This is a genomic window from Tritonibacter horizontis, assembly GCF_001518015.1.
Lineage (GTDB): Bacteria > Pseudomonadota > Alphaproteobacteria > Rhodobacterales > Rhodobacteraceae > Epibacterium > Epibacterium horizontis.
Genome location: NZ_LPUY01000012.1, coordinates 169786 through 215540, shown reverse-complemented (window position 1 = coordinate 215540; position 45755 = coordinate 169786). Strand labels below are relative to the sequence as shown.

The following is a 45755-nucleotide window of genomic DNA, read 5'->3' as shown; positions in this document are numbered from 1 at the left end:
GCGGCGGGCAGTCCCCGCCGCCGCAGTGTCAAAAAATCGCCTGCCCAACCGGGGGCAGGCGCATCACAATCACCGGATCGGCGTCAGCCCATCAGGCTTCCAGCTTGCGGAAGTAATCAAAGATTTCCGGCACGTTCCCCTGCCCCATCCCGGCGTCGACGGCGGCCTGCAGATTGTGCGACGTCCCTTCGGCGATTTCGGCGCGGGTGCCGAGGTCCTCGACCATGCGCAGGAAATACCCCAGATCCTTGTTGGCGTTGTTGAGCGAAAATCCCAGATCGCTGACACCATCAACCGCGTAGTTCTTGCAAAAGCCCATGAACGGCGAATTCGACGGACCCGTCGACATGATGTCATATAGCTGGGCACGATCCACACCGGCCCGATCAGCAACGGCAAAGGCCTGGCTCATGGTGCAGACAGTGGTCATGCCCATGAAATTGTTGATCAGTTTGGTTGTGTGCCCGGCGCCCAACGCGCCCAGATAGAACACATTCTCGCCCTGTTGATCCAGGATCGGCTTCACCTTGTCGAACCATTTCTGGTCACCGGCGGCCATGATGTTCAACAGCCCGTCCTTGGCATGGGCCGGTGTGCGCCCGAGCGGCGCATCCACCATTCCGGCCCCCTTGGCCGCCAGATCCGCCCCGATCTTGCGGGTCGACGCCGGGATCGAGGTGCCGAAATCAACCAGCACGCTGCCGTCTTTGATGCCGGCCAGGATGCCATCGTCACCATAGACAATCTTTTCAACCACCTCCGAGGTGGTCAGGCAGAGCATCACGATATCGCAGGCCTCTGCCAGTTCCTTGGGCGACGCCGCCGCGCGGGCGTTGCCGCGGTCAAGAACGCTTTGAACCGCGTCCTTGTCGAGATCCATGACAACCAGTTCAAAGTCTTTTTTCTGAAGGTTTTCAACCATGTTGCCGCCCATCAGGCCAAGGCCGATGAATCCGATGATGGGTTTGGTCATGTGGTATGCTCCGTATGGGTATTGATGTTCTATCTTGGGTGCTCAGACAAAATCTTCGCGGTGGGGGGTGAACATATCCAGCAACGTGCCTGCCTCGAGACAGGTCGCGCCGTGTTCAATGTTGGATTGCTTGTAAAGAGAGTCCCCCGCGCCAACCGTGTAGGTCTTGTCGCCAACGGTGAACTCGAATTTGCCGGAGATGACATAGGTGATCTGCTCGTGCGGATGACTGTGGCGCGCGGCAACGGTGCCGGTTTCGAAATGCACCTCGACGCACATCATGTTGTCATTATAGGCGCCCACCTTGCGGGTCAGCCCACCACCGGCATCGAATGTCTCGGCCTCAGACGCGGGAAAGTAGTTTTTCACAGTCATTACATCGGTCCTTTGCTTTGGGCCCAACCTCGGGTCGCCCCACCGTTTCGTCACAGTCCAACGGCCGCGCGCCGGATCCCGCCGGGGCGATCCGCGCGGCGGCCATTGGCGGGCATCGAGACAGAAGACGCCCCCCGACCCGGTCGACCACCGGCCCCGGGATGACCGCCCGACACATTCCCCTGCTGCGACATCTCTCGTCTCCTCGGCACACCCTGTCCGGGCCACCGATTCGAGCCTTCGCAAACTAGGATACTAGTCGACCTACTGGTATACTAGTCTTTTTCGTGCTTAGGTGGGCAACAACGAATTGCGCCGAGGGAAAGAGCGATGGCACAGATGCGCCCTGCCGGGGATCGACGCACCAGCGTGGATGATATTTTCAACGCCATTCAGGACGACATCCTGACCCTGCGGCTGCGGCCCGGCGACAAGATTTCCGAAGCCGAGGTGGCGGCCCGGTTCAATGTCTCGCGCCAGCCCGTGCGCGATGCCTTCAGCCGCCTTGCCAATCTGGACCTGCTGTTGATCCGGCCCCAGCGCGCCACCGAAGTCCGGCGGTTTTCGATGCGGGAGATCGTCAAATCCCGCTTTGTCCGTGCTGCGGTGGAGAAAGAAGTCCTGCGGCTCGCCGCCCGCAATTGCGACCCCATCGGGGCCGCCCAGCTGGAGGTGGCTCTGGCCGCACAGGACAAGGCCCTGCGGGAGAACGACGTCGAGACCTTTGGCAAACTGGATTACGCCTTTCACGGCACGCTCTGCGACATCGCCAGGGCTGATTTTGCCTTTGATGTCATCCTGGCCGAAAAATCCAAGCTCGACCGGCTCTGCCTGCTGAGTTTGTCGCAGAAAAACCGGATGCCGCAACTGGCCGCCGACCACCGGGCCATCGCCGAAGCGGTCCAGGACAATGACGAGGCGCGCGCCGTCGCCGCCGGTGTGCTGCACCTGTCGCGCCTGGACGAAACCATCGAACAGATCTGCGTCTCCAACGCGAACTATTTTGAACCGGACCAGCCCTGAACCCGCGCCGCCGCGCCGCGCCAATCGCCGGTCCCTTCCGCCGGATCGCACCGCCCTGCCCGTCCCGGGCCTGCGAATCGCGCTGCTTTGGCTCAGGGTCGCGGCTCATATCCGTGCCAAAACGCCGCCCCGCGACACCAGACACATCGCCCCAGGCGGGCAGGTCGCGCCAGCCGGTCCGGTCACCGGCCGCATCAGCCCTCGCCCCCTGCATCAGCCACCGCGCCATGGGGTATTTTATGTCTTATCAAATGGTTAACCAGAGGGCCGTGCGACAGGCAAGACGCGCCACCGCGCCAGACCCCCATTGCCGCCCGCCACTGTGCCTGACCTGCAGGTCCTTGGCATGAGGCGGTTTTCTCCGGCGCGCCTGCACGACTCTGTTGTCAAGAGAGACAGAAGCCGGCTATAGAAACGGTAAATATAGCTTTGCTGAAACAGAGCGTTACAACACGAGGCTGCAGTGACCCAACCCTTGGATATGAATCAACGCATCCGCAAGAATGCCGAAGCCCTCTCCAATGCGTTGGAGCATCACATGCTGGCCAGCTTTGCCCCCGATGCCCGCAAGGAGCTGCGCCTGTTCAGCGCCGGCGAGGCCGCCGAGCTGCTGGGGATCTCTGCAAGCTTCCTGCGCAAGCTGCATTTTGATGGCCGTATCGCCGATGTGCATACCAGCCCCGGTGGCAGGCGTCACTACTCTGCGGAGGATCTGATTGCCATCCGGCAAACGCTGGAGGCCGGGGCCAAGACGCCCGGTGCCTACCTCAAGGGGCGCCGCGCCGAGGACAAGGTCCAGGTGCTGTCATTTCTGAACTTCAAGGGCGGTTCGGGCAAAACGACCTCGTCGATCCACACCGCACAGCGGCTCGCGCTCAAGGGCTATCGGGTTCTGGCAGTGGATATTGACCCGCAGGCCTCGCTCACCTCGCTGTTCGGCTACCGGCCGGAGTATGATTTCCTCGACTCCGGCACCATTTACGACGCGATCCGTTATGTCGATCCGGTGCCGCTCAGCCAGGTCATCCAAAAGACCTATTTCAGCGGCATCGACCTCGCCCCAGCCGGGCTGATGTTGCAGGAATTCGAACATGAGACACCACAGGCGCTGTTGAACAACATCCAGCCGCCGTTTTTCGCCCGCATGGCGGCGGTCCTGCAGGAGGTCGAAGACGACTACGATGTGATCCTCTTCGACTGCCCGCCGCAGCTGGGCTATCTCACCATGTCCGCGCTCTGCGCCTCCACCGGGGTGATCATCACCGTGGTGCCGAACATGCTCGACGTCGCCTCGATGTCGCAGTTCCTGCAGATGAGCGCCGATCTTCTTGATGTGGTCCATAATGCCGGCGCAAAAATGGAGTTCGATTTCCTGCGATTCCTGATCAATCGCTACGAGACAAACGATGCCCCGCAACAGCAAGTCGTCGCCTTCCTGCGCCAGCTTTTTGGCAAAGAAGTCATGACAGCTCATATGCTTAAGTCCACTGCCATCTCCGATGCCGGCCTGACCCAGCAGACCGTCTACGAGGTGGAGCGTTCGCAGTTTCATCGAAATACTTACGATCGTGCCGTAGACTCGCTCAATCAGGTCAATGACGAGATCGAAACCCTTCTTCAAACTGCTTGGGGGCGCTGATGGCACGCAAAGGCATTCTCACTTCCGCACTGACACCCGCCACGCCAGACGGCGGCGGCGAACGGGCCGAACGCCCGAAACTCATGCCGCGCGGCGCCGTGGGCGCGTTGCAATCCTCGCTGACCAAGCTGCAGGAGAACGCGGTTCAGGACATTGATGCCGGGCTGATCGACGATGCCGGCTATGAGGACCGGTTGGGTGTGGATCAGGCGTCTCAGGCGCAACTGATTGAAAGCATTAAGACTTATGGCCAGCAGGTGCCAGTTTTGCTGCGCCCGCATGCCACCACCGCCGGTCGATACGAAATCGTCTATGGCCGACGCCGTCTGATGGCCCTACGCGCGCTCGGGCTGCCGGTCAAGGCGATGGTCCGCCATTTGGACGACCATGCGCTGGTGCTCGCCCAGGGGCAGGAAAACACCGCCCGCCAGGATCTGTCCTTCATCGAAAAGGCTTCCTTCGCGGCGCAATTGCAGGCGGCCGGCTATGACCGGCAGACAATCGCCGCCGCGCTGTCGGTGGATATGCCGATGATCTCGCGGATGCTGAAGGTCGGCACCTCATTTACCATCGAATTTCTGCGCCAGATCGGTTCTGCCCCCAGTGTCGGGCGCGAACGCTGGCTCAAGCTGGCCGGCCTGCTGCGCACCGTCCCGGACAAGACAGAGCGGTTGGGGCGGCTGTTTCTCAAGGACAGTTTCGCCGCCCTGCCCTCGGATGACCGGTTCGAGATGGTTCTGGCCTCACTGGAAGGCAAGGAGGTGACACCAGAGCGCCCCCCTGCCCCGCCGAAACCTGTCAAACGTCAGCTGGCCAGCCGCACCGGGAAACCCCTGGCTGACCTTAAATCCGGTCCCCGCAGCGTGACCCTGACGATCCCATCCCGCGGCGCCGACGGCTTTGATACGTGGTTTGAAACCCATGCCGAGGCGCTGCTGCAAGACCTTCATGACCGCTGGAAAAAACAAGCGGCAGAAGACTGAGGCACCCATGCAAACCCAGAACAGGAGGCACGAGCACCGGTAAAGAAAAAGCCCCCCAGGACAGACGTCCCAGAAGGCTCATTTCATTCTTAGCACTTTTGGAATAGCCGCAATCGACCCGTCTTGTCAACTCTGTGCCCGGCACAGGGGTGGTATTCCTTTGCCTTCGTGAACAAAAAACATGTCCAATGACACCCGGACGGTCACCGGGGTGGCGGAGCTTTGCGCGCTGCCTCCCGTTGACAAGTGGCAGATCCTCGATGCGCTTGGCGCAGCGGCGGATGAGTTTGGCCTGAATCACCGCACGCTCGCCGTCTTGCGGGCTTTGATCAGCTTTTTGCCCCAACGTGAAATCCGCGCGGAACGGCACAGCACCATCGTGTTCCCCTCCAATCGTAGCCTGTCGGATCGTTTGCACGGCATGCCAGAAAGCACCCTGCGGCGGCACCTCGCCCGCCTGGTCGAGCTGGGTGTTGTCAGCAGGCATGACAGCGCCAACCGCAAACGCTTTGCCCGGCGCGCAGCGTCGGTGGCCTATGGCTTCGATCTATCTCCCCTTGCGGTGCACGCCGATCACATCACAACCACAGCCCGGGACGCGCAGACCCTTGCGCTGACCTGCCAGGCCCTGCGCGATGAAATCGCGGCCCTGCGCCGGGCCCTCCTCGATCATGGCATCGCCGCAGATGACGCAGCACTGAATGTCTGTCGGCAACATCTGCGCCGCAAGCTCTCACAGCACCAGCTTTGTGATCTGCGGGATCAACTGCAACACCGGCTCACGCAGCTGCAACAGCCTGCCCAAATCACATCGAAACTGAGCGCCCGGAACAGCCAGAATGAGCGGCACATACAGACTGAATCTAAATCCGATTCTGACTCTGAAGCCACTGTGGACAAGTCCGAGGTTTCACCACCCACAGCCGCATCGCCAACACCACCGCCCCGCCTTGCGGAGGTGTTGGGGTCTTGCAAAGAATATAAAAGCTACTTTCCCGAACCGCCCCGATCATGGTCAGATCTTCACCGCATGGTTGGCCGACTTGTCCCAATGATTGGCATCGAAACCCCGGTCTATTGGCAAGCTCAACGCGCGATGGGTCGGGAAGCGGCGGCCGCAACGGTGCTCTGCATGCTGGAGCGTTTGCCACAGATCCGCAATCCCGGCGGCTATCTCAGACGGTTGTCACAACGCGCCGAAAACGGGGTCTTCAACCTTGCGCCAATGCTTCAAGCTCTGGGACGGAGCGAAAATTGTCAGCTGACAATTTCACCGAAACCCCGATTTTGACAGGCCAGGGTCAGCCAATGACGCCGCGCATTGGGCGCAAAATCCATCCGTTGCCAGCGGTCAAAACCGGAAATTGTCAGCTGACAATTTTACACCGGACCGGGGCCAATCCGCCTGGATCATCGAACATCCGGATCACTGATCTACAGCCCCGCGGCTTTGGTGAGATTCACCCGGAAGCGGTCGCGTCTGCGTTGGTAGCGGCGGGTCATCTCGGCGGAGGCATGGCCGAGATGTTTCTGGACATAGCGTTCGTCGACCTCGGCGGAACTGGCCAGGCCGGCGCGCAAGCTGTGACCCGAGAACAGCGCCAGCCGGTCGCGCTCCGGCAGCTCCGGGCGCAGGCCTGCCGCGCAGACCGTCCGCTTGATCAGCCGCGCGATATGTTTGTCGTTGAGCCGGGCGCTCCGCACGCCTTTGCCGTCCCGCGTGGTGGCGACAAACACCGGGCCAAAGTCGATCCTGGCAAAACGCAGCCATTGCTCCAGCGCCTGCACCGGGCAGGTCTGCGGCGTCGACCCCCGGCCGATCTCAACCTCGCGCCAGCCGGTCTTGGCATTCAGGGTCAACAAGGCCCCGGCCTCCAGGATCTCGATCCAGCCGGTGCCGTCGAGGCTGTCGTCCTTGTGCACATCAAGGCCGACAATTTCCGACCGCCGCAGCCCGCCGGCATAGCCGAGGAGCAGAATGGCCCGGTCGCGCAGACCGCGCAGATCATGGGGCAGGGTGGCAATCATCGCGCGGATATCGGCAGGTCCGATGGCCTCTTTCTGCACCGGCGGGCGGGCATGCTTGCGCTTGATCCCGGCCAGCACGGCGGCGATATGGCGGTCCTTGCGATCCAGCCGCTGGCCGCGCTGCGCATAGCTCCAGGCCAGTCCCGACAGGCGCCGTTCGATGCTGCTCACGGCCAGAGGGCGCGGCTGTCGCGCGCCAGAACCCGCCTGCGGCGCGGCCAGATCCGCCAGGTAAAGCCCGATCATCTGCGGCGAGGGGGGCAGGGGCTCTGTGCCTTTCATCCGGCACCAGCGCGCAAAATGCGCCCAATCCTTTGCATAGGCCTTGAGCGTGTTCTCCGAGGCGGCCGCCGCCGCATAGCCCCGCGCGCTGTCGACCAACCGGTCCAGCCCGCCAGACCCCGCAACATCCGCAGGCAGGCGCAACAGAGCGCTGTCGCTTGGGGGATCCCCGTCACCCTCTGGCGGCGGGGCGGAGGGCGGTGTGCTGGAGGTTTTGCGCATAGGCCCGCTGACATCCCTGTGCTGTGGCATTGGCGGGCAGCTTATTCAGCCAGGTCCGATAATGCAAACTTATTGGACATCACGCCAAACGACAGGGGAGGGCGGTTTGAACGGGAAAAGCTGGAGAAAAGCGCCGTTCTGAGGTAGGCTTCTGGCATGACCTATGCCCGAGCGGATCACATCAGCGACCCCGACACGTTACCCCGGATGCCCGCTTGGGTCACCTCTGCCCGCGCTGAAACCCCTGAGGATGTTGCGTTTTTGTCGGGCGCGGCGCTGAGCCACCTGCATCTTGTGTTGGGACACACAGACGTCCCCCACGCCTTGTTGCGCGACCGTCTGGCGCTGCGGGCCGCAGAGGCCTGCGTGGCGCGCTCCGGCCGTCCCGAGAGGGCCGGGGAATTGCGCGATGCGGTGCATCTGCTGCGCCCCGGCGACCGACCCGGACCGGCGGGCGAGACCTACCAGAGCTGGCGGCGGGCTGTGGCGCGGCCGGTGTCGGCCAGGGCTCTGGACCGGGCCTTGCCGACGCTCGAGCCGGAGCAGATTGCCAGCTGGCTGGCGGCAGGGCAGGGGGCAGCGGTCCCCCGCGCGGCGAGGGTGCTGGAGGCGGTGCTGACGGCGGCACCGCGGAGTGAAGGCGCGGCCCTTGTCCTTGCCGAGGCGGCCCTCGCCCAAGCACTCGGCTGGGATCATCTCGTGCCGCTGCTGGCCGCCGGCCTGAAACGCGCCGACCTGCGCAAGCGGGGCGATGACCTGCGGCTGGCCTGCCATCGCGCGCTTGTCTTGTCGGCCGTCGAGGCGGTGCGTCAGACCGCCGACCTCGCACGTCGCGCTGCGCATCTGAAGGCGGTCGCACCCAGGCTGCGCGCCAAAGGGGCGGGCGACGCGGTCGAGATGTTCCTGACCCGCGACGCGGTCGTGCCCTCGGCCTTGCCCCTGCCGGATCGCGCCGCGCGGCGGCTCTGCGACCGGCTGGTCGATCTCGGCGCGGTGCGCGAGCTGACCGGCCGCGACACCTTCCGGCTTTACGGGGTGTAGCGATGGCAAAGGACAGATCGGAGCCGGAGCTGGACCGCGAGCTGCCCGACCTGCCGCCCGCGCTGCGCTGGCGCGAATGGATGCGCCGGATCGAAGCGGTGCTCTTTGCCAGCGCCGCACCGGTGCCGCGTGCGGATCTCGGCCGCGTCGTGGGGCAGGGGGTGTCGGTTGATCTGCTGGTCGAGGATCTGATGGCCGATCTGGAGGGGCGGGCCTTTGAGATCGCCCAGGTCGCCGGGGGCTGGATATTCCGCACACGGCCTGTCTATGCCCCCGCGATCCGCGCGGCGGCGGATGTCGGCGATCAGCTGCTGGACCTGAGTGAATTCGACATCGCGGTGCTGGCCGCCATCGCCTACCACCAGCCGATTACGCGTGATGGGCTGAAGGACATCTTCGGGCGTGACATCAGCCGCGACCTGATCGGTCGGCTGCATGCGCGCGACCTGATCGGCACCGGGCCAAGGTCGCCGCGACGCGGCGCGCCTTATACTTTCGTCACCACCGAGCAGTTCCTGGTCGCCTTCGGGTTGGAGAGCCTGGAGGACTTGCCCGACAGGGAACAGCTGCAGGATGCAGGCGTGGTGGCGGCCGCAGCAAACGTCGATCTCGGCTAACCAGTCGCCGATCTTGCTGGGCCTCAAGGCGCGCAGAGATCGCCTATATTCAGAAAAACATGAATATTTTCAATAAGATACCTTGATGTCATCATTCGCGTTCATCCGCGCGGCAAACCCCAGGGTCGGAGTGTCCATCCGTCGCACCGGCCGTCAACGACGGCCCGACGGTTACACAATCGCTGGGACCCGATCTGGATGGCATGCCTTCGTTTTCGGCCACCTGGATCGCGAACTCAAGTAGGATCGTCGGCTGGGGGCGACCGGCGAGATTGCGCGCCTTCGATGCTGGGGGCGAAACCGGTTTCGGATCTGTCATGGCCTGCTGTGGCCCCGCAACATGATGTTGAATTGCCATGTCGCACCTAAAGGTTGAGTTCCGCGAGGCAGGCCTGTGCGATGTCGCGGTTGGGGGCGTCGGATCCGGGCATGGTCGACCAGCCTGCCGCCATCAGCGCGTCGCGTCGCTGGTAGGTCGAGGCGGCCCGGATCGTTTCCATCTTGTTCGCCCGGGCCGGGTCGGAGCGCGCCAGGTCGAGGCAGACCGGCACCATGGAGGCGACCACATTGTCGCGAGACATCGCCATCGCCCTGTCGTTCGAGGTGCCGCCGGTCACCCAGCCGCCCCAGGTAAAGCCGATCACACCGAAGACAACCGCGCCGATTGCGGCGCCGTAGAGACCGGGTTTGAGCCATTCGGGAGTGTTCATCGTCTGTCCTCCTGCGGGGAAAGCGCCGCGTCGCTATGAGTGTCCGCTGCGGATCGGTCGGCGTCCCGGCGCAGCGCCTCGTTCAGGTCATTTTCAGTTGTCACCCAAAGCGCGCTCTGCCCCGGGCCCGCTGCCTTGGCGTCGACCGACAGGTAGGTCCCCGTCCGCCGGTAGGCCTCAAAACTCAGCCCCAGCAGACGCTCTTCTTCGACGAGTACCTCGTAGGCGCCCGCAGGCAGATCGCCCGGATATCCCCGCAGGGTGAACCGGTTCGAAAACGTCACCGTCGACCTGGTCGCCCGCATGTTCATCTTTGCTCACCTCAGTGTTGGCAGATCCGTCGCTCCTCCCGGCTGATAACCGATGGAAGGCCGGGTCTGACCGGTGGTTCGACTTCTTTTTCTATAGGTCAGACCCATCGGCCCGAGACTGACGCATGTTAGTCCCGGGCTCAGAACCGGGCGCGACCGCCCGGGCGGCCGGTTCGGTGGCACTGACCTGTGTAAGGGCGGCATGACGGGCTGGGGCTATCCTGTGGGACACAGGGATGACCTGCTTTTCTGCAACTCTTGAAAGGATTTGCGATGGCCCACTCCAATGTACTCAACCCGCATCCGCCCGAGTTCGATCGATTTCTTCATGCCGTCGTCGGCGAGGACCGGAATGGCTCTGCCGTGACGGTGCTCTCGACGCTGGCGCGGCTTGGCCTTGATCCATGGCACGAAACCGCCGAGCTGGTCAGGCTGGGTCACGACGCCGCGCGACAGCGGCTGGCAACGCTGCTGGCCCGGTTTCGCGACGTTCCTGCGCTGGCCAGCGATCACAGCACTATCGCACGGGATCTGAGCCAGCTGCTCCCCGCCCGTCCAACGTCAGGGGAGGGACGACAGCACGCGGCCCTGCCGGGGGCCAAGGGCCGACCGGGATCAGGTGGCGTGATCTGGGCGGTGCTCTGGCTCCTCGTTGTGCTGCTTCAGATGTACCTGGTCGGCGGGTCGGGGGCCGGCGGGTCGGGGGGTGGCGAATGAACGGCTCAGGCGCGCGCGTCACCGCGACGACACTGGCCCATGCCGCGCATCAGACGGGAACGCTGTCGCCGCTTGAACAGTTCAAACTCTGGGACTTGGAGCACCACTTCTGGACCGCTGTCGGCGATACCGCGCGGGAGACGACGGCGACCAATGCCGTCATGATCTTCCCCTATCCGCCGGGCATTCTCCAGGGCGATCAGATCTGGTCCTATCTTCGCGAGCGGACTGTCTGGGGCACCGCGATCATGTCCGAACGGCGCGTCACGCGCTATCGCGACATTGCTGTTCTGACCTATCGCGTCGTGGCGGAAAAGGCGGCCTCGCCCGCCTTCAAGGCCCTGTGCGCCACAACCTATCTCTGCGACGACGACAGATGGTTGAGGATTTGCCATCACCAAACCCTGGTGAGCTGACCCCGGCAGCGACAATCGTCCGACCGCCGCCTGCGGGACTAATCTGTGTCAGTGCGGCACGCGCCGGTATCGGTTAGGTCAGACAGGCCCGCCGAATATTTGGTGGCGCATATATTTCCGAGCACCCAAGAAGCGTGTAGGCGTGCCGATCCCGAAACAGGTCGGCATGTCAGCACGCTTCTTATTCTCGGAACGTCCAGGAAAGGACAATTCCAATGACACCCGAACAGACCAAAACGACCGAGAAAATGACCTCCGTGAAAGCCGCGTGGGACAAGGCGCCCGCTGGTCCAAAGAAGGACGCGGCGCTGAAGCATTACCAGGCCGCCGAGAAGGCGAATGCGGCGAAAAACGTCGCCACGGCCAACAAGGAACTCGATGCGGCGACCCACGCCCTCGCGTGATCGTCCTCGTTTGACCTGGGACTGGGGCCGCCCGCCGCGCAACGGAGGGCGGCCCTCTCACGTCAGGAGCGGCCCGGTCTGGTCCAGATAGGTCGGATCGAACCCGGCCAGCGCCACCAGGCCGCCATAGTCATGAAACGTCACCCGGCCGTCGCGAAAGGTCACCAGCCCGTGTTCGCGCAACTGGCGCAGGACCCGGTTGACATGGACCGCACTCAGCCCCAGCGTATCGGCGAGATGATACTGCGTCAGGGGGCAGTCGAACCCGGCCTTGCTGCCCAGGCCGACCAGTGCAAGCTTCGACCCCAGCTCCAGCAGGAAATGCGCCATACGCGCGTCGGCCTCGCGCCGACCGATCCCGACGAGATGTTCCACCACCATCGCCTCGTCCCGCGATGCCGCCCAGAGTATGGCGGTGGCAAGACGCGGCGTCTGCGTAAAGGCCTCGATCAGATCGCTTGTCAGCACTTCGGCCGGCTCGACGTCGACGATGGGCTCGAAACTGTGGTCCGAGGTCCGCAACAGGACGCTCCGCAATCCCAGAAAATCCCCCGGCACCTGGAAATCGACGATCTGCCGGCTCCCGTCGGCCTGGAGCTTGTAGGAACAGACCCACCCGGCGGAGAGAATAAAAGCGGCCTGTTCCGACTGCCCCTGATGCACCATGTCACGCCCCGCGACAAAGGAACGGCGACGCTGGTGCAGTCGCTCAAGCACGGCCAATTCGACCTCCGACAGGGCGACAAAGGCCGAAAGCTTGCGGGTCAGGGGGCTGTGTTCATTTGATGTCATGGGGGCCTCGGGGCATGTTGTGACCCTATAGCGAAAAGCGGCCCGGACACTGCTCTGGATCAGTCCAGCATAGAGGACTTCCTGCGAGAAGTACGGATGAATTTGAACCTCCCTTTCGCCGGGGGTCATACTGCCACGGAAGGAACGCCAGGTGTCCACCAAAAGCGATCATGCAGGCCAGGCTGCCCTGTCCATATGCGAGGCGCTACTCCTTGCCATGAACGATCACGGCCTGCTGCCGGAGCACGAGATCGTCGGGGTGCTGCGCGATGCAGCGGCGTCTCATCAGAACGCCGTCGGCACGGAATTCGAAATCGCACAGCACCGATCCGTAGCGGACCTGATCAACGCAATCATCGCTGGCGGGAACTCCTTTCGACGTTCGTGATGTGATGCCACGGTGGTCTCGATCGGATGGTTCAGATCTGTGTGATCCACATGCGGCGGGCGTCTTCGGATCCGAGCTGGACGAAGCTCCCGCGGACGTTTGCGACATCTCATCGGTGCCGTGCTGCTGCTGCGCCATGGCTTCCGCACTTGGGGAGCGAGGCAGGCATGGCAGCCAATCAGATGTTGTGCAGAGAAAATTTGGCGGCTCGCCCCACCGCGAGTGCACGCCGCGAGGTCCGCCTTGCGGCAGCTACGCTGCAGCATTCCGGCGCTTCCGGGTGATCCCGAGGGATGGCACGATTTCGGGGCAGTCGAGATCCGGGGCGAGACCGTGTTCTGGAAAATCGATCTCTATGAGGCCGGTTTGGATTTCCGCTACGGGGCTGAGACCTCAGACAATCCCGCCACCACCATGCGCGTGCTGACCATCATGCTGGCGCGCGACTGGTAGGGCAGGGAATACCCCCTGCTGAAACCGCAGGCGATGAAGGCCCACTGACCCTCAAAGGGAGAGTGGGCCTCTTGTCGTGGTGATCCCTGAAGCCGGGGATTGGTCACGCGCAAGCGCGCGGGCCGCATCTCACCCACCTGGAAGGATATCCCATGACCACAAGCTTTGCCCCTCTCACCGTTGCCATCAGCGATCTGGTCAAGGCCCTGCTCGAGGCCCATGGCGACCGCATCAATTATATCCATTTCGGCCACGTGCACGCGCCGATCCACGGGCGTTTTGCAGGCATCCCATTCGCCAGCGTCCCCTCGACTGGTAACCAGTCCCTGCCGGACCTGAAGGAGACCGAGCTTCTCAAGGGCGCGCCGATGGCTCCGGCCTATTTCGTGCTGTCAATTGACGGCAATGACACCACGATCCACCAAATCCCCTTTGCATGGGACGGGCCGGTCATGACCTCTGGCACCGGCTGGGAAGACTGGGCCAAACCTGGCGTGGCGGCAGGATGAAAGTCATCCGCCTTGCCGACACCCATGTGATCGGTGGTGATCGCTTGCTTTACGGCGCTACCCACTGCCCGCCGGTTGGCGTGGGCAGGGGTATCCATCACTATAAACTGGTGGCTACGTGAGGGGCCTATTTGCTGTCGCCACTTCCGATCCGCTTCAAATTGTCGAAGTCGATTTCCGGCTTCTGTTCCTCCGTCAGATCCGGCAGGATTTCCGATACCGGCTTAGGCCCGAAGGCCTCCCACATTACGGAATGCGCGCCCGTACCCCAGCGATAAACCCAACCAACTACGCTGCAGCCATCGGTCCCGATCAGATGGCGATCGCGACGCCTTCACCTTTGTCATGATTCACTGAGAGCGGACATAGCTCCCAGGGGCGTGTGTAAGGCCCAGTCCGGTCGTTCGAAGCCATATTCGGCGCCGCGCTACAGCGTCACCGAAACCGCCATTCACCCCTGCGGCTCTATTCCCAACGCAAGGGCGGCGGTGCCGGACTTTCTGCCATTCCTGGCAAACGCAAAACAAGGCCACTCATGTTTCGACTATCCTCGGGATGCCGCCAATGAACGACGGAACCGCAATGCCGCCGGTCTCTCAATCAGACCACTTTTGTACGCCTTTGCGATCATGGTTGTGCCGCTGCGGCTCACGTCGTTTAATCCGAAAAAGTATTTGGCCTTGGGGTTCGCGTCGCTCGTCATTTTGCTCATATCCCTCGCCGTCTTGAGTGTCGGTTTGCTGGTTCCCGGCCTCGATGATCTGATACTTCTTGGCGTCCCTTGTGTGATTGCCAGCCTACTGCTCCTCCCAGCGCAACTCCGCAGCAGTGGCTTCTCTCTACTTTCAAAGAAGCACTGGATCATTCTGGACGGCTCCAACATCATGTACTGGAAGGGAAACGGCGCCGATATAGCGACGGTTCAGGATGCGATACACAGTTTGAGTGAACAGGGGTATGCGCCGAGCGTCGTGTTTGATGCGAATGTCGGATACAAACTCTGTAACCGCTACCAAGGTGCTGCCGAACTCGCCAAGCTGTTGGATTTACCAATTGCCCGTGTGATGGTTGTCTCAAAGGGGAGACCTGCGGATCAGGTCATACTCGCGGCAGCGCGGGACAAAAAGGCTCAGGTCGTGACCAACGATCGCTTGCGTGATTGGATTGATCAGCACCCAGAAGTGGCAAACGAGGGCCATCTGGTGCAGGGAGGATATCGCGCTGGACGGCTTTGGTTGAACGCGCCTCCCGCCGAACGGCAATAGAATGCGGCATGATGGGCGCGAGACGGTAATGCGGTTACGGAGCGGCGGAAAACGGGTGGGCGCCAGCCAAAAGTCAAATCTATCCCTGACCCACACCTGCCGTTGGCCAAAGATCCAAGCGCTGCGGGCTTCCCCGAATCAGCCGTTCAACACATTGCGCAGCATTTTGATGGCCAGAGGCAGCAGTGCGGACAATGCTGCTGTTGCTAAATGTCCCCTGAATGGTCGCTTGGCGTCATCCGCGCTCAGCGCAGGGGCACTAGTTTCGGGTTCGATAACCACGTTGAGTGTTTATGTTTCGGAACTCTGTTTGCTCTCGCGCCCATTCGTGGAGGTGCTTTTCACAATCTACACGTAGCTCTCGGTCTTCGCGCACTCTCGGGTCATCCGTGATAACATTAAATTCGAGCCCCTCAGAGCCCCATTCCTTCACTAGATCGACGATGATTCCTTGCCGAGCGGCCTCTTTCTCATTGTGCGCACTCTTGCGGTGTTTGTCGGCCCATCTCATATGAGACCGGTTGCGCCCCCGCATCGAATTTCCCGTTTCGCCAATGCGAATGGACCGGGTCGGCCAATGGATTTCGGCGTAAATTCCGCCGTGTGTTGGCATGTTCGCCACGTCGCCGTTACCTTCAACGAAGGTCAGATTGAATTGAACGCCTTTGTAGATCATTAGAAAACGACGGTATCAAAGGCGTTGGCTTCCTGCAAATCAGAACCTCACCAGTTGCACGCGCCAACAAATTTTTGCGGTTTTCTGGCTGCCCTTGATCAGATCAACGCCGTCTTTCGTCCCTGCCGCTATCAACTCTCTGCCATCTCATATCGCCACGCCAGGGCCGACGCATTCGACATCTGGAAAGGCTATGCTGCCGAAATAACCGCCTAACAGGCATAGATCTCACGATCTCTCAATCAGGCGAAAACAAGTTGGCAATGCCGTTTACCTGCTACGGCATCCCTTTGCCGAAGGCAGTCCGAATGCCGAATGATCAGGCGAAGGTTTCTGCCACTATTTCCTTCGCGAACCCAGCGTCCAACACCCCGCGGCTCAGCAGGCGATACCAGAACGCACCATGTATCAAGGTCGACAATACTTCCACGTTCCGCCCAGGCGAAAGCTCTCCGCGGTCCTGCGCCCGATGGAGCAAAGCGGTGATCATCTGCTCCCGAGGCAGAACGAAATTTGCATGAAACGACCTGTGGAACTTTGCATCCTGCTGAGAAGCCGCGATCAACGCGCGAAGGGTGTCCCCGTCGATGCGCAAGTGTTCGAAAATACGGATCAGGAAGTCTTCGAGCAAGGTCCGACAATCCTCTGCCCCGTCCCAAGAAGGTTCGGCGGCATAGGTGTTGGTCTGCTCAAAAACAGCTTCGAGGACAAGGTCAGCCTTCGTATTCCAGCGGTTGTAGAGCGTTTGGCGCGCCACGCCAGCCTGCTCAATGATAGCCGAAACCGAGACTTTGTCATAGCCCAATTCCCGAACCAGACGTAGAGCCACAGTTTTCAATGCCGCGCTGGCGTCTTGATTTGCGGGTCGCCCACTTGGCCTTTTTCCCGACATGCACAGTTCCTGTTCATAGATGCAGAATAGTCGTTGATTGATCATTAGACTGCAGTCCACTATTCGCAAGTAGACCGCAGTCTAATATTGTCGCCGGAGCCGAGATGTCACAGATTTCCCTTTCCCCGAAACGGGCCTTTGCCGTTACCGCCACCTTGGGCCTTTTGTCCCTCTTTCCCCCATTGGCCACGGATATGTACCTCGCCGCACTTGGTGAGCTCGCGGCCTCGATGAACGCCACCCAAACGGCGGCTGAACTTTCGCTTTCGCTTTTCTTTCTCGGCCTCTGTTTTGGGCAGATCCTCATTGGCCCATTGACCGATACCTATGGACGCAAGCGACCGCTTCTTGTAGGGACCGTTCTGTTCACCGTGACCTCGATTGCACTGCCGCTGATGAATGACATTGCATGGTTCAATGCCCTACGGTTCCTACAGGCAATCGGCGCGAGTGCGGGAATGGTCGTAGGGCGCGCCATGGTGAAAGATCTTTATGAGGGGCAAAAGGCCGCGAAGGTTATGACCGTGCTGGTCATGTTGCTGACACTCGGGCCCATCGCGTCACCGACGATGGGCAGCCTGCTTCTCGAAGCGTTTGGCTGGCGGTCGATCTTTGCAACGATGGCGCTTATCAGCCTCGTGGCCTTGACCCTCTCCGTGGTCACCCTGCCCGAAACCCTACCCGCTCAGGATCGCCAGCCCGCGCCCATTCAAAATGGCTTAAAAGCCGCGAAACGCCTGCTTTCACAACGCGGGTTTGTCACGATGGCCTTGGTGGCGGGCCTTATCCAAAGCGGTATGTTTGCCTTTATCACCGGCTCATCGGGGGTATTCCAAGGGATTTTTGGACTAAGCTCCATTGGCTTTGGCATCATGTTCGCGATCATCGCGACCGCGTTGATTATCTTTGGCCGGATTAATGGGATATTGCTCAATCGTTTCAAACCGGAACAAATTCTCAAGACCGTGTTGCCGCTCTTTGCCGCGTCTACCATCCTGCTCACCTTGCTGTCTCAGACAGACTCCCTGTTGGTATTTGTCGTGCCCCTGTGGGTTTCGATCGGCTTGGTGGGCCTGCTTTCAGCAAATGCGATGTCCCTTGCGATGGAATTGACCAAGGCCGCGGCAGGGATGGGATCGGCGCTTCTGGGGGCCATCCAGTTCGCCCTTGCCTTCGCCGTTTCCAGCTTCGTGGCCGTAGGCGGGGCGTCCACCGCCTTGCCAATGGCTCTTGGGCTCGCAATTCCAGCCAGCGCGGCATTCCTGCTGTATTTCGTTACGAGACGCTCCAGTGAATCTGAGAATTCAAATGTGGAGCTATAGGGGCTTTGCTTATTAGGGTCAGGATCCATTGTTTTCCCCTGAGCTGCGTGAGTCCCCTGCGCAAAAATGAGCGGTGAACATGTCTGATTTGTTTTGGCTGACCGATGCGCAGATGGCGCGTCTTGAGCCCTTTTTCCCGAAGTTCCACGACAAACCTCGCGTCGATGACAGACGCGTATTGCGCGGGATCAATCGTAATGGGTTACGGTGGCGTGGTGCACCAAGGGAATACGGCCCGCACAAGACGCTTTACAATCGTTGGAAACGGTGGAGCGACAAAGGCATCTTCGCTGCGATGATGGTCGGCTTGGCCGCAGATCACGGCCAGACGAAGACCGTGATGATCGACGCCACAGACATGAAGGCACACCGCTCGGCGACCAATTTGGGCATCAAAAAGGGGGACGCGGTCGCCTGATCGGCCGGACGAAGGGTGGCATGAACACGAAGCGGCACGCTATCTGCGACAGCCAGCGCCGACCGCTCAACCTCTTCGTGACGGCAGGACAGGTCAGCGACGACATCGGCGCACGCGCGCTGTTGAGCAGTTTTCCGAATGTTGATTGGCTGCTCGGTGATCGTGGATACGATGCCGGTTGGTTCCGAGACGCGTCGAAAGACAAAGGGATACGCGCCTGCATTCCCGGCCGGAAACCGCGGAAGAAACCCGTGAAATACGACAAGCGTCGCTACCAACGGCGCAACCGGATTGAAATCATGTTCGGTAGGTTGAAGGATTGGAGGCGCGTGGCAACACGATACGAAAGATGCCCGAAGGTCTTCCTGTCCGCCATCGCTCTCGCCGCCGTCGTCATCTATTGGCTATGAGTCCTGGCCCTAAAACTTGATCTGAGATACAAATTCCCGCAAGCATTCGTTACCGCCATTTTTTTTGAGCACCATTCGAAACCAGTAGAACAGGCAAATTTTATTATGCGGCTTCGCCTTCTCGGAACAGACACCCAATTTTTCAACAGTGCCCTCCAGGGGCGAGTTCAGGAACGGGTTGCCGCTGGCCCCGTTGTTTTTGTGGATGTGCTCGGCCGTCATGTCGAAGTGGATACTTCTGCCATCGAGCTAGGCACGGACAATGTTCCATATGATGGACGTGTCTTCGAGATGCGTTTTTACTCTAGCACGGGTGAGCTTCAGGCGGTCATGGACGAATTGGAATGGAGCCTTGCCGATTTCCTTACCGCACGTTCTGAACTCAATGCAGGGAGCTCAGATGCCATGGCGGCCCTGTTTGAAACGCCATCCAATTTGGACGTGCAGTCCCGGAATGCTGTAGACTTCAACTTCACTGACCTTTTCGGTTCGATTGTGGATGAGCTGGGTCAGTCGATGCGATTTTCTGGCAGTGCTGCGAATGATCACGCAAGCGGTGGCAGTAAAAACGATCGCCTTTCAGGCGGAGGTGGAAACGACACCCTCCGCGGCATGAATGGCAAGGACAAGATATTTGGCGGAGCGGATGACGATTTCATATCGGGCGGCGGAAAACGTGACCGACTGGTTGGAAACGGAGGCGACGACATCTTGCTTGGCGGCGGCGGAAAAGACTACATCAAAGGAGGCGGGGGCCACGACCGTCTGGTCGGGGGTAAGGCAGATGATCGTTTGTTTGGCAACTTCGGTGATGACGAGCTGCGGGGCAATGGTGGGCGCGATCAGCTTGATGGTGGGGACGGCTCAGACACGCTGTTGGGCGGTAGTGGAGGCGATTACCTAGTTGGTGGTGATGGAGCTGACAGCATGGCCGGCATGTCTGGCAGCGATGCTCTTCTTGGAGGTCGTGGAGCGGACACCCTTTCCGGGGCGAGGGGGCGCGATACGATGGCTGGTGGGTCGGGAGATGACTACATTTACGGCCAGAGCGGTGGCGATTTCCTCTATGGTGATAATGGTGACGACACCATTTACGGCGGTGGCGGCGACGATGTTCTGCGAGGAGGCTCAGGTGCGGATGTTCTGAACGGAAATAGTGGGAACGATACGCTCGTGGGCTATAGTGGCGATGATGTGTATTGGGGTGGCAAAGGTGAAGATCATTTCCGTTTCAACACCGTCGGGGCCTCCTACACCGTCACAAATTCTTACTGGGGTTTTGTGCAAGCGGCAGGTGCCTTTGGCGCAGACGGGGATGATACGGTCCGCGACTTTAGCGAAGACGACATTCTGACAGTAGGCGGTCAACGGTTTACTGCGGATAGCTTGCGAACCTATGCGGCATCGGATGGGAACCGAGACGGAGCCTCGATCTGGGTTGAAAGTGGGCAAGGCGTCGGCGCGACGGATACAGTTATTTACTATGATCGCCAAGGGTCGGTTAATCCCGATACCGCAGAGTCAAATCATACTTACCTATCCAGCGTGACGCTATCTGACTTTTCGACTGGTACCTCCTCCGGAGATGGCACTTCTGGATCAAACCTTGCTGCTCTGTCCGGAAGTTTCAGAGGCTTCGAACTTACTGGCATGACGCCATTGACGGATGAAAATACTGGAGGCCGCTTCGGGGATTTTAACGGGGACGGGTTTTCGGATCTGCTTGTCAGGGGAAACAGCCTTGTCGCTGATGAATATCATGTGCTGTATGGATCTGCATCACAGACGAATTCCATCGATGTATCAGAGGTTGCCTCGGGAAATTCCGGATTCACGGTGACGTTGGACACCGGAAATTGGTTGGATCTGGCCAACTTCATAGGTGTCCTGGATGACGTTGATGACGATGGACGTGCTGACTTGGTCTTGGGCGTTTCCAATTTTGGAGGTATTGGAGCAACCTTCTTTTACACCGGCTCCGCCAGTGTGACCTTGGCAGACGGTACAGAGCCGAACACTAGGCTTATCGAAGGCGCTGGAGAGTTTCTCGGAACACTTGGGATAAATGGTGCCGCGCTAGGTGACATAGATGGTGACGGGAACAGCGATGCCCTGGTTATGGACAGCTTGCGCGTGATTGATGACACTGATTTCAATCATCTGATTGGCTACGTCATCACGGACACTTCTATTTCCACTGTGCTCCCTATCGAAGGTGGTGCAGGGGGCTTCGTAATCGACTCCGCAGACGGCTTGGCGACAGGCTCCAGTGTATGCGCCGCTAGAGATACCAATGGGGACGGGCTGGATGATTTTGTAATCGCAATGCGGCACGTCTCTGATCGAACAGAAAGCTTCTTCGTGGTGCAAGGCCGGGATGCGGGGGTGCCGGTATTTTTGGAGGATGGATTTTCCGACGGTGGGTTCCAGATCAGGTCACATCTGCAGTATTCTGATGATCTCGAATGGGCCGAAACTGGCGGTGCGCAACTTTCAGGTGGGGGTGACTTCAACAACGATGGTTTGGACGACATCCTAATTGGCGTGCCTTATGCAGACCGGGGCAATCGAGAAAACACAGGCGCAGCTTTTGTTGTGTTCGGAAGTGAGAGCTCTTCTACGGTTGAGTTGGATGACCTCGGCTCGCGCGGTATCGAAATCATTGGAACACAGGAACTGTCCGCAATTGGCAGCTCGGTTACGTTCCTCGGAGATGTAAATGGCGACGGGCGAGACGACATTGCCATTACCGGGAGCGACGTGAACACTGGAGAGACGCTTGGCGTTTACGTGATTTTCGGGACGGGTTCGACCGAGGCTATTCGCCTGTCCGATATTGCCGCGGGAGACGGCGGTTTTGTCATTCGCCCGGCAGATCATACGTCCACTACCTACGTGGACTCTAGTGCAGTTGCGGCGGGTGACATGAATAACGACGGATATGACGACATTCTTGTTACCCTTTCAGATGTCCATAACTACGTAATTTACGGCGACGATATGCTCTAAGTCACGGTAGAACGTGCTTTGTCTCTCCCAGCTGGATTGTTCTATGGGCTTTGTGAAAGCTATGCCGAGAGCGGCGGCGTGCTGCGCCTGGGCGTTGTTGCAGGGATCGCCGGACGGCTGATATCGAGGCGTTCTGTTCTTTTCAGGATGCTGTAAATGCCGCACAAATTTAACGCCGCTCGTCGTGACAAGATCCCGAAGCAAAAGTATCGCGTGACCAACTGGTCTGAGTACAATGATGGCCTGCGGCAGCGCGGTGATCTGACGATTTGGATGAGTGAGGATGTTATTAGGTCATGGGTTGCGCCGCGGCGTGTGACCCGTGGTGGGCAGCGCAAATATTCGGATCTGGCGATCGAGATGTGCCTGACCCTGGGCATGGTGTTCCGCCAGCCGCTGCGGCAAACGCAAGGTTTGATGCGTTCCATTGCGGGGCTCTTCGGCGTAGAAATCAAAGTGCCAGATTTCTCTACCTTGTCGCGGCGGAGCAGCGGCTTGAAATGGCCCACACAGCCAAGGATCAGCAGCCGAGCGCCAGTCCATTTGGCAGTGGACAGCACCGGCCTGAAGATCTTCGGCGAGGGCGAATGACTTGAACAAAAGCATAAAACCAAGCGAAAACGGCGCTCTTGGCGGAAACTGCACCTCGGTCTTGATCTTGCCAGCGGCGAAATCATCTGCTCGGATCTTACCCAAGATGACGTCGGCGACCCGACTGCGCTTCCCGTTCTTTTGGATCAAGTCAACGGCCCGGTCTCTCGGTTCTTCGCGGATGGCGCATATGACGGGGACCCAACGCCTGACCTGCTGGCCGCTCGGTTTGGATCGACGGTCGAAGTCATGATCCCACCACCAAAAAACGCGGCCTTCAGTCCCAATGCGCTGCTACATCCAACCCTTCGTGATCGCCATATTGCCGACATCTCAGCACGTGGGCGGATGGCTTGGCAGAAGAAATCAGGCTACAATCAGCGCAGCCGGGTTGAGACTCTCATGGGTCGCTGGAAGGCCGTCATCGGGCCGAAGCTAAAGGCTCGACGCTTCGAAAACCAGAAAGCTGAGGCTAAAATTGGCGTCTACATTCTTAACCGAATGACCCGACTTGGCCGCCCTATTTTTGAACGCAGCGCCTGAAATCCGTCTCGGGTTGGGCGCGTTCCGGGCAATCAACGATCTGTGCAACAAGGCTCCTAGATAGGCAAGATACCCTGGCCAAAGGTCGTGGGCGTCATGGATCTTTGGCAGTTTGGCCAACGCGTCCAGATCAATGGGATCGCCCCCCTTGGCGGCAAATTTTGGCGAGGCGACCGCGATCAATGTCTGCTTGAACAGCAGCGTTACGTCCAGTGACGCGCCAAACGGCGGCGACCCCTGACGCACGGCGAGGTCTATCCCATCGCTATGAAAGCTGGAAAGTTTCTCGGTGGCCATGATCCGCAAATCAATATTTGGATGTGTGGCGGTGAAGTCCGGCAGATTGGGGATCAGCCATTTCGCCGCAAAGGTCGGCGTGACACTGATCAGGACCTTATTCGGTTCTGGTTTCAGTTCGGCAACCGAGGACCGAAGATCCGCAAACACGTCAGCGATCCGATTGTGAAAGCTGCGTCCGACGGATGTGAGCACCAGGCCTTTCGGCACCCGTTCAAACAAAGGAAAACCAAGATGCGCTTCGAGTTGGCGAACTTGTTGCGCAACGGCGCCTTGTGTGACGCCCAATTCATCAGCGGCTGCGCGAAAACTGAGGCGGCGGCCTGCTGCATCAAACGCACGCAAACTGTTGAGCGGGGGAAGTTCATTCATTCTACAATAGTATTTCTATTGGCATGTGACATCAATTCTCAATCGATATTTCTCTGGTGTCACACAATATATGAGTGAACCATGATGGGACGAGAGAAATGACAGTAGAAAAAGTAGCGATAATTACGGCAGGTGGCAGCGGCATGGGTGCAGATGCGGCCCGGAAATTAGCAAAAGACGGTTTTAAGGTTGGCATCCTGTCCTCATCTGGCAAGGGGGAGGCGCTCGGGCAGGCACTTGGCGGCTTTGGCGTGACCGGCTCCAACCTTGATGGCGACGCGCTGAACGCTTTGATCAAGGGGGCGCAGGATCGCTGGGGCCGGATTGATGTCCTGGTGAATTCTGCGGGTCACGGACCAAAGGGTCCGGTGCTTGAGATCAGCGACCACGATTGGCATCAAGGGATGGAAGTCTACCTGATGAACGTGATCCGCCCAACACGGCTGGTCACACCTTTGATGCAGGCGCAGGGCGGCGGTGCGATCATCAACATTTCGACCTTTGCGGCGTTCGAACCCGATCCGCTTTTTCCAACCTCTGGTGTCTTCCGGGCCGGACTTGCTGCCTTTACAAAGCTTTATTCGGATCAATACGCGCCCAACAACATCCGCATGAACAACGTCCTTCCGGGATTCATAGACAGTCTGCCGGAGACCGAAGACCGCAAAGCGCGCATTCCCATGGGGCGATATGGCTCAACATCTGAGATTTCGTCACTGATTTCGTGGCTCGCCTCCGAGGATGGCGGCTACATGACCGGGCAAAACCTGCGTATTGATGGTGGCCTGACCCGTGCCGTCTGACACCTTTGCCATTGGGCCATCGCGCGCGCCTAGTGTTTGCGGTCAAATGGGGCGCATCCGCTATTCAGATCATCGGATATACTGCGACAGGAATCGGTTGGGCCCCCTGGAACCTCTCCCTTTTCTCATCGGTTTGGTGGGATGGTTTGCCGTGAGCGCATTGTGGACGGACAGGGCGCTGATGCTTGTCCGCCCTGTTGCACTTGGTACAGACAGCGATGCAGTCCTGCGGCGGGGCGGGATGCGGACACATCCCCGTCGCCTGTATCTGGCTCACTCGGCAGATCGGGCCCAACTTGCAAACCGCTCCACATCGTTGAGGCGCGGGTGTCCGCTGCGGGTCACGGCCCAAAACACGCGCCCCGGCAGAGTGTTTTGCGATAGGCACACCAGATGGCCGGCTGCCACGGCAGAGGTCGTCAGGGCGCTGGAGGCCAATATTGCCCCCTGACCGGCGAGCGCGGCGTCGATGGCATTGATTTCCTCGGAATAATGCTGCGAGACATTTGGTGTTTCGCCAGCCAATCCAGCGGCTTGCGCCCAACGCTGCCAGGTCGGCGCTGCATCCGCTTCAGAGGTCCATCTGTATTGGATCAACGGCAACCGCAGGACATCGGCGTCGCTCTCGACCGAAATGTTCTGCACCAGATCCGGTGCACAGAGCGGCACCTGGCGGTCTTCGAATAGCGGCACCCAACGGTCTTCTGCGCCCGGCTGGTGCGCATAGCGCACGGCACAATCGACGTCGCTTGCGGAGAGATCCACGGGGCGATTGTCGGCTTCGATCTTTAGGTTCAGCCCGGTCTGGCGGGTCAGATCTGGCAGGCGCCGCATGAGCCAGAGGCTGGCGAATGCCACAGTGACAGACACGGTCAGGGGACGGTCCTCGTTGTGCAGCGCAAGGTCAGCGATAGCCTGCGCCATACGGTCAAAGCTCTCACGAAAGGCTGGATACAAGGCCGCGCCCTCCTCCGTCAGGCGGATGGGACGTGGATAACGGTGAAAGAGCGTCACGCCCAAAACCTCTTCCAGCTGGCGCACCTGATGGCTGATTGCGGTTGGCGTTAGGTGAAGTTCCGCTGCGGCGTGGCCAAAGTGCCGATGCCGGGCTGCGGCCTCAAAGGCGCGGAGGGCATGGAGGGGAGGGAGACGCCGCATCGGATCTACTTTCGGTCCGCGATCAGGATGAATCTGGTTCATCTATGCCCTGAGAAATTCGCTTTCGCCAGACGTTTGGCGGGTTGGTAGGAAAAATGTGACATGTAAAACCTGAGGAGATGCCCCATGCTCTGCTTGCTGCGGATCGATGCGAGTGCCCAGTTGCAAGACCGGTCTTTGACACGCCACCTGACCGGAATTTTCACGCAGAGGTTTCTGGCTGAGGCACCAGAAACGAAGGTGATCGTCCGGGATGTCGGACTGCACCCCATTCCGGCCATTGATCACCGCTTCATCCATGCGGCCTTTACCGCGCCAGTTGAGCGGGACACATGGATGCAGGACCGGCTCGCGCTGTCTGATGAGCTGATTGAGGAAGTGACCGCTGCGGATATCATCGTGATGGGCGCGCCGATGTACAACTACGGTATGCCAGCGGCCCTAAAGGGGTGGATCGATCAGGTGGCCCGGATCGGCAAGACCTTTTCATTCGACCTTGCGCGGGGCGATACGCCTATCGAGCCGACCCTGTCCGGCAAGCGGTTGGTCGTTTTGTCGGCGCGCGGGGAGTTTGGTTTTGCGCCGGGGGGCGTGCGGGCGCATCTTAACGCTTTGGACCCGGCACTGGTGGCTTGTGCGCATTACTTCGGCGTGGCAGCGGGCGATATCGATACAATCGCAATCGAATATCAGGAGTTCAAAGATGCCCGATTTCAGGCGTCCTGTGACGCGGCTGAGCGACGTACCCGTGATCTGGCCCTGACCCTGGCAGGCAAAGCGGTTTCACGTTCGGGTGCTCGCCTCAAGGCTCGCGGCGCATGACCGGTAGAGGACGCGAGCGCCGCGCGATTGCTGACAAGAAGACCTTTTGACATCTAACCTATCGGACGATTGTCGTCCGCTGCGTTCGCCCGGGGGCTGCAGGCCGCGTCGCCTTTTGATGTTCACCGCCCGTTTGTCGCGCGGTGAACCAGGATCACAGATGGCAATCAGTGGGTCTTGCGCATCGAACCTAAGTCTCCGCTATTGCCTCTGTTTCGGTCCGAAGGCGCTTGGCCGCGGCCCCGGGGGCCGCGCCCCAGATGGCGATCCAGCGATAAAAGATCGGGGTCAGGAACAGGGTGAAAACCGTAGCAAAGCCGAGGCCGCCGACGATCACCCAGCCAACGGCAATGCGAGCCTCGGCCCCGGCGCCAGAGGTCAGGATCAAGGGCAAGCCGCCAAAGACCGTCGAGACCATCGTCATCATCACTGGCCGTATGCGCAGGCGAAGCGCGTTGCGGATGGCGGTGTCAATGTCCGCGCCGGCCTCGCGCAGCTGATTGGCGAACTCTACGATCAATATGCCGTTCTTGGCCATCACGCCGATCAGCATCACGAGGCCGATCTGGCTGTAGTAGTTCAGTGAACCGCCGGTGATCGAGATTGCCAATAGCGCCGCAGCAAGGCCGAACGGCACCGTCATCATGATGACCAGCGCGCTGGAAAAGCTCTCGAACTGCGCGGAAAGCACCAGAAGAACAACGATCAGCGCGACGCCGAAGACCGCGTAGATGCCCCCCGCCGTGTCATCGAGCGTTGCCGCCTCGCCAGTGAAGGTGAGGCCCATCCCCTGGGGCAGGACCTCTTCAGCGATTGCCTGCACCCGGTCCATCGCGGTTGACAGGTCGGCCCCGTTGCCGAGGTTGGCCTGCAGCGCAACGGACAAAGCCCCGCCGAGCCGCTGGATCTGGGCATCGCTGACCACCGTTTCCAGCGCGGCCACTGCCGAAAGCGGTACGTAAGCCCCACTTGGCAGGCGAATGGACTGGGACGCGATGTCGGAGGGATCGTCGATCGGCGGCCCACCGGGAAGGACGTTCACGTCGACCTCTACGTCGTCGGAGAAGACACTGACCGCGACGTTGCCTTGCACCAGGGCACGGACAAGAGCCGTGACCTCGGCGCTATTCAGGCCCATGGCACTTGCCGCAGCGGTGTCAACGGTAACTTCAAGTTCTGCGTTGACGGAGTTATTGGAGAGCTGCGGGTTCAGGAAGGTGTCGTCCTGAGACATGGCAGCAACCAGATTGCCCGCCGCCTCTGTCATGTTGGCAAGGTTGGTTCCAGTGACCGCAACGCCCAGCCCGCTCCCCGCGCCACGGATGTTGAGGCTATTGGTGGAGCGCGCGCTGACCTGCACACCGGGGACGGAGGACAGCTGGCTGCTGATCTCACCGATCAGTTCCTGTTGTGTGAAGTCGCGCGCGGCCCAATCCGGCAGACGCACGACAATGAAGGCACGGGTGCCGCCGCCAACACCGATGATGCTCTGCACCGCAGCGATTTCGCCGCTTTCCAGGTAAGGCGCGAGGATGTCTTCGATCAGCAGAACTTGGCTGTCGAGGTAGTCGACGGTGGTGTCCGACGCCCCGCGCGCCTGCACCAGAAAGAAGCCGCGATCTTCCTCGGGGGTGATGGCGGAGGGCAAGGTTGCTGCCGCGCCCAAAGCGATTATGGCAAAGCCGATGGCCACGGAGAGCGCGAGCAGCGGCGTGCGGATGGCAAAATCCATCACCTTGTCAAAACCTTGGGCGAGGGCACCGGGTTTGCTTTCATTGGCCTGAGCCTGCGCCTTGCCCGGATCAAGCAGCGCCGCCAATACCGGGGCCAGCGTCAGCGCGGTGACCGACGACAGGGTCACCGCAAAGGCCAGCACGAAGCCAAATTCCGCAAACACACCACCGGCCTGACCGGGCAGGAACGAGATCGGAATGAAAACGGCAGCCAAGGTGGCCGTGGTTGAGATGACGGCAAAGAACACTTCGTTGGTGCCGGCGGCGGCGGCGGCAAATGCGCCCATGCCGGATTTGCGTTTGCGCACGATGTTCTCGATCACGACGATCGCATCGTCCACAACCATGCCGGTGGCCAGAACCAACGCCAGAAGGCTTATGGTGTTGACCGAGAAGCCGGTGAGCCAGATCGCTGCCAGCGTGCCGATCAGCGCCACTGGAATGGTCACGGCAGGAATGAGCGTCGCACGGGGCGAGCGCAGGAACAGGAAAATCACGGCGATCACGATGGCGGTGGCCATGAGGATCGACTTCACCACCTCGTTGATCGACCCTTCGATGAAGATCCCGTCATTCGAGGTCACCAGCAGCTGGACGCCGGTGGGAAGCTGGCTGCGCAATTCCGCAACCGCGATTTCCACATCGCGGGAGATCTCCAGTGTGTTGCCAACGGATTGGCGGGTAATATCCAGGCCAACGGCGGTTTCACCGTTCACGCGGGTGTAGACGCTGGATTCTTCGGGGATGAGCTGGACGAAAGCCACGTCTGCAACCTGGGTCGTGTCGTTGATCGGCAGCAGGTTGATGGTCTCGACGGTGACATTTTCGTTGCCGACCCGCAGTGACATGGTCTGCGACTCCGTCGACAGGGAACCCAGCGCGGTGTCATCACGCAGTTGGGACAATGCGGAGGAAAGATCAAAAACGGTCAGGCCGCGGCTCAACAGGTTGGGCAGGTTCGCGGCCACGCGGAATTCATTGGCGCGGTTGCCGCGTACGGTCACCTCGGCGATGCCATCGATCAGCGAGAGGCGCTCATAGACCGCTTCTTCCGCAATCTGGGTCAGCTCGTCCAGGCTGGCATTGCCCAGAAGGGCGAGGCGAATGATCGCGTCGGCGTTGCTGTCACTCTTGGTCACGGTCGGGTCATCGATATCGTCGGGCAGCGAGCGCAGGGTGCTCGAAACGATCTCGCGCGCCTCGTTGGCGGCGATGTCGACATCGGTGCCATCGGAGAGATCAATGGTGATACGGCTCGACCCCGTGCTGGAGGTCGATTCAATATAGGACATGCCTTCTAGCGCACTCAACGCATCCTCGAGCACCTGGGTGACTTCGGTGTCCACCGTGCTGGCCACGGCCCCTTCATAGGTGGTGCGCACTGACAGGACCGGCCGGTCCACATCAGGCATTTCGCGGATATCAACACTGGTGAGTGCTGCGAGACCGGCGATGATGATCAATAGGTTCAGGACGATCCCGAAAATCGGCCGCGCGACGAGTGTATCGGCGAAACCGGCCTTGTGCGCCCGTCTTTCAAAGCTCATGCGCCTGGCCCCCGGCTGAGGTCGGCAGTGGTGACCTGCGCGCCTTCGCGCAATTTGGACGCACCTTCGACGACGACCTGTGTGCCCAGTGATGCCTCGGTTTCGATCCAAACCTGATCGCCGTCGCGATAGCGGATTGTGGCCGGGAGACGGGTGGTGCGGCCCTCCTCGGCAACCCAAATGCCTGCACCGGTGCGGTCCCAGGTAATTGCCGTGGCGGGCACGACTGGCAGCGGCACGGTTTCCTCTGTCATCCGGATTGCGAAGGTCATGCCTGACAGCAGCAGCCCTTCGGCATTGTCGATCCCCGCCTCCACGGTGGCGCTGCGCGTCACACTGTCGAGGCGGCTGTCAAAAGCCGTGACTCTGCCTTGAAAAACCCGCCCCGTGTAGGTCGGCGTGGTCACGAGAACCGGCTTGCCCTCGGCGAGCAATCCGATGGAGCGTTCCGGAACCTCGAACGTCGCCAACAGCATCGTGGTGTCATCGATGGTGACGATGGTGTCTCCGCTGGACAACTGGTCACCGGCATGCACATCGCTCAGCCCCAGGCGCCCAGAAATCGGCGCCACCAGCGAGCGGTTTTCCAGGGCAACTTCGGCAAGTCCGACATTGGCCTTCGCCAGCCGCAGCGCCACTTCGGCTTCGGAAAGGGCCACGTCGGTCACGACGGCATTGCCGTTCTGACGAAGCCCTTTGTAGCGGGTGACGGTGTCCTGCACCTGGTCGCGGTTGGCTTCGGCAATTTCCAACTCGAGCCGTTCGGTGCGGTCGTCCAGTCGCAGCAAAACCGCGCCCTTTTCAACGCGCTTGTTGGCCTGCAACGCGGTTTCCACAACCTCTCCGGCCTCTGTGGTCACCACGGTTGACCGGCGCAGGGAGACGGCGCTGCCGACGGTGCGCAACACAAGCGTATAGCTGCGTTCCTCAAGCGGGGCGAGGACGACGGTCGTGCTCCGCCCCTGGCCACGCGGGCCGCCTCCGGGGCGGCGGGGCGGCGCGGCGTCCGCCGTCTCCGGGGTGCCGCCCCAGAGTTGCGCAACCTCGGCGGGCACACCAAATGTAATCGAGTAGGCGCCAGCAACGACGCCGAGTGACAGAAGGGCTACAAAAAATTTCTTCAAGATAATACGAGCTCCTGAACGCGCATTGGGCCTCTGGGCCTGCGAGTTGATTAGGTTGGGTGGCCGTCGTCAAACCATACGGCTCAGGACATCATCGCGCTTGATGACACGATGCCAGCCTATTGCCATCACGATGTGTCCAAGCAACAGGGCCGCCAGAAACCATCCCAATGTAGCGTGCCACTCCGCCGCGGCCTTGGTCCAGTCAATCGCCGTCTCGCGCCCCGGGATGAGCGTGAGACCGAGATAACCGAGACCGCGGGTCCCTCCAGCAGCCGCCAGGATTTTTAAGGCAGGCACGATCACCATGAGCAGATACAATACCGCATGTCCGGCGGTTGCCGCCCGACCCACAAGACCTGCGTGCCGCGGCCTCTGTCGCAGGTTCCACAGCCCCCAGGTGCCCCGTAGCAAGACCAGGACAAACAATGTTAACCCCAGATCTGTGTGATAGCTCCACAGCGTGCCACGCAGTGCGTGGTCACGCGGCAGCGCCCAATGGGCGGCAGCCGACATGAATTGCAGCGAAAAAAGCGCAGCCATGCCCCAATGAAAGGCGCGGCTCACGGGGCCGAAGCGATCTGGTCTGTCTGATAGATGGCGCATGTTCCATGACTTTCTGCGGACTTCATTCTGCATCATACGTCACCGGCAGAGGTTTCCGTCGCATTGCTCACGATTTTGTCAGCCCGCCGGCCTCTTCCGATCGGTGGCGTGGCAAAACCGCTCATCATCGCCTGATGATCCACGCAACGTGTCCTCACCGCGGCCACTGGTCAGAAGGTCGTCACCTGCCCTGTTGTCGGTCCCGCAGGATCAACAGGGCAAGCGCGGCGAGTGCAAGGGCCGACAGCCCAAGCGCCACGATCAGAGCAAGATCGTAGCCAGAGATCCGCCACAGCACTGCGGCTGCCTGGGGGGCGATGGCTCCGGCGATCAGGAACGGCACTGCCATGAAGCCTGCGATCATGCCAAACCCACGGCGGCCCAACACCTCGGCCATCACCACCGGCTTTAGGATGCTGATGACGCCAAAGCTTGCCCCGAACAGCAGGGCAAAGGCAAAGCCGGCCTGCGGCATCGATGGAACCACAAACAGCAATACGGCAATGGCCGACGCGACCCCGACAAAGGACATCGCAGCCACCACCACGCCTGTCACCCGGTGCCCTGCTGCCATCATCGCAAGACGCCCCGCAACCTGCATTGGGCCAAAGAGCGAGGCGGCGAGGACTGCCTGCCCAAGGGTGAGCCCCCGGTCGGTCAGGATCGGCATGACATGGGTGATGATCATCGCATAGGCGAGGCCGATGAACGAAAATGCCAGCAGGATCAGCCAGAATTCCGGTCGGGCACGCGCGGCAACAAAAGCGGTGCGATCCCCCGACTTGCGCTCGGGCGTCTGGTCGTCCTCGGGGCAGCATTCCAGCATGGTGGCACCGGCGAACATGGCCGGCAGCCCGACCAGAACCACCGCCCCGGCAAAGCAGAGCACCGCACCGCGCCAGCCCAGGGCCTCTGCCAGGAAGGCTCCTGCCGGATAGGCGAGGGTGGAGGCAAAGCCCGCCACCAGCGTGATCCGCGTGATGCCACTGCGCGCGCGGTCATGGGCGGTGCGGGTCACGAAAGCAAAGCAGGGTTCATAAAGGCACAGCCCCTCGGCGACGCCAAGACCCAGCCAGGCCAGGAAAAAGACCGGGTAGCTTTGTGATCCGGCCAGCAGCAGCAGCGACAGGGCGCCAATGGCCAACCCGCCGGTCAGCAGCCAGCGCCCCCGGCCCGCATCGATCATGCGCCCCGCAAACGGTGAGACCAGGGCCGCTGTCAGCGTTGCACACATGAAGGCAAAGGCCAGCCAGCCCTTCCCGTAGGGCAGAGCCTGTTCCCAAGCCAGCAGCAGCGCCGCGAAGATATAGAAGAACGCGCCGTATCCGACGGTTTCGGCCAGGCCCAGCAACCAGAAAGCCAACCGTTCTGCCCGTTCAGGTTGGGCCATGGCGAAACGATGCGGGTCCAGTCCGACAACTGCCAAAGCCCGATCGATCCCTGTCGCCAATCCGATCATCACACGGCCTTGGCCTGATTGACCCGTGCCGACAGCGTGGCGTGATCCTCGACCCGTTCAGAGTAGCGATCCACCAGATGGTCGCGGATGTCTCGGGTCAATAGGGTGAATTTCACCAGTTCCTCCATCACGTCGACGATGCGGTTGTAATAGGGCGAAGGCCTCATGCGGCCGTCCTCATCGAACTCGTCCCAGGCCTTGGCGACCGACGATTGGTTTGGAATGGTCAAGAGCCGCATCCAACGGCCGAGAATCCGTAGCTGGTTCACCGTGTTGAACGACTGCGAGCCGCCGCACACCTGCATGACTGCCAGCGTCTTGCCCTGCGTTGGCCGCACACCGCCAAGCGACAGCGGGATCCAGTCTATCTGGCTTTTCATGATGCCGGTCATGGCGCCGTGCCGTTCGGGCGACGACCAGGCCATGCCCTCGCACCATGTGACCAGATCGCGCAGTTCGGCCACCTTGGGGTGATCGGCAGGGACACTGTCGGGCGCGGGCAGGTCGTGGGGATCGAAAATCTTCACTTCGGCCCCGAGCCGGGTGAGAATCCGCCCGGCTTCCTCCGCCGTGAAGCGGGAGAAGCTGCGTTCGCGCAAAGAGCCATAGAGGATCAGGATCCGGGGTGCGTGGGTGCTGCGGGTCGCCGGAAAGAGGGTATCCGGGTCGATCCGGGCAAAGGCAGCATCGGTGATCTGAGGTGTGTCGGTCATGGGCGGGCTCCGGTCTTGTTGATCACCATCTGGCCGTCTTCCTTGCAGAGCGGCCCGGGTGGCAAGTGATCAAGCAGGTCGAAAACGGCCTCGGACGGGCGGCACAGGCGCACCCCCTTCGGGCTGCAGACGATCGGGCGGTTCACGAGGATTGGATGCTCCAGCATCGCGTTCAGAATCGTTTCGTCCGCAACGCCATCTGCCAGCAACCCCAGGTCCTGTGCCGGGGATTTCGTTTCGCGCAACGCCGCGCGCGGGGTCAGATCGGCGGCGGCAAACAGCGCCAGAAGCTGCGGGCGGGTCCAGCCCTCGGCCAGATAGTCGATGACGACCGGTTCCATCCCGGCGGCGCGAATGAAGGCCAGCACATTGCGCGAGGTGCCGCAGTCGGGATTGTGGTGGATGACGATCATGGGTCAGGCTCCGGTTTCTGGAAAGCGCGCGCGGGTCCGGTTCGCAAAGGCGACCAGCGAGAGCATCACCGGCACCTCGACAAGCACCCCCACAACCGTGGCCAGCGCAGCGCCGGAGTTCAGGCCAAACAGGCTGATCGCCACCGCCACGGCGAGTTCGAAGAAGTTTGACGTGCCGATCATGGCGCAGGGCGCGGCAATTCGGTGCGGCACCTTCATCAGGAAGGCCGCGCCATAGGCAATGGCGAAAATCCCGTAGCTCTGGATCAGGATCGGCACCGCAATCAGCGCGATGACACCGGGGCGCGACAGGATGGTCTCGCCCTGCAGGCCGAAAAGGATGGCAACCGTTGCGATCAGCCCGATCATCGACAGGGGTTTAATGCGCGCGGTGAAACCGGCAATGGCCTCCTCTGACCCAAGGGCGCGGCGGGTCAAAAGGCCCGCAACAAGCGGCAGAACCACATAAAGCACCGTGGCCAGAACCAGTGTGCTCCATGGCACCACAATCTCGGTCACGCCGAGCAGCAGCGCGACGATGGGTGCGAAGGCCACCACCATGATCAGATCGTTCACCGACACCTGCACAAGCGTATAGGTGGCATCGCCGCGGGTCAGCTGGCTCCAGACGAACACCATTGCGGTACAGGGCGCCGCCCCCAGCAGGATCAGCCCGGCGATGTATTGCGCCGCATCCTCGGGCGCGATCCAGGGCGCGAAAACGTGGTCAAAGAAGAGCACGGCGAGGAAGGCCATGGTGAAGGGCTTGATCAGCCAGTTCACGACCAAGGTGACCAGCAACCCCTTGGGTTGGCGCGCGACCCCGGCGACGGCGCCAAAATCCACGCTGACCATCATCGGGTAGACCATCGCCCAGATCAGCACGGCGACGACAAGATTGATCGACGCCACCTCGGCCGCGGCGATGGCGTTGACGAGACCCGGCGCCACAGTGCCGATGGCGATCCCCGCCACCATGGCGATCGCGACCCAAAGGGTCAGAAGGCGTTCAAAGCGGCCCATCGGCGTGGGGGCGGCAGTGTCGGACATGGGGAGGCTCCGGTGTCATGAAATTGTCATTTCGCACATTTGCGAATTGAAAGATGGGTAGGCCAGCACAGGTCGGCTTGTCAACACGCTTCATTTCGCGTAATTACGAAATATGGATCAGCCTTCCGCCATCGACGCCTTTGGCGCCCTTGCCCATGACACCCGGCTCGAGATCTTTCGGCTGTTGGTGCAGCGCGGCCCGACGGGTACGCCGGCGATGGAGGTCGGGCGCCTGCTGGACATCAAGCCCTCGACCCTGTCGGGACATCTGGCGACCTTAAAACGCGCCGGTTTGGTCAGCACCGAACGCCACCACCGCGAGATCCAGTATGCCCCGCGGTTTGATGCGGTGAACGGGCTTGTGCGCTTTCTGCTAAAGGATTGCTGCGGCGGCGATGCAAGCGCCTGTGCGGGCATCGGCCTGCCAGACTAAGGTCGATGCCAAGGGTGCCCGGCGTATCTTGAGATCACTCCAGTTAGATGATCGCACGGCGGATCACGGCCGAAATCCATTCACTGACCACAACGGTCGTGAGGATCAGCAGAAGGATCACTGTCACCTGGTCCCACGCCAGAACCGCCATCGAGGCGTTCAACTTCAGGCCGATACCGCCCGCGCCGACAAGGCCAAGGATGGTGCTTTCCCGAATGTTGCTATCCCACCGGAACACCGAGATGCCCCAAAGCGCGGGCATGACCTGCGGCACCACGCCATAGACCAGAACCTGCGCGGAACCGGCGCCGGTGGCGCGGACCGCCTCGATCTGCTTGGGGTGCTGTCCATCTTGGTATGGCCCAACAACAGTTGGACTGCCCGCAGGTTGCCTGTTTTCCTGTAGATTTGAGTCCCCTTCGTTCGCCGCATCGAATGCGTGCCATAGGCGCTCGGCTCCAGGCCAATGGATGTCACCCACTCACGGACAATCCGCGCGTTCTGACGGGTTGAGATATGAAGCCGTTCGTGAAAACGCCCCGGCCAGAGGTATTCTGAACCGATCATCAGCGGCTCCCGCATCCATCTTGTCAGAGATGCACGGGTGCCTTCAGAAATCTCGAAACGCACAGGTTTCGTGGTCTTGCTCGGGAACACCGACGCGCGCTCCTTGATTTCGCCTGACGCCATGACATCGACCACCTTGATCTGCACCAGGTCGACGATTCGACGTTGACGAGACATCATACCATCCAATGCTGCTTTTCGCCCGACGTCGGCTTGGAGCCCGAGTCATCGATACTGCACTGGCTACGAAGGTCGGCTTTCGGTGAGCATCCTGAAACTCTTACAGTCGTACGATCTAACCAACATTGACAATGTCGATATATGAAGCATATACGTTTCGTATATAGAAAGCGAGGCTATGAATGGGACTGGTGAAAATCGACGACGGCCTGCACGAAGATGTTAGGCGCGCGAGCGCTGTCATGTGCCGATCGATCAATGCTCAGGCTGAGTTCTGGATGAAAATCGGTATGCTAGCCGAGGCCAATCCGACACTCGCATTCACCGATATTGTGAAGATGCAGCTTCAGACAGTTGCCAGCGAAACCGACGTGGAAGTCGCTTGAATGACTGACAAAGCGACTGACGAAAGCTCGGTCTTTGAGAGCGAGATTGCGGCGTTTTTTTCTGCCTACCTAAGCGCTTTTCGCCGAGAGGATGCTTTAGCAATAAGTGAGTTGTGGGACGAGGTCGGCTTGTTCCCCACACCCACAGGGAACTTCTCGATGGATCGCGAGGCGTTTCGCAATCATTGCGTGACGCTGCTGACCTTCTACCGAAACCAAGGTGTTGCTGAACCCACTGGTGAACTGCTTTCCGCAGTGGAGTTATTCCCGGGCGTTGCTCAGGCACGCATGGCATACTCAATGCTTAGCTCGGATGGAGCGCCTGTCGCCGATTGGGAACACGTCTACATTCTGCGCAAGACAGACGGCCAATGGCGAGTGTCGCTGACAATCGCAGATGACGAGATGGTTGCCTGGGCTGCCGCCGGAGCGGAGCTCTAGAAGCCGTCCTTCGCTATTTGAAATCGAACGGCAGAGAGGTCCGCCCTGCGGACCTTGGCACTGCGAACGGCGAATGGCGAATTCGAGCCCAGTTTGACAGATGCTGCATAAAGGTCGAATGGCTGCTATGCGCAGAGCGCTGACTGTGCCATTATTAGTCTGTCAAGTATGGATGATTAAGTGGATTTCGAGGATTTCAGCAAGAAATTTAGTCAGCACTCATCCGAGATGTTGCGTATGTTCCCCAACACAGTTGGCCTATTTTTGTTGAAAAACTCGTGCTTGATCGACGGGCCGTCGGCTGATTCAATTCCTGCATAGGGTGGGAGGATTGGCGATGATGGGACCGCGGCAGGAGGCGCAACCGGCGCTGTTCTATGAGTTCTCTCTCGAGGATCACATCCCGCAGTACCACCTGCTGCGCTCGATTGATCGGTTCGTCGACCTCTCCGGGATCCGCACCTACCTTGCCGATTTCTACAGCCACACCGGGCGCCCCTCGGTCGATCCTGAGCTGCTGATCCGGATGCTGCTGGTAGGGTATTGCTTCGGCATCCGGTCAGAGCGGCGGCTTTGTGAGGAGGTGCATTTGAACCTGGCGTATCGGTGGTTTTGCCGCCTTGACCTCAGCGACCGCGTCCCTGATCATTCTACCATTTCCAAGAACCGGCACGGGCGTTTCCGCGACAGCGAGCTGCTGCGCCACCTGTTCGAGACCACGGTGGCCCGCTGTATCGAAGAGGGCCTGGTCAGCGGGCAAAGGATGGCCATCGACGCCAGTCTGATTGAGGCCGATGCAAACAAACAGAACTCGACGCCGAAGGAGGAGTGGGACCCGGCGCAGGTCAATCCCGCCGACGCGCCCCGGGCCGTTCGCGAGTATCTGGACACCCTCGATGAGGCCGCGTTTGGTGCGGCCAGCCAGTGGACTGCTGCCCGTAAGGGACCGGCATTCTTCAGCTATTCCGACAACTACCTGATCGACACAGACCACGGCGTCATCGTGGACGTGGAGGCCACCAGATCGATCCGGCAAGCAGAAGTCGGCTCGACCAAGACCATGCTGAAGCGCGTGAGGGCCCGGTTCGACCTTCACCCCGAGCGCCTGATCGCAGATACGGCCTACGGCACTGCGCCGATGCTGGGCTGGCTGGTCGACCGCAAGATCGCGCCCCACATTCCTGTCCTCGACAAGTCAGGGCGCAATGACGGGACCTGGACCCGAGCCGACTTTGAATGAGATGCTGAGAACGACCAATACATTACATCTGCCCCGAGGGACACGAGCTGAAGCAATTCCGCCGGAACTATTCCGACCCGAACAGGGGGCCGACAGGCAAGGGAACAGCGCGCTATCGGGCGCTGAAAGAGGTCTGCCAAGCCTGTCCATCCAAGGCAAAGTGCTGCCCGAACGCCGATGCTCGCAAGATCACCCGCGAGGAACATGAGGACGCCCGGCAGGTTGCCCGGGACATCGCGAAGACCGACCAATACGTGATTTCGATGAAGCTGAGAAAGAAGGTCGAGATGCTCTTTGCCCATCTCAAGCGGATCCTTGGCCTCAACCGGCTCCGATTACGTGGACCATGCGGCGCAAACGACGAATTCCTCCTCGCCGCCACCGCCCAGAACCTCCGCAAACTGGCGAAGATCCTTCCCGCACCGCAGCAACCGCGAAAAGCCTGACAGGAAAGGCGCTCGCGCCCAACTCAAGCGACGGAATTCTGCGCTCGCGAACGGGTGTTTTTCCACAGAATCGGCCCAGAGCTGCCGTTCGCCAAGCTGGCCATCGATGCAGCGCAGCTTCACCAGACCGGCCCTTCGTCCATCGTGCAGCATTTTCGGAGGGTGAGCGGTATTATCTTCATCAATCGCAATGGGTTGAGGTGGCGCGATGCACCGAAGGAGTATGGCCCTGCGAAGACCCTCTACAACCGTTGGAAGCGGTGGAGCGACAAGGGCGTCTTCGCCCGGATGATGGTTGGCCTGGCCTCCAAGGCCGCTGTGCCGAAGATGGTGATGATCGATGCGACCTATCTCAAAGCCCACCGCACGGCGACCAACCTGTGCGTCAAGTAAGGAGGGCCAGGAAGTGATCTGGGGGATCAATTCCCCGACGAACGGGGGCCAGGCGACCAAAGGGGCCGTTTGATCGGTCGAACCAAGGGCGGCATGAACACCAAGCTTCATGCCGTCGCCGATGCCGATGGCCGCCCGATCCGGTTCTTCATGACCGCAGGTCAGGTCAGCGATTACACCGGTGTAGCGGCCCTGCTGGGCAGCCTGCCAAAGGCGGACTGGCTGCTGGCCGACCGTGGGTATGACGCTGATTGGTTCGGGAAAGTATTAAAAGACAAGGGGATAAAGCCCTGCATTCCTGGCCGGAAGTCTCGCGGAAAACCAATCAAGCACGACAAACGCCGATACAAACGCCGCAATCGGATCGAGATCATGTTCGGCAGGCTCAAGGACTGGCGACGCGTCGCCACCCGCTACGACAGATGCCCGAAGGCCTTCCTCTCCGCCATCGCCCTCGCCGCAACCCTCATGTTCTGGCTATGAAACAAGAACGAGTCCTGAGCCTAAGGACGGTGAGGGCCGCCACCGCGCGTACCCTGTTTTTGCTATGGAAGAGATCATTTCTTGACGGCAGAGCCCGTCTGGGCAACCTTATAAAGGTGTCCGGTCATCGGATGCCACTCGACCTGCTGACCTAAGCAGCCAGAATTTCCCGACATAGGACGTTGTCGCGGACCACCATGCAGGGATAGCCACGTGTTCGGGCGATATTACCGAGATCACGACCAACGCGTTGCCACATCAAGCATGTGCTCGGCCAACATTTTCTTGAGCTTGTCGCTCTCGGCCTCCAGGGCCTTCAGCCTCTTGGCCTCGGACACTTCCATGCCGCCATACTTCGAATGCCATTTGTAGAAAGTGCCATCGCTGATACCGTGCTTCCGACACAGTTCCTTCGCCCCCATTCCGGCTTGGTGCTCCTTCAGGATGCCACTGATCTGCTCTTCGCGGAAACGGCTTTTCCGCTTCGTCTGTCTCCTCGCTTGGAGAACAGGCTAACTTCAAATCGCCGACTTTTCAGGGGAGCACGTCATTATCCTGAAGCTAAATGTCGTCACATCGCGTTCGCATACGACCTCTATCCGGCCGTTATGCGCGGTGGCGATGGAAGATACGATATAGAGCCCAAGCCCAAGCCCTTCTCCCGCTGCGTGGACGCCGCGCTGGAACGGTTTGAACAAATCTTGGCGTAATTCCTCGGGTACGGCGGCGCCCTGGTTGGCGACATTAATTTCGACGCCATTCTCATCGATAAGGCCCTGAACGCCGATGGGCGTGCCGGGCATGCTGTATCGAACGGCATTGGATAGAAGATTTGAAATCGCTTGTGCGACGCGCGGTGCGTCGCAGCTCACCGGTCGGTCGAAATTCAGATCAAGTTTGATCTCATGCTCGGGGTTTGCCGCCCGGCATTCCTCGACTACCTGCGTTATCGCCTCGGTCAGCGGAGCATTGTGCTGCGCAGAAATGCGAATGCCGCCGCCCAAGCGGGCCTTGGCGTGAAGCATGATATTTTCTATCAAATCGTTCATGCGGCGCAGCGAGGATCGCATCATCGGAAGTAATTTCTGCGCTTTTTCCGTCATGGGTTCGGTGCCCAGATGCCTAAAGCCAGCGTCAAGTGCAGCAATGGGATTTCGCAGATCGTGCCCCAAAACAGCGACGAATTCCTCTTGGATCTGGTTTAGCTTCCGCTCGTGTGCGATCATCTCCTCATGTGCTTCCAGGAGCTCTTCTGTCTCGAGGCTTTGACCGATAATGTCGGCAAACATCTCCAGCATCGCTACTGAACGCGGTTGTTTTACGTTGCGGGGCTCTGGGTCGATTGCGCAAAGTGTGCCAAAGAACGTCCCGTCACTCCGAAGAATCGGGATCGAGGCGTAACTCACAATGCCAAACTTGGCCGCAATAGGATGATCTCGATAGACGTCATCAGTCGCGGTGTCGTTGAAGATAACCTTGTTTGAGGTGTCTCGTACGGATTGACAGAACGTCGACTGGATTTCGATCTCGTCGCCCGGTTGCACGCCGAAATTGACCTCGTCAACGGTTCGGCACGCGACCCAATGGTCGTCGGTCACCCGAGCGACAGCAGCAAACCGCATATTTGTAGCTAGCATGACTGTTTCGAGGATTGTGCCAATCAAAGTACTATCGGCAAGCATCTCGATATCCGTCTGGAACTTGTGCGTTCCTTCCAAAAAAGCAGCGTGATCCTGTATGGTTGCTTGCCGCACCGCTTTATCGTTCACTCTGGTTTCCTCACGCTAGGTCTTGCAACATGGAGGGCATCCAATCTGATAAGCATTCGAGGCGCATCCTAAACGAAACGATAGTTGGACCTGCGTTGTATATGCAAGACTTCGGCGCTCTCCAATGCGACCATGGTACGAGAAATGCTATGTTCAAGTGTTCCAGAAACATCGGACTTAGCTGACCATCAATGATGGTCTGACCATGAGCGGCATAGTATGTGCAGCATATCGGGCCAGAGCTAGGCTCCAGACTCAGTGAATTTCTCAGCCAGAACAAGACAATTGCAGCGAGCAGGATGGCGGAGAAGAAGGTTTCCGGGCATCAGTCGTATCGAGTGGCGACACGCCTCCAGTCCTTCGAGCGCCCGAACATGATCTCGATGCGGGTGCGCCGTTTGTAGCGCCGCTTGTGGTATTTCACGGATTTCTTGCGGGACTCTCGACCGGGGATGCAAACCTTTATCCCCTTGTCTTTCAACGGGTCTCTGAACCAGCCGACGTCATAACCCCTGTCGCCCAGAAGCCATCCCGCCATTGGCAGGCTGCTCAGCAGGGCCGCAGCGCCGGTGTGATCACTGACCTGCGCGGCCGACATAAAGAACCCGATCGCCCGCCCGTCGGGAAAACGATCCTCCGAACTTTCACGCCCATGCTGGTCGCGGTGCGGCGGTCCTTCAAATATGTCGCACGGATTACTTGAGCATGCCCAGAAGGTCTTGAGTGGGATCGGCCCAACTGGCTGAGGTCCGTTGCCAGCAGAACGGCGATCTTTCGGGCTTGGGCCAGGAGCATGGGTTGGTTGTGGGCGTGGCGGTTGGCCAGAGGCGAATTCGCGGGTCTGACTGGAACATCTGATGTGACCGGACGTTTGCTGTTGGTGGCACACAGCGGAGGAAAGTCATGACCGTCGAAGGCAGAACGGAACAAAGCGCCAGCGCGGACAGCGGACCATCTGCGGTCGTCACTCTGGTGCAGCGGCTTCATGACATGTCCTTTGATGACGACAAGATCACGCTTGATCGGCTTGCCAGAGAAATCGGCGCCCAGGGACATGCGCCGCTTCTGATGGTCATCGCCGTCTTCATGATCCTGCCAATCGGGATGATTCCGGGCATCGGCGGCGCACTCGGAGCGCTGGTGGCCCTGATCGGGCTGCAAATGCTGCGTGGTCGCGAGGGCGTCTGGGTGCCGGAATTTCTGGGACGGCGCGAGGTGCCCGGCAATCGCATTCGCTCCGCGATGCGCCGGATCCAACCTGCCGCCGAGTGGGTCAAACGGCGCCTGCATCCCAGATGGGTAACCCTGGCGGACGGGCAGGTTTCCCTGACGGTTATCGCCGTGATCCTGATCCTGGCGGGAGGATCGCTGATCGTTCTCGGCGCGATCCCGATTGCAACGCCGCTGATCGGCCTTCCGGTGGCCATCATGGCGTTTGGCATTCTGGGGCGCGATGGGGTCGTCGTCGCTGCGGGATACGCCTTGATCGGGTTGACCTTTGGTGCGGTCCTGCTGCTGCGCGGCGGCGGCGCGTGAAATACTGTGCACCGCCGCCGGAAAGCGCCGACACGCGCATCGGCAAGACAACGCGCAACCGGCGCGAACCCGGAGGTGATCGGGAACATCCCCCGCAGCAGCCTGTTTCTCAAACAGTGCAACCGCCGATCACTGGTCGGCAAATTCAGGAGGAAATGACATGGCCAGACGCTATGAAAACATGACCGAAGAAGAGGCGCGCGAAGACATGTTGCGTCGCACTCGCGGCAATGATCGTGATCGCGACCGGCATGAAGAGGGCAGCCGCTGGATGGATCCGTTTGGCTATGGACGCGGCATCATGCCCGGAGGTTTTGCCTGGCCGTTCCTGCCCACGGCACATCCCGGCCCGGGCTACGGTCCCCGCTCCGGTGCCTATGACGACCGGCGGCGCGACCGTCTCAACCCTTATGACGGCGGGCGCAACCGCTATGACATTGAAGAGCGCGGGTTCCTGGATCGCGCGAGCGATGAGGTGGCATCCTGGTTCGGGGATGATGCGGCTGAGGCGCGGCGGGAGGTAGACCACCGCGGACGCGGCCCCAAGCACTATGTGCGCTCGGATGCCCGGATCGAGGAAGACGTCCATGACCGGCTGACTGATGACGCGCTGGTGGATGCCCGCGAGGTGACCGTTTCGGTGAAAGATCGCGAAGTCACGCTGGACGGGACGGTGGATTCTCGTAGGGCAAAGCGGCGCGCCGAAGACTGTGTCGACAGGGTATCCGGCGTGGTCCATGTCCAGAACAACCTGCGTGTGCATAGCTCCGCCTGAAGCAGGCGCTGCGAGGGCGGATTGACCTCCGCCCTTCTGCCTGCCGCGCACCATCTGCGCCGCAAGGGAGGCGCAGATGGTGCGCAAGGCGTTCGGAGGCGAGCCATGAGCGGTGCCGGACGAGCGCCTGGAATTGGGCACGGTCGAATGGCTTATTGTTCGATGTCGACCTCCGGATCGCCGGGCTGGACCGTTTGCGTCGGCGCGGTTGTCGGGACCTCGATATCGCCCTCCTGGATCTCTGCGGGAACCGGCCGGTTGCTCTCGACTTCCTGTTCCGGTGCATCATCAACCAGATTCACAACCCAGTACAGGATCAGACCGACCCCGAAGATCGCAACAAGACCGATTCCGATCAGAGGACCGCGATGACGGCGCTTTTGTTTGTTCAGATTGGTGTCTGGAGCACTCATTTCATCTCTCCTTCTTCCTTTGACAGGAAACCTCCCGCGCGTTGAAAGGTTCCATGGAACGCGCAGCGCCAGACCAGGCGGCGCCCGGCAGCAGGTCATGTGTGCGGGATATCTGCAGTTCCGGCGCGGCATTCTTGAACGCTGTCTCTTCCGCCAGTGGCATCCGGCTGCGAGATCTGCCAACCATTGCCGCGCTGTGCCGGGATATGCGGTACTGGAAGCGCGAAGCGAAACTGACGGGGTGACAGAGCGAACAGAAATCAGGGGAGGGCAGGCGGGACCTTCTTCTCCGGACCGGTTCCTCCCTCACCGGATGTTCCTGAGGGTCCCGATAGAAAACACCCCGGACCGCAGCGACGGTCCGGGGTGTTTTCTATCGGCCTGAGGTGGCGTTTACTTTACGTGCTCGGGCTTGCCCTTGCGGTTACCGCTGGCGAAATCCTCCAACTGATCTTCGGTCATGGAGTCGTACATTTCGCGAGCCGCCCCCTGAAGGTCCTCCTTGTCGGTGTCGCCACGCTTGGCAGAAAGCGCCGCACCTGCGGCTTTTTGTTGGGCTTTCGATTTGGCAGGCATGATAGATCCTCCGGTTCGGGTTCTGGACTTGCATCAGATAGTTGGTTGTACGTTGCGGGGGCATTCGGCCTTCAACGCTTTGGAGGCGCCTCTGCAGGCGGTGATTTAGGCGTTTCATCCGGCGCCGGCGGAACCTCCTGGGGAATATCGGGCGACGGGGCTTCCAGCGGCGGTTCGGGCGGGGTCGTATCCGGTGCCGATGGCGGCGGAACGTCCGGTCCCAGTGGGCCCGGGCGGAAGAGTTTTTCTACTGCAGGTGCCATGATGGCTTGCCCTTTCTTCAAAGACATCGACAGACCACCTTCGTGGCCCTGTGTGGGTGAGCGTCATACCTCGCGGGACCTCCGGGCCTCGCGGCACGACTGCGCAAAAGCCGGATCAGATCATCGCCTGACCGCCCGTGACCTCGATCGTCGCGCCAGCCGTGTAGCTGGACAGAGGGTCAGCCAGCATCACATATGCCGTTGCAAGCTCGGCCGGCTGTGCGGGGCGGCCAATAGGGCGGTCCGCGCCGAAATGCGCCACCGCATCGGCGGGCAGTGTCGATGGGATCAGCGGTGTCCAGACCGGGCCCGGCGCCACGCAGTTCACGCGGATGCCGCGCGGGGCCAACATCTGAGCAAGACCGGCGGTGTAATTCTGGATGGCCCCCTTGGTCGCCGCATAGGCCAGCAGCCCGGGGTTGGGCTTGTCGGAGTTGATCGACGCGGTATTGATGATCGCCCCGCCCTTGCGCATCACCGGCACAGCCGCCTTGCAGAGATAGAACATGGCATGGATGTTGGTGCGGAAGGTCATGTCCCACTCTTCATCCGAGATGTCCTCCAGCGTTTCGAAATGCATCTGATGTGCGGCGTTGTTCACAAGGATATCAAGCCGACCAAAGGCTTCATGCGTATCACGCACCAGTGCCCGGCAATGATCGCCGTCCTGAATGTCGCCTGGCATCACATAGGCGCGCCGCCCGGCCTCTTCGACAAGACGGCGGGTCTCGGCGGCTTCCTCGTCTTC

At 60.4% G+C, this 45755-nt stretch carries 43 protein-coding genes and 10 pseudogenes (1 of these 53 running past the window's edge); 28 read left to right on the top strand and 25 right to left on the bottom strand.

Features of this window, described 5'->3' with window-relative positions:
• Positions 1-91: 91 nt before the first annotated feature.
• Positions 92-973 (bottom strand): NAD(P)-dependent oxidoreductase, encoded by an 882-nt coding sequence (locus TRIHO_RS03165; RefSeq protein ID WP_068240314.1) that lies wholly within the window; start codon positions 971-973, stop codon positions 92-94.
• Between the two features lie 42 nt (positions 974-1015).
• On the bottom strand, positions 1016-1348 hold the full coding sequence (locus tag TRIHO_RS03160; protein WP_068240313.1) for a cupin domain-containing protein: 333 nt from the start codon (positions 1346-1348) through the stop codon (positions 1016-1018).
• A gap of 330 nt (positions 1349-1678) precedes the next feature.
• Between TRIHO_RS03160 and TRIHO_RS03155 the strand changes: the two genes are divergently transcribed.
• From TRIHO_RS03155 to repC, 4 genes are all read left to right on the top strand, one after another.
• A complete protein-coding gene (locus TRIHO_RS03155) occupies positions 1679-2371 on the top strand; it encodes a GntR family transcriptional regulator (protein ID WP_068240310.1) in 693 nt (230 codons plus the stop codon).
• A gap of 481 nt (positions 2372-2852) precedes the next feature.
• Positions 2853-4010, top strand: coding sequence for a plasmid partitioning protein RepA (repA, locus tag TRIHO_RS03150; RefSeq protein ID WP_207498623.1), 1158 nt, complete (start codon positions 2853-2855; stop codon positions 4008-4010).
• Positions 4010-4993: a plasmid partitioning protein RepB gene (gene repB / locus TRIHO_RS03145; RefSeq protein WP_068240346.1), complete on the top strand. Its 984-nt coding sequence runs from the start codon at positions 4010-4012 to the stop codon at positions 4991-4993. Before repA ends, repB begins: the two co-directional genes overlap by 1 nt.
• A 181-nt stretch (positions 4994-5174) precedes the next feature.
• Positions 5175-6284 (top strand): plasmid replication protein RepC, encoded by a 1110-nt coding sequence (gene repC, locus TRIHO_RS03140; protein ID WP_068240306.1) that lies wholly within the window; start codon positions 5175-5177, stop codon positions 6282-6284.
• 143 nt (positions 6285-6427) lie between these two features.
• Here repC and TRIHO_RS03135 read toward each other — a convergent pair whose 3' ends face one another.
• Complete coding sequence (locus TRIHO_RS03135; RefSeq protein WP_082704994.1) at positions 6428-7525, bottom strand: tyrosine-type recombinase/integrase; 1098 nt, start codon at positions 7523-7525, stop codon at positions 6428-6430.
• A 156-nt stretch (positions 7526-7681) separates the two neighbouring features.
• On the opposite strand from TRIHO_RS03135, the gene TRIHO_RS03130 reads away from it, so the two are divergent.
• Positions 7682-8566, top strand: a complete 885-nt coding sequence (locus tag TRIHO_RS03130; RefSeq protein ID WP_068240302.1) for a DUF1403 family protein — start codon at positions 7682-7684, stop codon at positions 8564-8566.
• 2 nt (positions 8567-8568) lie between these two features.
• Positions 8569-9183, top strand: a complete 615-nt coding sequence (gene scpB / locus TRIHO_RS03125) for an SMC-Scp complex subunit ScpB (protein ID WP_068240300.1) — start codon at positions 8569-8571, stop codon at positions 9181-9183.
• A 365-nt stretch (positions 9184-9548) separates the two neighbouring features.
• Here the strand turns inward: scpB and TRIHO_RS03120 are convergent, their stop codons facing one another.
• Together TRIHO_RS03120 and TRIHO_RS03115 are read right to left on the bottom strand one after the other, a co-directional pair.
• The gene (locus TRIHO_RS03120) at positions 9549-9893 is read right to left on the bottom strand and encodes a hypothetical protein (RefSeq protein WP_068240297.1); all 345 of its coding nucleotides are present in this window, start codon (positions 9891-9893) and stop codon (positions 9549-9551) included.
• Positions 9890-10198 carry a hypothetical protein gene (locus tag TRIHO_RS03115; protein WP_082705004.1) on the bottom strand — a complete coding sequence of 103 codons (309 nt, stop codon included), beginning with the start codon at positions 10196-10198 and terminating at the stop codon, positions 9890-9892. Before TRIHO_RS03115 ends, TRIHO_RS03120 begins: the two co-directional genes overlap by 4 nt.
• A gap of 279 nt (positions 10199-10477) precedes the next feature.
• Here TRIHO_RS03115 and TRIHO_RS03110 point away from each other — a divergent pair, with 279 nt between their 5' ends.
• The 3 genes from TRIHO_RS03110 (at position 10478) to TRIHO_RS03100 (ending at position 11741) form a co-directional block, all read left to right on the top strand.
• Positions 10478-10921 carry a hypothetical protein gene (locus TRIHO_RS03110; RefSeq protein WP_068240294.1) on the top strand — a complete coding sequence of 148 codons (444 nt, stop codon included), beginning with the start codon at positions 10478-10480 and terminating at the stop codon, positions 10919-10921.
• Positions 10918-11337: a hypothetical protein gene (locus TRIHO_RS03105; RefSeq protein WP_232367701.1), complete on the top strand. Its 420-nt coding sequence runs from the start codon at positions 10918-10920 to the stop codon at positions 11335-11337. The genes TRIHO_RS03110 and TRIHO_RS03105 overlap by 4 nt, the downstream gene beginning before the upstream one ends.
• A 215-nt stretch (positions 11338-11552) precedes the next feature.
• Positions 11553-11741 carry a hypothetical protein gene (locus tag TRIHO_RS03100; RefSeq protein ID WP_068240293.1) on the top strand — a complete coding sequence of 63 codons (189 nt, stop codon included), beginning with the start codon at positions 11553-11555 and terminating at the stop codon, positions 11739-11741.
• A gap of 57 nt (positions 11742-11798) precedes the next feature.
• Here TRIHO_RS03100 and TRIHO_RS03095 read toward each other — a convergent pair whose 3' ends face one another.
• Positions 11799-12533, bottom strand: a complete 735-nt coding sequence (locus tag TRIHO_RS03095) for a Crp/Fnr family transcriptional regulator (protein WP_068240291.1) — start codon at positions 12531-12533, stop codon at positions 11799-11801.
• 151 nt (positions 12534-12684) lie between these two features.
• Between TRIHO_RS03095 and TRIHO_RS03090 the strand changes: the two genes are divergently transcribed.
• The 5 genes and pseudogenes from TRIHO_RS03090 to TRIHO_RS24115 form a co-directional block, all read left to right on the top strand.
• Positions 12685-12921, top strand: coding sequence for a hypothetical protein (locus tag TRIHO_RS03090; protein WP_068240290.1), 237 nt, complete (start codon positions 12685-12687; stop codon positions 12919-12921).
• Positions 12922-13203: 282 nt separating this feature from the next.
• A pseudogene (locus tag TRIHO_RS03085) lies at positions 13204-13374 on the top strand (DUF3768 domain-containing protein); the annotation flags it as partial.
• A 152-nt stretch (positions 13375-13526) separates the two neighbouring features.
• Positions 13527-13883, top strand: coding sequence for a metallophosphoesterase family protein (locus TRIHO_RS03080; protein ID WP_232367699.1), 357 nt, complete (start codon positions 13527-13529; stop codon positions 13881-13883).
• Between the two features lie 488 nt (positions 13884-14371).
• Positions 14372-15148, top strand: coding sequence for an NYN domain-containing protein (locus tag TRIHO_RS03070; RefSeq protein WP_232367698.1), 777 nt, complete (start codon positions 14372-14374; stop codon positions 15146-15148).
• Between the two features lie 757 nt (positions 15149-15905).
• Positions 15906-16040: pseudogene (locus TRIHO_RS24115) on the top strand (IS6 family transposase); the annotation flags it as partial.
• A 103-nt stretch (positions 16041-16143) separates the two neighbouring features.
• On the opposite strand, the gene TRIHO_RS03060 reads toward TRIHO_RS24115, so the two are convergent.
• A complete protein-coding gene (locus tag TRIHO_RS03060; protein WP_232367697.1) occupies positions 16144-16761 on the bottom strand; it encodes a TetR/AcrR family transcriptional regulator in 618 nt (205 codons plus the stop codon).
• 59 nt (positions 16762-16820) lie between these two features.
• On the opposite strand from TRIHO_RS03060, the gene TRIHO_RS03055 reads away from it, so the two are divergent.
• The 4 genes and pseudogenes from TRIHO_RS03055 to TRIHO_RS03030 all read left to right on the top strand — a co-directional run bounded on the left by TRIHO_RS03055 (position 16821) and on the right by TRIHO_RS03030 (position 23009).
• Complete coding sequence (locus tag TRIHO_RS03055; RefSeq protein ID WP_068240287.1) at positions 16821-18038, top strand: multidrug effflux MFS transporter; 1218 nt, start codon at positions 16821-16823, stop codon at positions 18036-18038.
• Positions 18039-18117: 79 nt separating this feature from the next.
• Positions 18118-18866 (top strand): IS5 family transposase gene (locus TRIHO_RS23090; protein WP_106406143.1). Its coding sequence is split into 2 segments (ribosomal slippage): positions 18118-18430 and positions 18430-18866, totalling 750 coding nucleotides; the frame shifts between segments, so codons are not numbered across the junction.
• A gap of 105 nt (positions 18867-18971) precedes the next feature.
• A complete protein-coding gene (locus tag TRIHO_RS03035; protein WP_131811167.1) occupies positions 18972-21875 on the top strand; it encodes a calcium-binding protein in 2904 nt (967 codons plus the stop codon).
• A 156-nt stretch (positions 21876-22031) separates the two neighbouring features.
• Positions 22032-23009, top strand: a pseudogene (locus tag TRIHO_RS03030) (IS5 family transposase).
• Here TRIHO_RS03030 and TRIHO_RS03025 read toward each other — a convergent pair.
• Positions 22902-23678, bottom strand: a complete 777-nt coding sequence (locus TRIHO_RS03025; RefSeq protein ID WP_082704993.1) for a LysR family transcriptional regulator — start codon at positions 23676-23678, stop codon at positions 22902-22904. The pseudogene TRIHO_RS03030 and the gene TRIHO_RS03025 overlap by 108 nt on opposite strands.
• A 98-nt stretch (positions 23679-23776) precedes the next feature.
• On the opposite strand from TRIHO_RS03025, the gene TRIHO_RS03020 reads away from it, so the two are divergent.
• Together TRIHO_RS03020 and TRIHO_RS24395 are read left to right on the top strand one after the other, a co-directional pair.
• Positions 23777-24481 (top strand): SDR family oxidoreductase, encoded by a 705-nt coding sequence (locus tag TRIHO_RS03020; RefSeq protein WP_068240280.1) that lies wholly within the window; start codon positions 23777-23779, stop codon positions 24479-24481.
• Between the two features lie 32 nt (positions 24482-24513).
• Positions 24514-24629 (top strand): annotated as a pseudogene (locus tag TRIHO_RS24395) (DUF6552 family protein); the annotation flags it as partial.
• 125 nt (positions 24630-24754) lie between these two features.
• On the opposite strand, the gene TRIHO_RS03015 reads toward TRIHO_RS24395, so the two are convergent.
• Entirely contained in the window at positions 24755-25639 is an 885-nt protein-coding gene (locus tag TRIHO_RS03015) for a LysR substrate-binding domain-containing protein (RefSeq protein ID WP_068240341.1), read from the bottom strand.
• 126 nt (positions 25640-25765) lie between these two features.
• Here TRIHO_RS03015 and TRIHO_RS03010 point away from each other — a divergent pair, with 126 nt between their 5' ends.
• Positions 25766-26461, top strand: coding sequence for an FMN-dependent NADH-azoreductase (locus tag TRIHO_RS03010; protein ID WP_068240278.1), 696 nt, complete (start codon positions 25766-25768; stop codon positions 26459-26461).
• Between the two features lie 190 nt (positions 26462-26651).
• Here TRIHO_RS03010 and TRIHO_RS03005 read toward each other — a convergent pair whose 3' ends face one another.
• The 8 genes from TRIHO_RS03005 to arsB all read right to left on the bottom strand — a co-directional run bounded on the left by TRIHO_RS03005 (position 26652) and on the right by arsB (position 35106).
• The gene (locus TRIHO_RS03005) at positions 26652-29741 is read right to left on the bottom strand and encodes an efflux RND transporter permease subunit (protein ID WP_068240277.1); all 3090 of its coding nucleotides are present in this window, start codon (positions 29739-29741) and stop codon (positions 26652-26654) included.
• Positions 29738-30865: an efflux RND transporter periplasmic adaptor subunit gene (locus TRIHO_RS03000; protein ID WP_068240275.1), complete on the bottom strand. Its 1128-nt coding sequence runs from the start codon at positions 30863-30865 to the stop codon at positions 29738-29740. Before TRIHO_RS03000 ends, TRIHO_RS03005 begins: the two co-directional genes overlap by 4 nt.
• A 69-nt stretch (positions 30866-30934) precedes the next feature.
• Positions 30935-31507 (bottom strand): cytochrome b, encoded by a 573-nt coding sequence (locus TRIHO_RS02995; protein ID WP_232367696.1) that lies wholly within the window; start codon positions 31505-31507, stop codon positions 30935-30937.
• A 42-nt stretch (positions 31508-31549) separates the two neighbouring features.
• A complete protein-coding gene (locus TRIHO_RS24390; RefSeq protein ID WP_408646167.1) occupies positions 31550-31645 on the bottom strand; it encodes a hypothetical protein in 96 nt (31 codons plus the stop codon).
• 7 nt (positions 31646-31652) lie between these two features.
• The gene (locus TRIHO_RS02990; RefSeq protein ID WP_068240273.1) at positions 31653-32930 is read right to left on the bottom strand and encodes an MFS transporter; all 1278 of its coding nucleotides are present in this window, start codon (positions 32928-32930) and stop codon (positions 31653-31655) included.
• Positions 32930-33643 carry an arsenical resistance protein ArsH gene (arsH, locus tag TRIHO_RS02985; RefSeq protein ID WP_068240271.1) on the bottom strand — a complete coding sequence of 238 codons (714 nt, stop codon included), beginning with the start codon at positions 33641-33643 and terminating at the stop codon, positions 32930-32932. Before arsH ends, TRIHO_RS02990 begins: the two co-directional genes overlap by 1 nt.
• Positions 33640-34056 (bottom strand): arsenate reductase family protein, encoded by a 417-nt coding sequence (locus TRIHO_RS02980; protein WP_068240269.1) that lies wholly within the window; start codon positions 34054-34056, stop codon positions 33640-33642. The genes arsH and TRIHO_RS02980 overlap by 4 nt, the downstream gene beginning before the upstream one ends.
• Before the next feature lie 3 nt (positions 34057-34059).
• A complete protein-coding gene (arsB, locus tag TRIHO_RS02975) occupies positions 34060-35106 on the bottom strand; it encodes an ACR3 family arsenite efflux transporter (RefSeq protein ID WP_068240267.1) in 1047 nt (348 codons plus the stop codon).
• A 112-nt stretch (positions 35107-35218) separates the two neighbouring features.
• Here arsB and TRIHO_RS02970 point away from each other — a divergent pair, with 112 nt between their 5' ends.
• Entirely contained in the window at positions 35219-35539 is a 321-nt protein-coding gene (locus tag TRIHO_RS02970; RefSeq protein ID WP_068240265.1) for an ArsR/SmtB family transcription factor, read from the top strand.
• Between the two features lie 43 nt (positions 35540-35582).
• On the opposite strand, the pseudogene TRIHO_RS02965 reads toward TRIHO_RS02970, so the two are convergent.
• A pseudogene (locus TRIHO_RS02965) lies at positions 35583-35873 on the bottom strand (PhnE/PtxC family ABC transporter permease); the annotation flags it as partial.
• Positions 35874-35878: 5 nt separating this feature from the next.
• Positions 35879-36295 (bottom strand): annotated as a pseudogene (locus tag TRIHO_RS23080) (tyrosine-type recombinase/integrase); the annotation flags it as partial.
• Between the two features lie 173 nt (positions 36296-36468).
• Here TRIHO_RS23080 and TRIHO_RS02960 point away from each other — a divergent pair.
• The 4 genes and pseudogenes from TRIHO_RS02960 (at position 36469) to TRIHO_RS23075 (ending at position 39675) form a co-directional block, all read left to right on the top strand.
• Positions 36469-36672: a ParD-like family protein gene (locus TRIHO_RS02960; protein ID WP_068240263.1), complete on the top strand. Its 204-nt coding sequence runs from the start codon at positions 36469-36471 to the stop codon at positions 36670-36672.
• Positions 36673-37113, top strand: a complete 441-nt coding sequence (locus TRIHO_RS02955) for a nuclear transport factor 2 family protein (RefSeq protein ID WP_068240261.1) — start codon at positions 36673-36675, stop codon at positions 37111-37113.
• A gap of 337 nt (positions 37114-37450) precedes the next feature.
• Positions 37451-38799 (top strand): annotated as a pseudogene (locus TRIHO_RS02950) (transposase).
• A 96-nt stretch (positions 38800-38895) separates the two neighbouring features.
• Positions 38896-39675: pseudogene (locus TRIHO_RS23075) on the top strand (IS5 family transposase).
• A 251-nt stretch (positions 39676-39926) separates the two neighbouring features.
• Here the strand turns inward: TRIHO_RS23075 and TRIHO_RS02935 are convergent.
• The 3 genes and pseudogenes from TRIHO_RS02935 to TRIHO_RS02925 form a co-directional block, all read right to left on the bottom strand.
• A pseudogene (locus tag TRIHO_RS02935) lies at positions 39927-40157 on the bottom strand (transposase); the annotation flags it as partial.
• Between the two features lie 36 nt (positions 40158-40193).
• Positions 40194-41444: a GAF domain-containing sensor histidine kinase gene (locus tag TRIHO_RS02930; RefSeq protein ID WP_068240258.1), complete on the bottom strand. Its 1251-nt coding sequence runs from the start codon at positions 41442-41444 to the stop codon at positions 40194-40196.
• A gap of 325 nt (positions 41445-41769) precedes the next feature.
• Positions 41770-42063: pseudogene (locus tag TRIHO_RS02925) on the bottom strand (transposase); the annotation flags it as partial.
• Positions 42064-42347: 284 nt separating this feature from the next.
• Between TRIHO_RS02925 and TRIHO_RS02920 the strand changes: the two are divergent.
• Positions 42348-42980, top strand: a complete 633-nt coding sequence (locus TRIHO_RS02920; RefSeq protein WP_068240254.1) for an exopolysaccharide biosynthesis protein — start codon at positions 42348-42350, stop codon at positions 42978-42980.
• 160 nt (positions 42981-43140) lie between these two features.
• Positions 43141-43755, top strand: coding sequence for a BON domain-containing protein (locus tag TRIHO_RS02915; protein ID WP_068240252.1), 615 nt, complete (start codon positions 43141-43143; stop codon positions 43753-43755).
• Between the two features lie 152 nt (positions 43756-43907).
• Here TRIHO_RS02915 and TRIHO_RS02910 read toward each other — a convergent pair whose 3' ends face one another.
• From TRIHO_RS02910 to TRIHO_RS02895, 3 genes are all read right to left on the bottom strand, one after another.
• Positions 43908-44168, bottom strand: coding sequence for a hypothetical protein (locus TRIHO_RS02910; protein ID WP_068240250.1), 261 nt, complete (start codon positions 44166-44168; stop codon positions 43908-43910).
• 393 nt (positions 44169-44561) lie between these two features.
• Positions 44562-44744 (bottom strand): DUF3008 family protein, encoded by a 183-nt coding sequence (locus TRIHO_RS02900; RefSeq protein ID WP_068240246.1) that lies wholly within the window; start codon positions 44742-44744, stop codon positions 44562-44564.
• Between the two features lie 378 nt (positions 44745-45122).
• Positions 45123-45755, bottom strand: the 3' portion of a protein-coding gene (locus tag TRIHO_RS02895; protein ID WP_068240244.1) for a glucose 1-dehydrogenase. The gene runs 222 nt beyond the window's last position; the window shows 633 of its 855 coding nt (coding positions 223-855); its start codon lies beyond the right edge, outside the window; its stop codon occupies positions 45123-45125.

Coding starts and splice junctions, on each gene's coding strand:
- TRIHO_RS03165 (WP_068240314.1), bottom strand. CDS start 973: ATGACCAAACCCATCATCGGATTCATCGGCCTTGGCCTGATGGGCGGC.
- TRIHO_RS03160 (WP_068240313.1), bottom strand. CDS start 1,348: ATGACTGTGAAAAACTACTTTCCCGCGTCTGAGGCCGAGACATTCGAT.
- TRIHO_RS03155 (WP_068240310.1), top strand. CDS start 1,679: ATGGCACAGATGCGCCCTGCCGGGGATCGACGCACCAGCGTGGATGAT.
- repA (WP_207498623.1), top strand. CDS start 2,853: ATGAATCAACGCATCCGCAAGAATGCCGAAGCCCTCTCCAATGCGTTG.
- repB (WP_068240346.1), top strand. CDS start 4,010: ATGGCACGCAAAGGCATTCTCACTTCCGCACTGACACCCGCCACGCCA.
- repC (WP_068240306.1), top strand. CDS start 5,175: ATGTCCAATGACACCCGGACGGTCACCGGGGTGGCGGAGCTTTGCGCG.
- TRIHO_RS03135 (WP_082704994.1), bottom strand. CDS start 7,525: ATGCGCAAAACCTCCAGCACACCGCCCTCCGCCCCGCCGCCAGAGGGT.
- TRIHO_RS03130 (WP_068240302.1), top strand. CDS start 7,682: ATGACCTATGCCCGAGCGGATCACATCAGCGACCCCGACACGTTACCC.
- scpB (WP_068240300.1), top strand. CDS start 8,569: ATGGCAAAGGACAGATCGGAGCCGGAGCTGGACCGCGAGCTGCCCGAC.
- TRIHO_RS03120 (WP_068240297.1), bottom strand. CDS start 9,893: ATGAACACTCCCGAATGGCTCAAACCCGGTCTCTACGGCGCCGCAATC.
- TRIHO_RS03115 (WP_082705004.1), bottom strand. CDS start 10,198: ATGCGGGCGACCAGGTCGACGGTGACGTTTTCGAACCGGTTCACCCTG.
- TRIHO_RS03110 (WP_068240294.1), top strand. CDS start 10,478: ATGGCCCACTCCAATGTACTCAACCCGCATCCGCCCGAGTTCGATCGA.
- TRIHO_RS03105 (WP_232367701.1), top strand. CDS start 10,918: ATGAACGGCTCAGGCGCGCGCGTCACCGCGACGACACTGGCCCATGCC.
- TRIHO_RS03100 (WP_068240293.1), top strand. CDS start 11,553: ATGACACCCGAACAGACCAAAACGACCGAGAAAATGACCTCCGTGAAA.
- TRIHO_RS03095 (WP_068240291.1), bottom strand. CDS start 12,533: ATGACATCAAATGAACACAGCCCCCTGACCCGCAAGCTTTCGGCCTTT.
- TRIHO_RS03080 (WP_232367699.1), top strand. CDS start 13,527: ATGACCACAAGCTTTGCCCCTCTCACCGTTGCCATCAGCGATCTGGTC.
- TRIHO_RS03060 (WP_232367697.1), bottom strand. CDS start 16,761: ATGATCAATCAACGACTATTCTGCATCTATGAACAGGAACTGTGCATG.
- TRIHO_RS03055 (WP_068240287.1), top strand. CDS start 16,821: ATGTCACAGATTTCCCTTTCCCCGAAACGGGCCTTTGCCGTTACCGCC.
- TRIHO_RS03035 (WP_131811167.1), top strand. CDS start 18,972: ATGCGGCTTCGCCTTCTCGGAACAGACACCCAATTTTTCAACAGTGCC.
- TRIHO_RS03025 (WP_082704993.1), bottom strand. CDS start 23,678: ATGAATGAACTTCCCCCGCTCAACAGTTTGCGTGCGTTTGATGCAGCA.
- TRIHO_RS03020 (WP_068240280.1), top strand. CDS start 23,777: ATGACAGTAGAAAAAGTAGCGATAATTACGGCAGGTGGCAGCGGCATG.
- TRIHO_RS03015 (WP_068240341.1), bottom strand. CDS start 25,639: ATGCGGCGTCTCCCTCCCCTCCATGCCCTCCGCGCCTTTGAGGCCGCA.
- TRIHO_RS03010 (WP_068240278.1), top strand. CDS start 25,766: ATGCTCTGCTTGCTGCGGATCGATGCGAGTGCCCAGTTGCAAGACCGG.
- TRIHO_RS03005 (WP_068240277.1), bottom strand. CDS start 29,741: ATGAGCTTTGAAAGACGGGCGCACAAGGCCGGTTTCGCCGATACACTC.
- TRIHO_RS02995 (WP_232367696.1), bottom strand. CDS start 31,507: ATGATGCAGAATGAAGTCCGCAGAAAGTCATGGAACATGCGCCATCTA.
- TRIHO_RS02990 (WP_068240273.1), bottom strand. CDS start 32,930: ATGATCGGATTGGCGACAGGGATCGATCGGGCTTTGGCAGTTGTCGGA.
- arsH (WP_068240271.1), bottom strand. CDS start 33,643: ATGACCGACACACCTCAGATCACCGATGCTGCCTTTGCCCGGATCGAC.
- TRIHO_RS02980 (WP_068240269.1), bottom strand. CDS start 34,056: ATGATCGTCATCCACCACAATCCCGACTGCGGCACCTCGCGCAATGTG.
- arsB (WP_068240267.1), bottom strand. CDS start 35,106: ATGTCCGACACTGCCGCCCCCACGCCGATGGGCCGCTTTGAACGCCTT.
- TRIHO_RS02970 (WP_068240265.1), top strand. CDS start 35,219: ATGGATCAGCCTTCCGCCATCGACGCCTTTGGCGCCCTTGCCCATGAC.
- TRIHO_RS02960 (WP_068240263.1), top strand. CDS start 36,469: ATGGGACTGGTGAAAATCGACGACGGCCTGCACGAAGATGTTAGGCGC.
- TRIHO_RS02955 (WP_068240261.1), top strand. CDS start 36,673: ATGACTGACAAAGCGACTGACGAAAGCTCGGTCTTTGAGAGCGAGATT.
- TRIHO_RS02920 (WP_068240254.1), top strand. CDS start 42,348: ATGACCGTCGAAGGCAGAACGGAACAAAGCGCCAGCGCGGACAGCGGA.
- TRIHO_RS02915 (WP_068240252.1), top strand. CDS start 43,141: ATGGCCAGACGCTATGAAAACATGACCGAAGAAGAGGCGCGCGAAGAC.
- TRIHO_RS02910 (WP_068240250.1), bottom strand. CDS start 44,168: ATGAGTGCTCCAGACACCAATCTGAACAAACAAAAGCGCCGTCATCGC.
- TRIHO_RS02900 (WP_068240246.1), bottom strand. CDS start 44,744: ATGCCTGCCAAATCGAAAGCCCAACAAAAAGCCGCAGGTGCGGCGCTT.